The 57671-nt window shown below is 34.1% G+C and carries 45 protein-coding genes and 1 other annotated feature (2 of these 46 cut by a window edge); of the genes, 35 read left to right on the top strand and 10 right to left on the bottom strand.

Features of this window, described 5'->3' with window-relative positions; translation table 11 throughout:
• The 13 genes from EDD66_RS02570 to EDD66_RS02510 all read left to right on the top strand — a co-directional run.
• On the top strand, positions 1-317 hold the 3' end of the coding sequence (locus EDD66_RS02570) for a histidine kinase (RefSeq protein WP_170164221.1). It extends 1213 nt beyond the left edge of the window; 317 of the gene's 1530 nt are visible here — the last part of the coding sequence; the start codon falls outside the window, past its left edge; its stop codon occupies positions 315-317.
• A 24-nt stretch (positions 318-341) separates the two neighbouring features.
• Positions 342-1937 carry a response regulator gene (locus EDD66_RS02565; RefSeq protein WP_123607979.1) on the top strand — a complete coding sequence of 532 codons (1596 nt, stop codon included), beginning with the start codon at positions 342-344 and terminating at the stop codon, positions 1935-1937.
• Between the two features lie 11 nt (positions 1938-1948).
• Entirely contained in the window at positions 1949-3007 is a 1059-nt protein-coding gene (locus EDD66_RS02560) for a sugar ABC transporter substrate-binding protein (RefSeq protein WP_123607978.1), read from the top strand.
• Between the two features lie 206 nt (positions 3008-3213).
• Entirely contained in the window at positions 3214-4338 is a 1125-nt protein-coding gene (locus tag EDD66_RS02555) for a sugar ABC transporter substrate-binding protein (RefSeq protein ID WP_123607977.1), read from the top strand.
• Positions 4339-4433: 95 nt separating this feature from the next.
• A complete protein-coding gene (locus EDD66_RS02550) occupies positions 4434-5957 on the top strand; it encodes an ATP-binding cassette domain-containing protein (protein WP_123607976.1) in 1524 nt (507 codons plus the stop codon).
• A gap of 12 nt (positions 5958-5969) precedes the next feature.
• Entirely contained in the window at positions 5970-7181 is a 1212-nt protein-coding gene (locus tag EDD66_RS02545; RefSeq protein ID WP_123607975.1) for a sugar ABC transporter permease, read from the top strand.
• Between the two features lie 166 nt (positions 7182-7347).
• Positions 7348-8337, top strand: coding sequence for a DUF4003 family protein (locus EDD66_RS02540; RefSeq protein ID WP_123607974.1), 990 nt, complete (start codon positions 7348-7350; stop codon positions 8335-8337).
• 67 nt (positions 8338-8404) lie between these two features.
• Complete coding sequence (gene pth / locus EDD66_RS02535; protein ID WP_123607973.1) at positions 8405-8971, top strand: aminoacyl-tRNA hydrolase; 567 nt, start codon at positions 8405-8407, stop codon at positions 8969-8971.
• A 164-nt stretch (positions 8972-9135) separates the two neighbouring features.
• Positions 9136-12669 carry a transcription-repair coupling factor gene (gene mfd / locus EDD66_RS02530; RefSeq protein WP_330510794.1) on the top strand — a complete coding sequence of 1178 codons (3534 nt, stop codon included), beginning with the start codon at positions 9136-9138 and terminating at the stop codon, positions 12667-12669.
• A gap of 78 nt (positions 12670-12747) precedes the next feature.
• Positions 12748-13788 carry a peptidylprolyl isomerase gene (locus tag EDD66_RS02525; RefSeq protein ID WP_170164220.1) on the top strand — a complete coding sequence of 347 codons (1041 nt, stop codon included), beginning with the start codon at positions 12748-12750 and terminating at the stop codon, positions 13786-13788.
• 110 nt (positions 13789-13898) lie between these two features.
• Positions 13899-14480, top strand: a complete 582-nt coding sequence (locus EDD66_RS02520) for a hypothetical protein (RefSeq protein WP_123607971.1) — start codon at positions 13899-13901, stop codon at positions 14478-14480.
• 94 nt (positions 14481-14574) lie between these two features.
• On the top strand, positions 14575-15777 hold the full coding sequence (locus EDD66_RS02515; protein ID WP_123607970.1) for a class I SAM-dependent methyltransferase: 1203 nt from the start codon (positions 14575-14577) through the stop codon (positions 15775-15777).
• Positions 15778-15884: 107 nt separating this feature from the next.
• On the top strand, positions 15885-18314 hold the full coding sequence (locus EDD66_RS02510) for a hypothetical protein (protein ID WP_170164219.1): 2430 nt from the start codon (positions 15885-15887) through the stop codon (positions 18312-18314).
• A gap of 106 nt (positions 18315-18420) precedes the next feature.
• On the opposite strand, the gene EDD66_RS02505 is transcribed toward EDD66_RS02510, so the two are convergent.
• The 3 genes from EDD66_RS02505 to EDD66_RS02495 form a co-directional block, all read right to left on the bottom strand.
• On the bottom strand, positions 18421-19200 hold the full coding sequence (locus EDD66_RS02505) for a DeoR/GlpR family DNA-binding transcription regulator (RefSeq protein ID WP_123607968.1): 780 nt from the start codon (positions 19198-19200) through the stop codon (positions 18421-18423).
• A gap of 269 nt (positions 19201-19469) precedes the next feature.
• Positions 19470-21188: a methyl-accepting chemotaxis protein gene (locus EDD66_RS02500; protein ID WP_170164218.1), complete on the bottom strand. Its 1719-nt coding sequence runs from the start codon at positions 21186-21188 to the stop codon at positions 19470-19472.
• A gap of 143 nt (positions 21189-21331) precedes the next feature.
• On the bottom strand, positions 21332-22111 hold the full coding sequence (locus EDD66_RS02495; protein WP_123607966.1) for a DeoR/GlpR family DNA-binding transcription regulator: 780 nt from the start codon (positions 22109-22111) through the stop codon (positions 21332-21334).
• A gap of 390 nt (positions 22112-22501) precedes the next feature.
• Here EDD66_RS02495 and EDD66_RS02490 point away from each other — a divergent pair, with 390 nt between their 5' ends.
• The 11 genes from EDD66_RS02490 (at position 22502) to EDD66_RS02440 (ending at position 38820) form a co-directional block, all read left to right on the top strand.
• Positions 22502-23665 carry a phosphopentomutase gene (locus EDD66_RS02490; protein ID WP_207667738.1) on the top strand — a complete coding sequence of 388 codons (1164 nt, stop codon included), beginning with the start codon at positions 22502-22504 and terminating at the stop codon, positions 23663-23665.
• A gap of 67 nt (positions 23666-23732) precedes the next feature.
• Positions 23733-24443, top strand: a complete 711-nt coding sequence (gene deoD, locus EDD66_RS02485; protein ID WP_123607965.1) for a purine-nucleoside phosphorylase — start codon at positions 23733-23735, stop codon at positions 24441-24443.
• 68 nt (positions 24444-24511) lie between these two features.
• Complete coding sequence (locus EDD66_RS02480) at positions 24512-25597, top strand: BMP family ABC transporter substrate-binding protein (protein WP_123607964.1); 1086 nt, start codon at positions 24512-24514, stop codon at positions 25595-25597.
• Positions 25598-25750: 153 nt separating this feature from the next.
• Positions 25751-27292: an ABC transporter ATP-binding protein gene (locus EDD66_RS02475; protein WP_123607963.1), complete on the top strand. Its 1542-nt coding sequence runs from the start codon at positions 25751-25753 to the stop codon at positions 27290-27292.
• The gene (locus tag EDD66_RS02470) at positions 27276-28403 is read left to right on the top strand and encodes an ABC transporter permease (protein WP_123607962.1); all 1128 of its coding nucleotides are present in this window, start codon (positions 27276-27278) and stop codon (positions 28401-28403) included. Before EDD66_RS02475 ends, EDD66_RS02470 begins: the two co-directional genes overlap by 17 nt.
• A complete protein-coding gene (locus EDD66_RS02465) occupies positions 28393-29313 on the top strand; it encodes an ABC transporter permease (protein ID WP_123607961.1) in 921 nt (306 codons plus the stop codon). Before EDD66_RS02470 ends, EDD66_RS02465 begins: the two co-directional genes overlap by 11 nt.
• 119 nt (positions 29314-29432) lie before the next feature.
• Positions 29433-30098, top strand: a complete 666-nt coding sequence (gene deoC, locus EDD66_RS02460) for a deoxyribose-phosphate aldolase (RefSeq protein ID WP_123607960.1) — start codon at positions 29433-29435, stop codon at positions 30096-30098.
• Positions 30099-30127: 29 nt separating this feature from the next.
• On the top strand, positions 30128-30535 hold the full coding sequence (locus tag EDD66_RS02455; RefSeq protein ID WP_123607959.1) for a cytidine deaminase: 408 nt from the start codon (positions 30128-30130) through the stop codon (positions 30533-30535).
• A gap of 96 nt (positions 30536-30631) precedes the next feature.
• Positions 30632-31954 (top strand): pyrimidine-nucleoside phosphorylase, encoded by a 1323-nt coding sequence (locus EDD66_RS02450; RefSeq protein WP_123607958.1) that lies wholly within the window; start codon positions 30632-30634, stop codon positions 31952-31954.
• Positions 31955-32721: 767 nt separating this feature from the next.
• Positions 32722-37644, top strand: coding sequence for a CehA/McbA family metallohydrolase (locus EDD66_RS02445; protein ID WP_123607957.1), 4923 nt, complete (start codon positions 32722-32724; stop codon positions 37642-37644).
• Positions 37645-37668: 24 nt separating this feature from the next.
• Positions 37669-38820: a YibE/F family protein gene (locus EDD66_RS02440; RefSeq protein ID WP_123607956.1), complete on the top strand. Its 1152-nt coding sequence runs from the start codon at positions 37669-37671 to the stop codon at positions 38818-38820.
• Positions 38821-38926: 106 nt separating this feature from the next.
• On the opposite strand, the gene EDD66_RS02435 is transcribed toward EDD66_RS02440, so the two are convergent.
• The 3 genes from EDD66_RS02435 to EDD66_RS02425 all read right to left on the bottom strand — a co-directional run bounded on the left by EDD66_RS02435 (position 38927) and on the right by EDD66_RS02425 (position 41271).
• On the bottom strand, positions 38927-39250 hold the full coding sequence (locus EDD66_RS02435) for a helix-turn-helix domain-containing protein (RefSeq protein WP_123607955.1): 324 nt from the start codon (positions 39248-39250) through the stop codon (positions 38927-38929).
• 3 nt (positions 39251-39253) lie between these two features.
• Complete coding sequence (locus tag EDD66_RS02430; RefSeq protein WP_123607954.1) at positions 39254-40480, bottom strand: MFS transporter; 1227 nt, start codon at positions 40478-40480, stop codon at positions 39254-39256.
• A gap of 89 nt (positions 40481-40569) precedes the next feature.
• Positions 40570-41271 carry a Crp/Fnr family transcriptional regulator gene (locus EDD66_RS02425; RefSeq protein WP_123607953.1) on the bottom strand — a complete coding sequence of 234 codons (702 nt, stop codon included), beginning with the start codon at positions 41269-41271 and terminating at the stop codon, positions 40570-40572.
• A gap of 158 nt (positions 41272-41429) precedes the next feature.
• Between EDD66_RS02425 and EDD66_RS02420 the strand changes: the two genes are divergently transcribed.
• From EDD66_RS02420 to EDD66_RS02405, 4 genes are all read left to right on the top strand, one after another.
• A complete protein-coding gene (locus tag EDD66_RS02420) occupies positions 41430-42158 on the top strand; it encodes an ATP-binding protein (protein ID WP_123607952.1) in 729 nt (242 codons plus the stop codon).
• A gap of 163 nt (positions 42159-42321) precedes the next feature.
• Entirely contained in the window at positions 42322-43209 is an 888-nt protein-coding gene (locus EDD66_RS02415; protein WP_123607951.1) for a polysaccharide deacetylase family protein, read from the top strand.
• 163 nt (positions 43210-43372) lie between these two features.
• Entirely contained in the window at positions 43373-44485 is a 1113-nt protein-coding gene (gene glf / locus EDD66_RS02410; RefSeq protein ID WP_123607950.1) for a UDP-galactopyranose mutase, read from the top strand.
• A gap of 8 nt (positions 44486-44493) precedes the next feature.
• Positions 44494-45510, top strand: a complete 1017-nt coding sequence (locus EDD66_RS02405) for a glycosyltransferase family 2 protein (RefSeq protein WP_123607949.1) — start codon at positions 44494-44496, stop codon at positions 45508-45510.
• A 122-nt stretch (positions 45511-45632) separates the two neighbouring features.
• Here the strand turns inward: EDD66_RS02405 and EDD66_RS02400 are convergent, their stop codons facing one another.
• The gene (locus tag EDD66_RS02400; protein WP_243115279.1) at positions 45633-46325 is read right to left on the bottom strand and encodes a phosphatase PAP2 family protein; all 693 of its coding nucleotides are present in this window, start codon (positions 46323-46325) and stop codon (positions 45633-45635) included.
• A gap of 403 nt (positions 46326-46728) precedes the next feature.
• Between EDD66_RS02400 and EDD66_RS02395 the strand changes: the two genes are divergently transcribed.
• From EDD66_RS02395 to EDD66_RS02385, 3 genes are all read left to right on the top strand, one after another.
• Entirely contained in the window at positions 46729-47511 is a 783-nt protein-coding gene (locus EDD66_RS02395) for a transporter substrate-binding domain-containing protein (protein WP_123607948.1), read from the top strand.
• 292 nt (positions 47512-47803) lie between these two features.
• Positions 47804-48538 (top strand): amino acid ABC transporter permease, encoded by a 735-nt coding sequence (locus EDD66_RS02390; RefSeq protein WP_123607947.1) that lies wholly within the window; start codon positions 47804-47806, stop codon positions 48536-48538.
• Complete coding sequence (locus EDD66_RS02385) at positions 48525-49247, top strand: amino acid ABC transporter ATP-binding protein (protein WP_123607946.1); 723 nt, start codon at positions 48525-48527, stop codon at positions 49245-49247. The genes EDD66_RS02390 and EDD66_RS02385 overlap by 14 nt, the downstream gene beginning before the upstream one ends.
• An 82-nt stretch (positions 49248-49329) precedes the next feature.
• Here EDD66_RS02385 and EDD66_RS02380 read toward each other — a convergent pair whose 3' ends face one another.
• Positions 49330-50052: a TraX family protein gene (locus tag EDD66_RS02380; protein ID WP_123607945.1), complete on the bottom strand. Its 723-nt coding sequence runs from the start codon at positions 50050-50052 to the stop codon at positions 49330-49332.
• 208 nt (positions 50053-50260) lie between these two features.
• Here EDD66_RS02380 and EDD66_RS02375 point away from each other — a divergent pair, with 208 nt between their 5' ends.
• Together EDD66_RS02375 and EDD66_RS02370 are read left to right on the top strand one after the other, a co-directional pair.
• A complete protein-coding gene (locus EDD66_RS02375; protein ID WP_123607944.1) occupies positions 50261-51745 on the top strand; it encodes an FAD-dependent oxidoreductase in 1485 nt (494 codons plus the stop codon).
• Between the two features lie 204 nt (positions 51746-51949).
• Positions 51950-53386, top strand: coding sequence for an NCS2 family permease (locus tag EDD66_RS02370; protein ID WP_123607943.1), 1437 nt, complete (start codon positions 51950-51952; stop codon positions 53384-53386).
• Between the two features lie 137 nt (positions 53387-53523).
• Here the strand turns inward: EDD66_RS02370 and EDD66_RS02365 are convergent, their stop codons facing one another.
• Positions 53524-54078, bottom strand: a complete 555-nt coding sequence (locus EDD66_RS02365) for a chromate transporter (protein ID WP_123607942.1) — start codon at positions 54076-54078, stop codon at positions 53524-53526.
• A complete protein-coding gene (locus EDD66_RS02360; RefSeq protein ID WP_123607941.1) occupies positions 54075-54617 on the bottom strand; it encodes a chromate transporter in 543 nt (180 codons plus the stop codon). The genes EDD66_RS02365 and EDD66_RS02360 overlap by 4 nt, the downstream gene beginning before the upstream one ends.
• 105 nt (positions 54618-54722) lie before the next feature.
• Here EDD66_RS02360 and EDD66_RS02355 point away from each other — a divergent pair, with 105 nt between their 5' ends.
• Positions 54723-55616 (top strand): LysR family transcriptional regulator, encoded by an 894-nt coding sequence (locus EDD66_RS02355; protein ID WP_123607940.1) that lies wholly within the window; start codon positions 54723-54725, stop codon positions 55614-55616.
• Positions 55617-55754: 138 nt separating this feature from the next.
• Positions 55755-56015: a binding site (T-box leader), on the top strand.
• 486 nt (positions 56016-56501) lie between these two features.
• A protein-coding gene (gene trpE / locus EDD66_RS02350; RefSeq protein WP_123607939.1) for an anthranilate synthase component I crosses the window boundary here: on the top strand, positions 56502-57671 show its 5' portion. It continues 291 nt past the right edge of the window; only the first 1170 of its 1461 coding nucleotides appear in the window; the start codon lies at positions 56502-56504; the stop codon falls past the right edge of the window.

The raw sequence follows: 57671 nt of genomic DNA, 5'->3' as shown, positions 1-57671 counted from the left end.
AATTAGAAGAAGGAGGAATTATTGGACTAAGTACGAGAAAAGAAGGGGATTCTATAATCATAACCATTTGGGATACAGGGAAGGGAATGTCCAATGAACAGATAGTTAAAATCCTTAGAAATAAATCGAGTGATAGAACAGATAAGAAAGATAAAGGTCATACCACAGGAATTGGCGTTGATAATGTGCTCAAGAGGCTCAGACTGTATTATGGGAAATATAATATTATGGATATCAGGTGCACTGGTGGAAGGACAGAATTTATCTTAAAGTTGCCATTAACATATAAAGTGAAACTTAGTTCAGATGTGATTTAAACCACAGATAAAGGTAGTGAGAAAATGTATAAAATATTAATTGTAGATGATGAACCAATTGCAGTACAATCTGTAGAATTTATGCTCACAAAGAATCTTGAGAATATAAAAATCGCAGGAACAGCAAGATCTGGAAAAGATGCCATAGAAAAAGCATTTGAAACCCATCCAGATATTATAATTATGGATATTAATATGCCGGGAATTAATGGAATTGATGCTATGAAACAGATTCGGACGAGCAATCCCAACGTAAAGTTCATTGTAGTCTCTGCATTTGATTATTTTGATTATGCTGTGGAGTCTGTAGCCCTTGGGGTAGAAGAATATTTATTAAAACCAGTAAAAGAGGCAAAACTAATAGAAACTGTTCAAAAAGTAGTGAGTCATATTGAACAAGAGAGGAAAACCATTCGGACCGTGCTTGAGCAAAAAGAAAGATTCGAGATGGTAACTCCGATTTTAGAAAATGGGTTCATTAATTCTTTATGTATTTTTGATGAGAATGGAGAAGATTTGCAAAATTATTGTAATCTTTTTGATTTTCAGGTTACTAGTGGTTATGTAATGGCTATTGAATTTGGACAAAAATCAGAAGGTGAGATAAAGAATAAAATTGGAGCAGGAATTCACGGACAAAAGATGTACGATGAATACCGGTCTATTATTAAATCTTCTTGTCAATGTATCGTTGGTCCAATTATGTTGAACAGAATCATTGTTTATGTAATTGAAGATGGGCGAAAAGATGTATATGAAGAAAAATCGGAAGCAATCCGCTTAGCTCAGGCTATCGCTAATAAAGTAGGCAGGATATATCCGGATGTATACATTGGTATTGGACATTTTCACAGAGATTTATCAGATGCTAAGAAGTCCTACCATGAAGCATTGCAAAGTCTTCAATTACTTACTATGAGAGAGGATGAATATCAAATCCTTCATGTGGACGATATTTTAGAAAAGATGCAAAATGATGAACTGGATTATGAAACTATGTTTGAAAAGGAAGTTCTGACAGGAATAACCGGTGGAAATATAACAAATACACTAATTGCTTTTGATAATATTTTTACGAAAATGAGTAAAGATGACAGATTAGATTTTAAGGCGTTAAAGAACAGATGTGTAAATTTGATCGTGGGATTTGCAAAGAGGTATGAAAATGCCCTTGGGAATTATGGAGATGTTTTAACCAGTATTCTGGAAGCAAATAACAAAAATGAATTGCATCAAATTTGTAAACGTTATATTGGGGAAGCGGCCAGTCTTATTACTTCCGTAAGGCAGAAAAAGATTTCCAGTACAATTGAAAAAGCCGATGCCTACATGGAGAAACATTTTAATGAAGATATCTCATTGGAGGATATCGCAAAAGAAGTAAATTTAAGTTCTTATTATTTTAGCAGGTTTTATAAAAGCGAAACAGGGATAAATTTTAGTGATAAATTAAGTAATATTCGAATTGAGAAGGCGAAAAGTTACTTGCTAAAAACAGAACTATCCATAAAAGAAGTATCCTTTATGGTAGGTTATACTGATCCCAATTATTTCTCAAAGTTGTTTAAAAAGGTAACTGGATGTACTGCAAGTGAATATAAGAAATTAAGTGGATTATAGGAGGTCTTTAGATGGGGGAAAGATGTAAAAACCGAAGAATGTTTCAAATTCCACTGATATCTCTATTAATGATTGCTATACTGACAGGATGCAATAAGACACAAACAGATCATGTAGAGAAAAAAGAGGAAGAAAAAATGTTAGTGGGCTTTTCAATGGCTACGCTAAAGGAGGACAGATGGCTTAGGGACAGGGATATCTTTATTGCAAAAGCAAAGCAGGAAGGGATAGACGTCATTGTTAAGAATGCCAATAATGATTCAAATATCCAATTAGAGCAAGTAAAAGAGATGGTAAGGAAGGGAATTGATATTCTGGTTATTGTTCCCAATGACAGTGAAGAAGTCAAGGAATGCATAGAAGTAGCAAAAAGCGAAGAGATACCTGTGATATCTTATGACCGGCTTGCCAGAAATAGTGATGTAGATGTATATATTTCTTTTGATAATGTTAAGGTAGGAGAATTACAGGGCAGATATCTTGCAGAACATGTGCCGGAGGGCGGATATATCATACTAAATGGAGCGAAAGATGATTTTAACAGTGAAATGTTTCATGAAGGATATATGAATGTATTGCAAAAACTGGCGGATGAGGACAAAATTCAAATATTAGAGGAAACATGGGTGGATAATTGGACAAGAGAAACTGCCTATGATTTTGTAATTAAAGGTGTCAATACCCATGGGAATAAAGTAAGAGCAATATTGGCGGCAAATGATTCCTTAGCACTGGGAGCCATTGACGCCCTGTCCGTATCCCAAATGACGAATGATGTTGTTGTAGTAGGTCATGATGCGGACTTAATTGCATGTCAGAGAATTGTAAAAGGTACTCAGGCCCTTACTATTTATAAGCCGATTACTAAATTAATCGATAAGACAGTTGAAGTATGCAAGCAATTATTAGTAGATGCCAGGATTGATTCAGGGGAGACAATTAATGATGGAACCTATGATGTACCATATATTAAGATTGATGTTGTCCCAGTAACGAAAGATAATATTGATGATACTATAATTAAAGATGGTTTTCATCTAAAAGAAGAAGTGTATAATATAAATGATTAATGACAAAACTAGAGGATACATCCTCTAGTTTTTTATTGTCGCAAAATTTTCCTAGTATAATTTTATGAAATAATTATGACAATATTATCATATGCTAGAGCAATCCAGTTTATTGTGGTTGTTAATATTTTAAGGTATTATTACTACATCACTTAAGTGATAGCAACTATTAATCAGCATTCAAAGAAGAGAAGGGCGGAGAAACAATGAAAAAATTTATAGCAGTTTTATTATGTCTTGCTATGGCATTATCTGTTGTAGCATGTGGGGCAAAGGATACTACTGAAAAAGAAAATGGTAGTTCTTCAAAAGGTGGTACTGATGTAGGTATCGTACTTCCAACAAAAGATGAACCAAGATGGGTTCAAGATGAAACTAGATTTAAAGAAGCTTTAAAAGATACAGATTATTCTGTTGAAGTATTATTCAGCCAAGGTTCTTCAGCAAAAGAAAAAGAAAATGTTGAAGCACTTTTAGCAAAAGGAATTAAAGTATTAGTAATCTGTCCACAAGACGGTGCAGCAGCTGCAGCATCTGCAGAAGCAGCAAAAAAAGAAGGCGTTACAGTTATTTCTTATGACAGATTAATTACAGATACAGATGCAGTTGATTACTATGTAACATTTGATAGTAAATCAGTTGGTGCAGCACAAGGTCAATACCTAATTGACAAAGCTACTGGAACAGGTCAACCATTATATTTATATGCCGGTGCAGCATCTGATAACAATGCATTCTTATTCTTCGAAGGTGCTTGGTCAGTATTACAACCAAAAATCGCTGATGGTACATTCGTAATCAAGAATTCTTCAGAAGCATTAGCTCTTGCTGATAAAGCAGAACTTAGCCGTGATGAAATGAGTAAGATCATTAACCAGGTAACTACTAACTGGGATTTCAATGAAGCAAAGAACAAAGCAGAAGCACATTTAACTTCAGCAGCAGCAGCTGACAAAGGTGATGTATTCATTCTTGCTCCAAACGATGGAACAGCTCGTTCAATCGCAGATGTATTCGCAGCTGATGGTGACGTTACAAGCTATGTAGTTACTGGCCAAGATGCTGAAGTTGCATCAATCCAATACATTATTGATGGAAAACAATCAATGACAGTATTTAAAGATGTTCGTACATTAGTTAAAGATGCAATCGATATGGCAGTTGCTGTATTAAAAGGTGAAACTCCTGCAACAACAGGTTCTTACGATAACAATAAAGTTGAAGTAAAAGCAAAACAAACAGAAGTAGTTGTTGTAGACCAATCTAATGTAAAAGCAGCATTAGTTGATTCAGGATACTATGAAGCGTCTGAATTCACTGGTTTAGAATAATATTATAAGCTGGTAGAGGAACAAGCGTAATGAGTTAATTATCAGAAACCATTAAACTTGCGATTCTACCAGCTTCTTTAAAGGAGGATATGTGTATGAGTGAATATATACTTGAAATGAAAAATATAAGCAAAACATTTCCAGGTGTAAAAGCTCTTAGCAATGTTAATTTCAAGGTGAAAACAGGAGAAATACACTGCCTTGTTGGTGAAAACGGAGCGGGAAAATCTACATTGATGAAAGTTCTTTCTGGTGTATATCCATACGGTACATACGAAGGTAATATTATACTCAATGAAGAAGAGCAAAAATATAAAGGAATTGCAGACAGTGAAGCTGCTGGAGTTGCTATCATTTATCAGGAACTTGCATTAATTCCGGAATTAAGCTTATATGAAAATATTTATTTTGGTCATGAAATTAAAAAAGGTATGACTGTTGATTGGAATGAAACAATTGTAAAAGCAAGTGAAATGCTTAAACAGGTTAGATTGGATGTTAATCCAGCTACAAAAGTAAAAGATTTAAGTGTAGGAAAACAACAACTTGTAGAAATTGCAAAAGCATTAAGTAAGAATGTCAAATTATTAATATTAGATGAACCCACAGCGGCACTTAATGAAGATGATAGTGCCAACCTTTTAGATTTATTAAGAGAGTTAAAAACACAGGGAGTAACTTCTATTATGATCTCCCACAAATTAAAAGAGATCGTATCCATTGCAGATACTGTAACTGTTTTAAGAGATGGTCAAACGGTATGTTCTATGGATGCAATAGAAACAAAAGTTACGGAACAAGACATTATTAAACACATGGTAGGAAGAGAAATTAATAATATTTATCCAAAGCGTGAAAATGTTAAAATTGGCAACGTATGTTTTGAAGTTAAAAATTTAACTGCTTATGATCCAACTTTAGGACGTGAGATATTGCATAATGTAAATCTTAATGTTCGTAAAGGTGAAATTATTGGCATTGCGGGCTTAATGGGAGCTGGTAGAACAGAATTTGCATTGAGTGTTTTTGGAAATCCGAAAGGATATAAGGTAGATGGGGAAATTTTAGTTAACGGAGAAAATAAGGTATTCCATAGTCCTAAAGATGCAATTGGTGCAGGTATTGCATATGTAACTGAGGACAGAAAAGGGAATGGGTTAATTTTAATAGATGATATTAAGCATAATATTACAATAGCAAATATTAATGCATTAGCAAAAAGCAGTGTAATTAATGAAAATGAAGAAATTAATGTGGCAAATAGATATCTTGAGTCCATTAATATAAAAGCACCATCCATTGAACAATGTGTAGGCAATCTAAGTGGTGGTAATCAACAAAAGGTTTCTATCGCAAAGTGGTTATTTGCAGGTCCTGATTTATTGATTCTTGATGAGCCAACACGTGGTATTGACGTTGGAGCAAAGTTTGAAATTTATTCCTTAATGAATAAATTAGTAGAACAGGGAATGAGTATAATTATGATTTCTTCGGAACTTCTAGAAGTTCTTGGAATGAGCGACAGAGTATATGTTATGTCTAACGGCAAAATCACTGGTGAAGTTGCTGCAGATGAAGCAACAGAACAGGGCATAATGGCAATGGCCACAACAATATAGGGAGGGATACACATGAGCGCAGTAGAGCAAAAGGCAATGAATCAAAAAGTGAGTTTAGTTGAAGAAGTAGCGGGATTATTTAAAGGAAATATCCGTGAATATGCAATGTATATTGTTTTGGTGGCAATAATTGCAATCTTCTCATTTATTACAGATGGTTTATTTATATCATCAAGAAATATTAGTAATTTAATTAACCAAACCGGTTATATTGCAGTACTTGCAGTAGGTATGACTTTAATTTTAATTATCAAGCAAATCGACTTATCCGTAGGATTTGTAGCAGGTTTTCTTGGTGCGATTGCAGCAATTTTAATGACAAAATCAGGAATCTCAGAATGGATTACAATTCCAATTATTCTTGTATTTGGTTTAGTGATTGGTTTATTTTATGGATTCTTAGTTGCAAAAGTTGGAGTGCCGGCATTCGTTGCAACTTTAGCAGGTCAATTAGTATTTAGAGGATTATTATTATTAGTAACGGAAGGCTCTGGAACAATTATTATTCCCAACAAAGGATTTAATGCAATCGGTAATGATTTTATTCCTGACATTTTTAAAGGATCAAGCATTCATCTTTTAACATTGATCATTGGTGCACTTGCAATTGTTTTCTTTATTTATTCACAAATTAAAGCCAGAAAGAATATGAAGAAATATAACTTTAAAGTGGTTTCAGACCCAATATTTATTACTAAATTAGTATTCATTGCTGTTATTATTTCTGGTATCGTCTGGATCTTAGCCAGTTATAATGGATTATCCTGGACTGTTGTTATTGTTGCAGTAGTTGTATTTATATATAATTTCGTAATGAATAAGACAACTTATGGAAGATATGTATATGGTATTGGTGGTAATGCAGAAGCAGCAGAACTATCTGGTGTAAATGTAGTTAAAATAACTAGTATGGTGTTCGCTTCTATGGGATTATTAGCAGCTTTATCCGGTATCTTATTTACATCCAGATTACAATCTGCAACGACAGTAGCTGGTAATGGTTTTGAGTTAGATGCAATTGCGGCAGCTTACATTGGTGGTGTATCTGCCAATGGTGGTATTGGTAAAGTAACTGGTTCCATCATCGGTGCCCTGGTTATGTCATCTCTTTCAAGTGGTATGAACCTTATGGGTGTTGGTATCTCTTATCAATATGTAATCAGAGGTACAATCCTTGTATTAGCAGTTGTATTCGATGTTATGACACGTAAGGCAAATAAATAATTATAAAAATCTAAAATAAATACTTATAGATAAAAATGCAGACTGGGACATGAGTTAAAATACTATGGCCCAGTCTCTTTTCTTTGATTACCCCTTTTGATTTTAAGTAATTTGTGATAAAATACCAAAAAGGTTCTAATTATATTTTAAATAGGCGGGTGAAAAAATGACAGAACAGTTACAACAAAAAACAGCTCTTTTCATTGAAAATATCCAGAAGATGAAAGAAAGTTTTAAATGGGATTCCAGTCTGCTCCATCAATTGGTTGCTTTTATCTATGCAGAAAAAGACAAGGAAGTAGATTCGGTGGAGATAAAACATGCAAAAGATATCATTAAATCAAACACAGGATTATTTTCAATGTTTAAAGACTCTACTTTTCTGGCAATTGCAGGAATGATAGCTATGGATGACACTCCGGAGGAATATTTTAAAAATACTATGAATGTATATAACCGTATGAAAAAAGCGGGTTTTTCAGGTTCCAATTATTTAGCCATATCATCATTGATTATTGCAAAAAAGGCGTCAGAATTTAATTATGATAATGTTATAGAAAATACGAAAAACTATTATGACAGGATGAAAAAAGAACATAGGATATTAACTTCATATGATGATTATTGCTTTGCCACTATGTTAGGAATTTCTGAGCTTGGAATAGACTCTGCCATCAGAGAAATGGAAGAGTGTTATAGAAACTTAAAAGGTCATTTTTTCTCATCAAATTCAGTTCAGTCACTTTCCCATGTACTTGCTTTCGGGGAAGAAACAGCAGCTATTAAATGTGAAAGAGTATTAAAAATAGCGGAAATGTTAAAAACAAAAAAATGCAAGCTTGGATATGATGGAGAACTTACAGCCTTAGGGATACTTGCTTTAATCACGGATGATATAGAAAAGATCACTGATGAAATTGCCAAAGTAAGTGATTATCTTCATGATAAGAAAGTATTCGGGTCTTTCTTTGAATCCAGTACGGGAAGAAATCGTTACGCAGCAGCTTTGGTTTCAAGTACCTATGTACAAAATTTGAAAGAGGATATTTTAAGTGTAACATTACAAAATAGCCTGACCAATATATTAATTGCCCAGGAAACGGCAGTCATTGTAGCTATAACTGCGTCCACTGCCGCAACCAGTGCATCCAATTAATAAAAAACTTAATAATAAGTCTACAAAAGTTATGTAGAGATATTAATAATATCCCTAGGAGGTTTCAATGTATATAATAGTAGGACTTGGCAATCCCACAAGGGAATATGCCGCAACCAGGCATAATATAGGGTTTGATGCAATTACCAGAATTGCAGATGATCATAATATTTCACTGGATATGAAAAAGCATAAATCACTTTGTGGAAAAGGTGTCATAAATGGAGAAAAAGTTATTCTGGTACAGCCTCAGACCTATATGAATTTAAGTGGAGAAGCGATTCGTGAATTAAAAGATTTCTATAAAGTGGATAATGATGAATTTATTATAATTTATGATGATATTAGCCTTGATGTGGGGCAGATAAGAATTCGTCCAAAGGGAAGTGCCGGTGGACATAATGGAATAAAAAGTATTATAAATCATCTTGGAACGAATGAGTTCCCACGCATTAAGGTAGGTGTGGGTGATAAACCGAAAGGATGGGATCTGGCAGATTATGTATTAGGTCGATTTAGTGAGGAAGAAAATACAGTGATAAGAGAAGTACTAAAGAAAACATCTGAAGCTTGCGCCTGCATGGTGACGGAAGGACTGGATGTGGCTATGAATCAATTCAATAAAAAGATTTAAGTATTTTACTTAGATTTTAATATAGATTATATTGCATATATATTTAAAAAAAAGAAATATAATATAATTAAGAAACTAGTATATTATTTTAATGAGAGATATATTAAGGGCGGACTATTAAGGGAAAGTGCGCCCTTGAAATCATATATAAAGGAGCAATACCTGTGAAGACATTTTTAGAACCGTTAAAAGAATTAAAAGAATTTAACGATATCAGAGACAATATGACACTAAAAAATACGCCGATACATGTTTCTGGGTGTATTGATTCGCAAAAATGTCATCTAATTAGCGGACTTAGTGAAGGATATAGAAATAAACTTATCATAACTTATAATGATCTAAAAGCAAAAGAAATTTATGAAGATTATAAACTTTATGATAGGAATATATTTATATATCCGGCAAAAGATATTATTTTTTATAGTGCAGACATACATGGAAATGCAATTACAAAAGATCGTCTGACTATATTGAAAAGATTGATCTTAAAGGAACCGACAACCATCATTACAACGATAGACGGCGGAATGGATAATATCCTCCCTCTGGAAATAATCAGGAAAAGAGTCATAAATTTAGAGGTTGGTAAAATCTTGGATTTAGAGAAAATTAAGGGTGAACTGGTTCATCTGGGATATGAGAGGGAAGGACAGGTAGATGGGCCCGGCCAATTTGCTATTCGTGGTGGTATTATCGATATCTATCCACTTACAGAAGACAGCCCTTATAGAATTGAATTATGGGACGATGAAATTGATACGATACGATCCTTTGATGTAAGCAGCCAAAGATCCATTGAAAATGTTCAGAGCCTGGATATCTATCCTGCAACAGAAATGGTCCTTGATGTTAATACCTTAACAAATGGACTCAAGAAAATCGAGAAGGAAAAATCTGAACATGTAAATACTCTAAGAGAGCAAAAGAAGACAGAGGAAGCTCATAGGATCAATGAATTAATTGAAGAATTTAAAGAAAATATTACATCTTTTGGCGGGCTCATTGGAGTGGAGAGTTATATAAAATATTTTTATGACAACACAGTATCCTTTTTTGATTATTTTAGTAATGAGGATACCTGTTTCTTCCTGGATGAACCTAGTAGAATTGCTGAGCGCGGCGAAGTTATAGAGACAGAATTTCGTGAAAGTATGATCGGAAGAATAGAAAAAGGGTACATCCTTCCAAATCAAGCCAATGCTATCAGCAGCTTTAGAGAGATTCTTGCTAAATTAAATCTTAAGAAAACCATGTTACTTAGCACAATGGATTATAAGGTAGCTCATATGTCGGTAAAATGTAAATTTACATTAACTACAAAATCTATCAATCCATACAATAATAATTTTGAAGTACTTGTGAAAGATCTTACCAGATGGAAAGCAAAAGGATATCGAGTTGTACTTTTATCAAGCTCAAGAACCAGAGCAGGGCGTTTAAGTGAAGATTTAAGGGAATATGAGTTGAATGCATTTTATGGGGATAGTTTAGATCGCGTCCTGCAGCCGGGAGAAATCATGGTATCCTCTGGAAATCTTCACAGAGGTTTTGAGTATCCTCTCATTAAACTTGTAATTATCTCGGAAAGTGATATCTTTGGAGGGGAAAAGAAAAAGAGAAAAAAGAGAACAAGTTACGAAGGAAAAAAAATTCAAAGTTTTAATGATCTTAATATTGGCGATTATGTGGTCCATGAAAATCATGGTCTTGGTATCTATAAAGGAATTGAAAAGATAGAAGTTGATAAAATCTCTAAAGATTATATTAAAATAGAATATGCAAACAGCGGCGTGTTGTATATTCTTGCAACAGGTCTTGATGTGATACAAAAATATGCCAGTGCAGATGCAAAAAAGCCGAAACTGAACAAGTTAAATTCTATTGAATGGAAGAATACAAAAGCAAAAGTAAAAACGGCAGTAAAAGATGTGGCAAAAGAATTGGTTCAATTATATGCTATAAGACAGGCAAAAGAAGGGTATCAATTTGGGAAAGATACAGTATGGCAGAAAGAATTTGAAGAGATGTTTCCTTATGAGGAGACAGAAGATCAACTTATGGCAATTGAATCAACCAAAAGGGACATGGAAAGTAAAAAGATCATGGACCGTTTAATCTGTGGTGATGTTGGGTACGGTAAAACAGAGATTGCAATTAGAGCCGCCTTTAAAGCTGTTTCAGATGGAAAACAGGTAGTTTTTTTGGTGCCAACAACAATTTTGGCCCAACAACATTATAATACATTTATCCAAAGAATGATGGACTTTCCTATCAGCATCGATATCCTGTCCAGATTTCGAACAACTGCACAACAGAAAAAGACCCTGGAAAGATTAAAAAAGGGAAATTTAGATATAATAATTGGAACTCACAGAGTATTGTCAAAAGATGTTTTCTTTAAGAATTTAGGGCTTTTAATCATTGACGAAGAGCAACGTTTTGGAGTGACTCATAAAGAAAAGATTAAACAATTAAAAGGTGACGTTGATGTATTAACATTATCTGCAACACCAATTCCAAGAACGCTCCATATGAGTTTAATCGGGATCAGGGATATGAGTGTATTGGAAGAACCTCCTGTAGATAGGATGCCAATACAGACATATGTACTAGAGCATAATGAAGAAATTATCAGAGAAGCCATTAATCGGGAATTAGCAAGAGATGGTCAGGTATATTATGTTTACAATAGGGTTAACAATATTGATGAAGTTGCTAACATGATAGCAAAGCTGGTGCCGGAGGCAAATGTGGCATTTGCCCATGGGCAGATGAATGAGCGTGAATTAGAGAAGATCATGTTTGACTTTATTAATGGAGAAATTGATGTTTTAGTTTCGACAACGATCATTGAAACAGGTCTGGATATTTCTAATGTTAATACAATGATCATTGATAATGCTGATAAATTAGGATTATCCCAATTGTATCAATTAAGAGGACGGGTAGGCAGATCAAACCGGACTGCATATGCATTCTTGATGTATAAAAGGGATAAGATGCTTCGGGAAGTGGCAGAAAAGAGGCTCCAGGCAATTAAGGAATTTACGGATCTTGGAAGCGGATTCAAAATTGCAATGAGAGACCTGGAAATTCGTGGTGCCGGTAATATTTTAGGCTCAGAGCAACATGGTCATATGGAAGCAGTCGGTTATGATTTATATTGTAAAATGCTCAATGAAGCAGTAAAAAGCTTAAAAGGCGATATATCTTATGAGGAAACATATGATACCACGGTGGATATTGATATTGATGCTTTCATTCCTTCCACCTATATACGAAGTGAAGCAGTGAAGCTGGATATGTATAAAAGAGTTGCAGAAATAGAGAATGAAGAAGAATTCCTGGATATGCAGGAAGAGTTAATTGACCGTTTCGGCGAGCTGCCAAAGTGTGTAAACAACCTGCTTAACATTGCATTGGTGAAAGCGCTTGCCCATAAAGCCTTCATTACAAATGTTATTCATAAAAACGATTCTGTTAAATTGGTGATGTATAATAAAGCCCATGTAGATGTGACCAAAATACCTCTCCTTTTAGAAAGATATAAGAACACATTGAAATTTACAACGGATGCAAATCCTTATTTTACGTATTTATTAAATACAAAACAAAAGGATTATAAGAAAGATACTTATACTTTGATTTCAAATCTTAAGAATCTCTTAAATGATATAAAGGTATTGCTTGAATAAACACAATATTTTATAATGTTAATAAATGTTTGTTCTTTAACAAATAAGATAAAAACTTACGATAGTCTGGAGGATCAAATGAAAAAGATATATAAATCATTTTTGTTATTAATATTAGCTGCTAGTTTTGTAGTGACAGGATGCCAAAATGGACAAAATAAAGAGCAAACGAATAAAGCAAAATCATCTGAGGAAGAAGAGAGTCAGTCTCAGGAGCCTTATGCTATTAAAGTCGGGGATGAAACTGTTTTTTACAATGAAATAATGGTATACGTCTTATTACTGAAACAACAATATGAACCTAGTCTGGGAGAACAAATCTGGGATTATAATACGAGCAATGAAACCAGATTTGAGGACATGGCAAAAGAAGAGGTAATGGATGAAATTATTCAACTTAAAATAATCAGTAATAAGGCCAAAGAACTTGGAATTGAGTTAGATGAAGATGAGAAGGAAGAAGCCTTGGAAACTGCAACAGAGCACTTTAATGTAATTTCAGATAATGATAAAGAAAAATACGGAATTACATTAGGTACATTAGACAAGGTATATTGTGATAATTTACTTGCAAGTAAAGTGTTTGATATTAAAACAAGTGATACTGACACAGAAGTATCTGACGAAGAGGCCAGACAAATAACAGTATGGCAGATTCTTATTAAAACAACGAAGCAGGATTTAAATGGTGAAATTATAGCATTAACAGAAGAACAACAGAAGGATGCACTTAAGAAAGCGAAAAATCTATTAAAAAAAGGGAAAAAAGAAGAAGATTTTAAAACTTTTGCGAAAGAGAATACAGAAGCAGATAAAGTGGAATATACTTTTGGCAGAGGAGATATGAATGAGGAAGTGGAAGAAGCCGCATTCAGGCTTACAACGGGACAGTTTTCCGGTGTTGTTGTTTCTGAAGATGGTTATCATATTCTTTATTGTGTCAATGATTTTGATGAAAATGCCACAGCTGATAAAAAAGAAGATATTATTATGGAGAGACAGACGAGATATTTTCAGGAAATTTATAAAGAATGGTTAGAGAGTTATGAAGTTACTGTAAATGATAAGGAATGGAATAAAGTAAGTTTTAAAGAGTTAGAAGTAAGTGAAGAAGAATAAGTGTATATAGGATGAAATTTGCATATTGATTCACCGGAAGGAAAGCAATAAAGAACATTTTCATTGTTTTTACATATATTGTAATTGAATCAATGAAAATAGGAGTTCTTATGAAGTATACCAATAACGATTATTCTTTTAATGATTACTTATCATGTCCCAATTGTAATGATGGAAATAGAGCAGTTAATCCTTACTTAAATGGTATGAATGGGACAAAAATTGATAATAACCAAAGGATTATGGAATTGCCATTTCTGACCTTATATGGTTATGACGATAATGAAGAAGAAGATAGAGACTGGGAATATATGAGATTCATGTATCCGAAAGTAGCAAAGAGAATTCAAAAAGAGATAGATGAAGAATGCGATAAATTAGAATACGATGGCAGTGTAATGTTTGATGAATATCCAGATAGAACTCGCGTAGGAATCATTGTTAGTGATGTTTATAGAAAGTTAAAAGATTTGGATGACAGAGTAGATGAGGTAGAAGCAGAAAATATTGAAATTGCCCAAAGAGGATATGGAGATGATTGCAGGGATGGAAGATGCCCACGCTGGCCATCAAGAAGACCATATAATTATGGAAGAGAAAATTGGTTAAGAGATCTGATTGAAATTATGTTATTTAATGAAATGGTCAATCGAAGAAGAAGACGTAGAAACCGTAGGAGAATCTATTATTAAGATTAACCACAAGAAAATAGGCTGCGCAAGTATTATAACTTTGTGTCAGCCTATTTTTAAAGGAAAGTATAAAAGGAATGTACGGAGAATAATAATGGGACAAGAAATACTAAATGTTTTAGAAGAAAACTTGAATCTGGATTTGATGGAGATTATTATCAGTAATTCATCAAACAAGGATAAAATGAGCAAGATAAAAATCAGGCCAATTATGTTGAAAAACAGGTTGGTTTTTCAAATAGAATCATTTGTTGGAAAACAGGTCTTCCATAATAATGTTAATAAAGAAGAGTTGATATCAAAGTGTAAAGAGTGGTTTTCTATTGGCTCAAACGAGGACAAGATTATATTCAGACAGATTCAAATACAGACACATACAGAAATGATTCATATCTTAATCAGCAAAAAAGGGAAGGTAACAGTCAGGAGTAAAAAAATCCAAAGCAAAGAAGAAAAGGGAAATTTTGTAGAAACCCTTGCGCATAATAGAAAAAAGGCTTATATTTTAGAAGAGGGCAGGAAGGTTCCTTTTTTGGTTGATCTTGGAGTTATGACTCCAGAGGGTCAAATTATACGCTCAAAATATGACAAATACAGACAAATTAATCGTTTTCTGGAATATGTAGAAGATATCCTGCCAAATTTTAATCCTGCCAAAGAGATTACCATTATTGATTTTGGATGTGGAAAATCTTATCTTACCTTTGCTATTTATTATTATCTTAGGGAGTTAAAAGGTTATAATATTCAAATGATCGGGCTTGATTTAAAGGAAGAAGTAATTAAAAAATGCAATGACTTAAGTAAACGTTATGGGTATGAGAAGTTAAGATTTTTATATGGCGATATTGCATCTTTTGAAGGAGCGGATAGTGTAGATATGGTTGTAACTTTACATGCCTGTGATACTGCTACAGATCATGCTCTTTATAAAGCAATAAAATGGGGAGCAAAAGTTATTCTATCTGTTCCCTGTTGTCAGCATGAACTAAATCATCAGATGAATTGTAAACAGTTAGACCATATATTAGACTATGGCTTAATTAAAGAAAGAACAGCGGCCCTTTTAACAGATGCTCTAAGGGGGAATTTGTTAGAAGCAGTGGGCTATAAAACACAAATTTTAGAGTTTATTGACATGGAACATACTCCAAAAAATATATTGATCAGAGCAGTCAAGAATTCACAAGGAGTAAACCATTTAGAAGCGCAAGTGAAAGAAACTATGAAATTCTTTGGTGTAAATCCAACATTATACCAATTATTAAAAGAGGATATGGAAGTGAAGTTATGCTAAAGCATGTTTACAGAATAATAATTTTATTTTTTTTCTTTATGGGGTCCTTATATTTTTTTGGGAGAAACATTAAAGAAGATGAAGTAAGTGTAAATTCAGAAGTAATTATGGATAAGGCAAAATTTCCTGTTATATTTGTCAATGCAGGTGATGCAACATTTAATATTTTACATGGATACAGCGGAAACCTTGATGCAAAGATGATTCGGGAAACAGTCACTCCTCTAAATGAAGATATGTCCTTTACAGTATTAATCGATGAGAGTGAAATTATTATAAAGAAGATAAAATATGATATTTATGATATAGATAATAATGAAGTGATAGACTCGGGCTCTATAAGTTCTCTGGATAAAACTGACACTGGAAAAAAGGCTAAGATCAAAGTAGGTGTCGATTTGGAATCAGGAAAAGAATATGCTGTAAAAATTACAATGATATCAAATAAAAGCAAGAAAATTCACTATTATACCAGAATCAAAAAACTAAATAATAGCCATATTAAAGAAAAAATTCAGTTTGTGATGGATTTCCATAATTCTATCCTGGATAAGAGCAGATCTTCAGATGTTGCAAAATATTTAGAAACGGATTATACGAAAGAAAATAAAAATCTGGCCCATGTGGATATTACTTCAAACATTGATTTTGTTAGTTTTGGAGGACTTTCTCCCAAAGTGATACAGGATGTGGTCCCTATTGTTTATGAGGTATATGAAGAGACTGCATCTATTGGCCTTAACTATATTTTAGAAACAGAGAAAACAGCAGGTAAAACAGAAAGATACAATGTAAAAGAATTTTATCGTGTACGCTATACAGAAGACAGAATGTATCTGTTAGGGTATGAAAGAACCATGGAAGCCATTTTTGATATGGAGTTGGCCAGCCTGGCAAAGAATGAATTTAAACTTGGTATTACGTCAGGGGAAGACCTGGAGATCGTAACGGATAAAGATGCAACAAAAATGTGTTTTGTCAGAGAGCGGGAGCTATGGTATTATGAATTGGATACCAAGAAAGCAGTAAGAGTATTCTCTTTTAATCAGGATGATAATGACTATACCAGGGACAACTATGACCAACATAATGTAAAGATACTGGATATTACCCAGGAAGGGAATGTTAATTTTTTAGTATATGGTTATATGAACCGTGGAGATTATGAAGGAAGAGTTGGCATCATATTATATACATTTTATCCGGAGGATAACAGAATTGCAGAACAAGTATATATTCCTTTGGAAATTTCTTATCAGGTACTGAAAGAAGACTTGAATAATTTCAGTTATGTAAATGAACATAATGTTTTCTACTTTGCTATAGATAATGTGGTATATTCCTATCATATTCCTACCAATGCCCTTGAAACTATTGTTTCAGGAGTAAAAAGTGATAGTTTCCTAATGTCTAAGGAAGGTAAATTTATTGCATGGCAGAATTCCGTTGAATTGGAAAATATGAAGGAAATAATTATTCTGGATTTAGAAACTGGAGCGAGAAAGTCCATAGAATCTACCGATGATGAAAACATCAAAATATTAGGTCACATAGAAGAAAATATAATTTATGGATATGGTAAATCTGGTAATATTGCAGAAACAACCGAAGGAACGCGTATCTTGCCATTATCAAAAGTTGTTATTGTAAATAAAAATGGTGATGTATTAAAGGAATACAAGAAAAAGAATGCTTATGTATTATCTGTAAAGGTAGAAGATAATATCATTGAATTGACACGGGTGAAGAAGAGCGGTACCTCTTCGAGAGTCATTTATCAAAAAATCAGTCCAGATTATATACTAAATAATGACAAAGTAAAAACATCTTCTATTTATTTAACAGAAAGAGTTACAGATGTTGCAAAGCTTGAAAAATATATTGCATTGCCGGGAGAATATTTTATACAGGATATCCCAAAGGTTGTAAAAACCAGTAATACTATCATAACAGAAGATACTACACTAAGATTGAAACAAGCAGAGATGAAAAATAGTAAATATTATGTCTATGCTCTTGGGGGTATTTTAGGAGCCTTTGAAAATGCTCCAGAAGCAATTACTCTTGCCAATGAAAAGATGGGAACGGTCATAAATAATAATTATCAATTGACCTGGGAACGAAGTAAATCAATTCGATCAACTATTAGTGGAATTGAATTGTTATCTGCGAATGGAGGAATGAACAGTCAGGAAGCGAGTATAACCATGCTGCTTTCTCATATAGGAGTTCAAAGAAATAAAAATGATATAGATACCTCTAAAAAATCCATATATTCTATCCTGAGCGAAAGCTTAAAAACAGATCCACTTAACTTGACTGGATGTTCGCTGGAAGAGGTGTTATATTGTATCAGTGCAAAAAGACCTGTTATTGCAATGAAAGACGATAACAATGGAGTGCTGATAATAGGATATGATGAATTTAATATAACATATATTGATCCATCCATAGGGAAAGAAGTAAAAAAAGGATTACAGGATAGCACTGATATGTTTAAAAATGCCGGTAATATTTTTATCAGTTATGTAGATTAAAAATAGGTCAATAAATTATATCATGTAAAATTTTTCTTTATAACGAAAAAGGATGCTCCATTATTATTAATGAAGCATCCTTTTTAATTATGTCAAAGAATATTCCTTATAGCATAATAAGTTCAATTCCAATTTTACGAATATAATCAATCCAGCCACTGGATAGCTTGGAGTCTGTTATGATTGTTTGGAAATCTGAAAGTTCTGCAAAGTATGAGGAACGAACCATGCCAAACTTAGAGGAGTCAGCAAGAAGTATTTTATCTACAGCTGATTTCATAATGGCATTCTTTGTGGGAACTTCATAATTGGTAGCGCAGGTAACACCAAGTTTTTCGTGAATTCCTGCAGCGGATACAAATACTTTGGCTGCTCTTGTTGATTTGATCAAAGAGATACCTTCACTGGATTCAAACATTTGGGTATTCGGATGAAAATACCCTCCTGCAAAGATAAGCTTTAAGTTTTCTTTGTTTACCAGACGATTTAAAATGTTAATATTGAAGCATAAAACTGTGGCTAGCAACGTGTTAGGAATGTTAGCGGCTAACTTCTCTGTGGTCGAGCCTGTATCAATAATTACAACATCATTATCATTGATAAGGGAAGCTGCATATTTACCGATTCTTGCTTTCTCTGGATCATTGGCAATCTTTGCACTATTAAGGCTATAGTTCTTCTCAAGATTCTCCTTCGCATTGGAAGGGTTATATATCACGGCTCCATACACATTGTTCACAATGTTCTGGGACTCTAATATAGCCAGATCTCTCCGGATTGTCATCTCTGAAACACCGAAAATGGAAGCAAGTTCTTTTACAGTAGCACCATTTTTCTCTTTTATAATAGATATTATTTGATTCAGCCGATCAAGTTTTTTGCTCATGTCTTCTCCTTACTGATAAACAATCAACTATATATAGAAATTATAAATAATATTATCTGCCAAAAAGTATAACACTTTACTATAAATAATTAAAGTATTTTATGAAATAAAATACGTTGTAAGATTTTATAAACATTTTAAATTAGTGGATTATATAAGTAGACGACTTATATTTATTCAAAATAAATGAAAAACAGACGCCAAAACATAAATTTGTTTCAGCGCCTGCTTAGAATGCCCAAGGCAATACATTTTTATTTATAAAAATACTATTTTAGTATAAATTGTCCTGTCATTTTCTGAAGCAGGTCAACTTGAATGGTGAGTTCTTTAGCGGTAGCAGAAGATTCTTCTGAAACTACAGAATTTGCTTGAATTACATCAGAGACATGATCAATTCCCCTTACGATTTCTTCAAGAGATTCAGCCTGTTTGTTAGAACCCTGAGCAATTTCACTAATAATTCTTTTGGCATCAAGTGTCCCGTTGACAATAAGATTTAGAGACTCTGCAGTCTCATTAACAATCTTCACACCTTTTTCTGTTGCCACAATGCATTTTTCGATAAGAACAGCAGTGTTCCTGGTTGCCTGGGCACTTTGTTCTGCCAGAGAACCCACTTCACTGGCTACAACTGCGAATCCTTTTCCTGCCTCTCCGGCTCTTGCGGCTTCAATGGCAGCATTTAAGGACAGAAGATTGGTCTGGGAGGATATATTTTCGATAGATTTAATTATAGTTTGTATCTCATTTGTATTGGTGTTTATCTCCTGTATTGCATCAACCATGTGTTTCATTTGTTGATTGCCCTGTTCTACCAGTTGAGAAGTTTTATCGGATATTACATCTGCAGAGTATGCATTTTCAGCATTTTTGGTTACTTTATCAGAAACTTCGCTGATAGTAGCCACTAATTCTTCCACCACACTGGCTTGCTCAGCGCTTCCTTCGGCCAAGGCACCTGCGCCTTTAGCAACCTGTGCAGAGCCGGCAGCGACTTTTAAAGTGGAAACATTAATTTCTTTTAGAGCAGTATTAATAATGTCAATAATATTATTAATAGAGGACTTTATTACAGCAAAATTTCCGGTAAATTCGGAAGTGATATAAGTGTTGTAATTCTGCTTTGCCATATCACTGGTTACTTGGTCAATTTCATTAATATATTGTTTAAAGTTGCGATTCATTTCCCGGAAGGACTGGGATAGTTGTCCCATTTCATCATTTGATTCACTGGATATCTCTAATTCCAAATTACCTTTTGCTATTTCATGAGCAGCATTTACAAGTTCTTTTAACGGGTCACATATGCTTCCTGAAACTTTTTTTGCGACTTTAAGCCCATGAAATACTGAGAAGATAATAAAAACAATCACAAATAATATGATAGCAGCGGCAACAGCTCCTGCACGGGTCATAGCACTACGGCTAAGTTTTACATTTAACTCCAGGAGTTCGGATATTGTTTTGGAAATCTCTTCTGCAATTGGATCCGTTTTTTCCTGAAGCATAACGTAAGCGGCGTCTTTTTGAGCGTTCTTACTTAAGAGGATTAATTCATCTTTTTGAGGAGTAAACTCTCCAATCAAAGATTCTAATTTATTGATTAATTCAATGGATTCTTTCGATTTGGATACTGATTTTACCAGATTTAGTTGTTTCTTAATCTTTTTTTCGCTTTTGGCTATTTTTGTCGCAGACTCATTTAGTATAATAATACTCTGTGAAGATATGATATCACGGGTAATATTTCTTGCGTTATTAAATTCCATTCCCAGTTCTCCTACATACCCCTGGGAAAACCCATATTGTTCAATTGCTTTGGAATAATTAATATTAGTATAAATCAGCGAAAGGATTCCAATAATTCCTGTCGTCATTACAATCAAAGAAAGAGAAATAAAACCACCTTGAATTTTGTATCGGATACTGTTCTTTGAACTTTTTTCTTGTTTTTTTTCCTTTTTTAATAAGCGTATTTTTCTCATTATAATCCTCCTTTGTAAAATGAATGACTGATGTATGTTAATAATGTAAGTAAGCTTGTCTTTCATTATAATTGTTCTTTGTAAAACAAATAGTTAATAGATGTAAACAATATATTAAAATAACATCAAAAATTGCTCCGATATCATACCATCACAAGGTCGATTCCCAGCTTCTTAATATGGTCGATCCAGCTGGTAGGAAGATTTATGTCTGAAATAATCTTTTGAAAATCGCATAAATCAGCAAAATAGGAAGATTTCACCTGTCCGAACTTAGAGGAATCTGCCAGTAAAATCTTTTCTGCTGCAGAATGAAGAATTGCATTTTTAGTAGGAGCTTCGTAATTATTTGCACAAGTAATTCCTAATTTTTCATGAATACCGGCAGCAGAAACAAATACTTTGGTAGCACGGATATTGCGGATCAGGGAAATACCTTCAGGGCTTTCAAACATTTGTGTGTTTGGATGGAAATATCCTCCTGCAAAAATCAAATTAATATTTTCCTTATCACTTAAACTGTTCAAAATATTAAAGTTAAAGCAGAGAACAGTGGCTTTAATTGAACTTGGAATATTAGTAGCCAGTTTTTCTGTGGTAGAACCAGAATCAATAATGATAATGTCGTTATTTTCGATTAAAGATACAGCATATTTTCCAATACGGCTCTTCTCAGAATCTCTTTTTACTTTCGCGGCCAGAAGAGTATAATTTTTATCTAAATTATCAAGTGTATTGGAAGGATTGTAGATGGTTGCACCGTATACATTATTTACTACATGATTAGAATTTAAGATATGAAGATCTCTTCGAATTGTCATCTCAGAAACGTTAAACATTTGTGCGAGTTCTTTCACAGATGCACCGTTCTTTTCCTTAATGATAGATATTAACTGGTTCATTCTTTCTAATTTCTTGCTCATTGCGTCCTCCTGTAAATGGGTTTTATACATTTTTTACTATAAAATAAACCTAATAATGTTCGTTCTGTTACATTAATTTATTAACATTATAACATTATGTTGAAAAAAAGGGAAGTTTAATATTAATAATTGTGCAAGATATATATTTAAATATGAAAAAAATGATAATCAATAAACAAATGTTAAAGAAAAAACAAAAAAAGTAATTGATTTTATTGTGCGATTATGATATAATCAAAACATCAAAAAAATTAAAGAATGATAAATAAAATAATGATTCTTTACTAAAAATAAGAGTAAGACATTAAAATATTTGAAGACATACTTTAGAATAAGACTAAGGTACTTAAAAGAATGGAAGCTGCAGGAGAAATGCAGAAAGGAGTCATCTTGAGACGTATATTTTTAATTGTTTTGGATAGTGTAGGTATTGGTGAGATGCCAGATGCGGCTGATTTTGGTGATGTAGGAAGTAATACTTTGGCTGCATGTTCTACAAGTAAGAATTTTCATATGCCTAACATGAAAAAACTAGGATTATTTAATATTGATGGAGTAGATTGTATTCAAGACGAGCACGAACCGATAGGAGCATTTGCCAGAATGCATGAAGCATCAAAAGGAAAAGATACAACAATAGGGCATTGGGAGATAGCTGGTGTAATATCTGACACTCCACTTCCCACTTTCCCGGATGGTTTTCCAAGAGAATTGCTGGATGAATTTGAAAAACGTACTGGAAGAAAGACGATTTGCAACAAACCATATTCAGGGACAGATGTAATTAGAGACTATGGAAAAGAGCATGTGGAAACAGGAGCATTAATTGTGTATACTTCTGCAGACAGTGTGTTTCAGATTGCAGCTCATGAAGATGTTGTTCCAATTCCTGAATTATATAAATTCTGCGAGATTGCAAGAGAATTATGTACAGGGAAATATGGTGTGGGAAGAATTATTGCAAGACCATTTGAAGGGACAGATCCAGATTATAAGAGGACTTCAAACCGTCATGACTACTCATTGACACCACCAGCGACCACTATGTTGGATCAATTATTAGAAAATAATTATGATGTAATTGGAGTAGGTAAGATTAATGATATTTTTGCAGGGCAGGGAATAGGATCTTCCATTCGAACTAAGAACAATTCTGAAGGTATGGAACGCATTATTGAATATACCAATAAAGATTTTGAAGGTCTGTGTTTTATTAACTTAGTGGATTTTGATATGGTCTATGGTCATCGTAATGATGTAGACGGCTATGCAAAAGCATTATCTGAATTTGATGCTAAGCTACCAGAGATTCTGGCTGGATTAAAAGAAGATGATATTCTTATGATTACGGCAGATCATGGCTGCGATCCGGCAACACCTTCCACAGATCATTCAAGAGAATATACGCCGTTTGTTATCTATGGTAACAAAATTAAGCCAGGAACCAATCTTGGAACAAGACCTACTTTCTCTGATATTTCAGCAACAATTTTAGATTACTTTGGTATCAGGAAAGCAACAGATGGTAACTCGTTTTTATCAGATTTTATCTGATGAATGCCAGCATCTGAATTAAGTTTCATTTGATAAAGTCAATATATATACACAAGGAGGATATACTATGTCAACACCAACACCTCATAATGGAGCCAAATTAGGTGATATTGCAAAGACAGTTTTAATGCCGGGAGATCCATTAAGAGCTAAATTTATAGCCGATAATTTTTTAGAAGATGTAACTTGTATTAATACTGTTCGTAATATGTTAGGATATACAGGTACTTATAATGGAAAAAAAGTTACCGTAATGGGCGGTGGAATGGGAATGCCATCCATAGGAATTTATTCTTATGAACTTTATCATTTTTATGATGTAGATAACATTATTCGAATTGGATCAGCAGGTGGTATTACAGACGATATTAAAGTCAGAGATATTGTAATCGGAATGGGTGCATCTACAAACTCAAATTTTGCTGCACAATATCAATTACCTGGAACTTTTGCACCAATTGCAGATTTTGATTTATTACGCCGTGCAGTGAATGCAGCAGAACAAAATGATATAAAAGTAGTTGTAGGTAATATTTTATCATCTGATACATTCTATGATGATAATAAAGATGCAAATTCCTTATGGAAGAAGATGAATGTTTTAGCTGTTGAAATGGAAGCAGCGGCGCTATATATGAATGCAGCCAGAGCTGGTAAAAAAGCACTTTGTATTCTTACTATTTCAGATCATGTATTTACTGGTGAATCTCTTTCAGCAGAAGACAGGCAGATAAGCTTTAAGGACATGATGAAAATAGCTTTAGAAGCAGTAGAATAAAGTTATATGTTCGTAGGAAACTACGATTCAATATAATACATTATTATCTATATTAAGGAGGAAATTTTATGAAAAAAAGAATCATTGCGCTTCTTTTAGCTGCTACTATGTTAGTTTCTTTAACAGCATGTGGAACTAAGAAAGATGCAGAGAAAGACACAACAGAGGGAACTACTACAGAAGAAACAACAGGAGAAGATACTACTGCAGAAGACACTACTGAGAAAGTAGATTTCAGTGTTGGTATGGTAACAGATACAGGTGGAGTTAACGATCAATCTTTCAACCAGTCAGCTTGGGAAGGATTACAAAACCTTCAAAAGAACACAGGCGCTGATATCAGCTACCTTGAATCAACTCAAGAAACTGATTACGCTCCAAACCTTGACAAACAAGTAGATGAAGGAAAAAATCTTATCTGGGGTATTGGTTTTGCAATGGCAGATGCTATTATTACTGCAGCTGAAACAAATCCAGATGTAAACTTCGCAATTATTGATAATGCATATGAAACAACTCCTGCTAATGTAACAGGCGTTATGTTCCGTGCACAAGAACCTTCTTTCGTGGTAGGTTATATTGCTGGTTTAACTTCAAAAACTGGTAAAGTTGGTTTTGTTGGTGGTATGAAAGGTAATATCATTGACCAATTTGAATATGGTTACAGAGCTGGTGTTGATTATGCAGCAAAAGAATTAGGAAAAGAAATTACTGTTGATGTTCAATATGCAGAAAGTTTCTCTGATTCAGCAAAAGGTAAAGCAATTGCAACTAAGATGTTCTCATCTGACTGTGATATCGTATTCCATGCAGCTGGTGGCGTAGGTGTAGGCGTTATTGAAGCAGCGAAAGAAGCTGGTAAATTTGCAATTGGCGTTGACCGTGATCAAGCTTATTTAGCACCTGAAAATGTACTTACATCAGCATTAAAATTAGTTAATGTAGCTGTGGAATTAGTTTCTACAGAAGCTTTAAATGGAACTCAAATCGGAGGACAGACATACAATTACGGTTTAGCAGAAGATGCAGTTGGTATTCCAGAAGAAAATCCAAATATGGATCCAGCAATTTATGACAAAGCAATGGAAGTTGAACAGTTAATTAAAGATGGCACAATCGTACCTCCATACAACGCAGATACTTATGGAAAGTAATATCGTAACAGATGGCAAAGTTTGCACTATGTTATCTTGACGAAAGATGTCATTATCAAAAAGGGTGTGACTACTAGTCACGCCCTTTTTCCGCTAAGAGAAAATGTATTATATTGAATTTCCAATTAGATGAGTTAAGGAGAGTGAAAAAGCATGGATATCAAGAAAGATTACGCAGTACAGATGAGGGCCATAACGAAGAAGTTTGGTTCCTTTACAGCACTTGATCAGGTTGATATTGATATTAAAAAAGGCTCTATACATGCGATACTTGGTGAAAATGGAGCAGGGAAAAGTACCCTTATGAATGTTCTTTATGGATTATATCAAGCTGAGGAGGGAGAGATTTATCTAGAAGGTGAAAAAGTTAATATTAAGAATCCTAATATAGCAATCTCCCATGGTATTGGTATGGTGCATCAGCATTTTATGCTGGTTGATAATTTTACAGTAACACAAAATATTATATTAGGTAATGAGGTTGTAAGTGGTGCCGGTGTTCTTAATATGACAAAGGCTCATGAACAAATTAAAGATATAGTTAAAAAATATGGTCTTGAAGTTGATCCGGATGCTAAAATTGAAGACATTTCTGTTGGTATGCAACAACGTGTGGAAATATTAAAAGCATTATATCGTGGTGCAGAAGTTTTAATTCTTGATGAGCCTACAGCAGTACTTACCCCACAAGAGATTAGTGAATTAATCAAAATTATGCACAATCTAGCCAAAGATGGTAAAACTATTATCATCATTACACATAAATTAAAAGAAATTAAAGAATCTGCAGATGTATGTACCATTATTCGTAGAGGTAAATATATTGATACTGTTACAGTAAGTGAAGTTTCAGAAGAAGATTTAGCAGAAATGATGGTTGGCCATGCTGTAAAATTAGTGGTTGATAAAACAGAAGCAGATCCCAAAGAAGTTATATTTGAGATTAAAGATCTTGTTGTTCAGAATGAAAGAAAACTTGATGCAGTTAAAAATTTAAACCTTAAGATTAGAAAAGGTGAAATTGTTGGTATCGCAGGTATTGATGGTAATGGCCAAAAAGAATTAATTGAAGCTATTACTTGCCTTACTAAAAGTAAGAGCGGAACAATTAAAATTAATGGTAAAGAAATTCAAAATACTACGCCTAGAAATGTAATTAACCATAAGGTTGCAACGATACATGAGGACCGTCAGAAAAGAGGACTTGTTCTTAACTTTACCGTTGCAGAAAATATGATTATTGAGAATTATGGAAAAGAACCATATTCAAAAAAAGGATTTTTAAATAAAAAGGCTATGTATGAAAACGCCAAAGGTTTGATAAAAGATTATGATATCAGACCGGATAATTGCGAAGGACTGTTAGTAAGAGGTTTATCCGGCGGTAACCAGCAAAAGGTTATTATTGCCCGTGAAGTTACGAATGAACCGGATCTATTAATTGCAGTACAGCCAACGAGAGGTCTTGATGTTGGAGCAATTGAATATGTTCACAAGACGTTGATAAGAGAACGTGATAAAGGAAAAGCAATTTTATTAGTTTCTTTTGAATTAGATGAAGTTATGAATGTTTCTGATACTGTTGCGGTTATATATGATGGTACCATCGTAGAAACATTTAAGCAGGGAACAGTAGATGAGAATACAATAGGATTGCTAATGGCAGGGGGTGCAGCAGATGGAAAAAATAGTTAATCTTCTCAAAAAACAAATTACATCAACAATAATAGCCATTCTTTGTGGATTTATTGTTGTAGCTATCCTATTAACTTTAACAGGATATAGCCCATTTGAAGCATTTGGAATTTTATTTAATGGTATTTTCTCTAAACCCAAATATATATCTCAGGTTATTATTAAAGCCACGCCTATTATTTTAACAGGTATTAGTGTTGCATTTGCATTTAAAGTGGGACTTTTTAATATTGGTGCTGAAGGCCAGTATATTATGGGTACTATAGCGGCTACTGTCGCTGGTATTCTCTTTGATTTCCCACCAGTTCTGCAAATACCAGTCGTAGTATTGTCCGGTGTATGTGCCGGTGGTATTTACGGAGCAATTGTTGGCTTCTTAAAAGCAAAGTATGGAATTCATGAAGTTATTACAAGTATCATGTTAAACTGGATTGCATTTTATCTTGGAAATTTCGTAGTTAATACACAGCGGTTCCATCAGCCGGATTCGACAGGAACGTATATTATTAACGAATCAGGTTTTACAATGTTTTTATATGGTTGGAAAAGGTCAGAAGAAGGAAAAGCATTTTTAATGGAACATCCTGTTTTATTAGATGTAATATTAAAAACAGATGTTAATTTCGGTATCGTATTTGCCATTATTGTTGCAGTTGCAGTAGCAATCTTATTAAAGAAAACTACAAAAGGATATGAACTTCGTTCTGTAGGATTTAATAAAGATGCAGCTGAATTTGCAGGAATTGATGTTAAGAAAAATATTTTACATGCTATGCTTATTGCTGGTGCAGTTGCTGGTTTAGCCGGTGCATTGACAATTACAGGGATGTCTCCTCATAAGATATCTACGATGGGTACTTTTGAGAACTATGGATTTAACGGTATGAGTGTTGCTTTAATTGCCGGCAGTTCTCCAATTGGCTGTATTTTTGCCGGATTATTATTTGCCGGATTACTTTACGGTGGTGGCTCACTTCAATCAGCAATCGGTGCTCCATCAGAAATTATCAACATTATGATTGGTACAATTGTATTCTTTGTTGCTTTAACTAAGATTGTTCCAGTATTAGCGGATAAATTAGTAAAGAGAGGTGAGAAACATGCTAGATAATTTATTCTTATTAATTGGTATTACATTAATGTATTCAACGCCTTTAATATTTGGTGGACTTGGTGGTATGGTATCAGAACGTTCAGGTGTAGTTAATATTGGTATTGAAGGTATGATGACTGTAGGAGCAGCTACTGGCGTCAGTGTAGCCTACTTCACAGGAAATCCTTGGTTTGGTTTCTTGTGTGCAGGACTTGCAGGAGGATTAATTGCCCTTTTACATGCCATTGCTTCCATTACATTTAAAGCTGATCAGACCATTTCTGGTATTGCCATAAATTTGATGGGCTCAGGTATCTCACTTTTTATGTGTAGATTATTATTTGATGGTGCTACACATACTCCAGCAGTAGAAAGAAAAATCCCAAAACTTTTTGGAGACACCAGAATCACAGGTGTGGCAAAAAATCTTAATGTGGATTTAACGGTTATTTTTGCTTTAGTATTAGCAGTAGTTCTATGGTTTGTATTTTATAAAACAAAATGGGGACTTCGCATTCGTGCCGTAGGTGAACATCCGGCAGCAGCAGATACTCTGGGTATCAATGTAGCGTTAACAAGATATGTTTGTGTTGTTATTTCAGGTGTTCTGGCAGGTTTTGGCGGAGCCAGTGTGACCCTGGCAATTATATCTCAATTTTCACCTACTGCAATTAGCGGACAAGGATTTATTGCCCTTGCAGCTGTTATCTTTGGAAAATGGACTCCTCATGGGGTGTATGGCGCTTGCTTGTTATTTGGTTTTGCACAGGCACTGACAATCATTCTTGGTGGCGGCAATTTTGCAGTTCCATCACAGATCTTATCTATGTTGCCATATGTATTAACTATTATTATATTAATACTATTTGTAGGACGTTCTGTTGCTCCAAAAGCAAGTGGTGTTGCTTATGAAAAAGGTGCTAGATAAATAATATAAGTTGACTAAATTAAGGAAAGAGGCTCAGTGTGAAGAAACACTTTACACTGGAAGTTTGTGCCGGATAAAATCAAGCCAGCTCGATTTTATCCGGCCAGGAGGAAGAAAATATGGATAAAAAATTAATATTTGAAAAAGTAGACCATACGTTGCTGACACAAACTGCAACTTGGGAAGAAATAAAGGAAATCTGCGATGATGCTATCAGCTATGGAACAGCTTCTGTTTGTATACCCGCTTCTTATGTAAAGCGAGTAAAAGAATATATGAAAGACCGTATGGCTGTATGCACAGTTATAGGATTTCCAAATGGTTACAGCACAACTGCAGTGAAAGAGTTTGAAACAAAGGATGCTATTAATAATGGGGCAGACGAGATTGACATGGTCATTAACTTAGGTGATCTTAAGAATGGGCAGTACGATATGATTGAAGAAGAAATTCGTACTTTAAAAGCAGCTTGTGGAAATCATATTTTAAAAGTGATCATTGAAACCTGCCTTCTAACCAAAGAAGAAATTATTAAAATGTGTGAAGTTGTAACCAATGCAGGTGCAGATTATATTAAAACTTCTACTGGATTTTCTAAATCAGGTGCTACATTTGAAGATGTTGAATTATTTGCAAAACATATCGGCGAAGGTGTAAAAATCAAAGCAGCAGGTGGAATTACTTCCTTTGAAGATGCTGAAAAATTCATCGAATTAGGAGCTTCAAGACTGGGTACCAGCCGAATCGTTAAACTGGCAAAGAATGAAGAATCTACAGGTTATTAATTAACTTGTTAGAAATGGAAGGTAAAAATATGGATATTCAGAAGTTAATTCAAAGTGCAATCGATGCTTTGCAATTTTCATATACACCTTATTCTAACTTTAAAGTGGCTGCGGCTTTATTCACCAAGAGCCAAAAGGTGATTACAGGTTGTAATATTGAGAATGCTTCCTATACTCCTACTAATTGTGCAGAAAGGACTGCATTTTTCAAAGCAGTTAGTGAAGGAGAAAAAGAGTTTGAAGCAATTGTGATTGTCGGAGGTAAAGACGGAGAATTGGATGATTATTGCCCGCCTTGTGGAGTGTGCAGACAAGTTATGATGGAATTTTGTGATCCTAAAACTTTTCAGATCATACTTGCGAAATCCCCTACAGACTATAAGAAATTTACTTTAGAAGAAATGTTGCCTTTAGGTTTTGGACCGGGTAACTTATAGGATCAGTCAGCTCCAGTTGCTTATAATATGGACTGGGAGCTGATGACATAAAGATATTTGAGTAATTCTCAATTTAGCGGAAGGGAAAGATTAATTATGAGAATGTACGATTTAATCATGAAGAAAAGAAACGGAGACGCATTAACAGACTCCGAGATAGAATATATGATATCCGATTATGTTGCTGGAGGTATTCCGGATTATCAGATGTCAGCGATGCTCATGGCTATTTACTTTAAAGGGATGAGTGACCATGAAACTGCAGTGATGACAAATGCAGTAGCTCATTCAGGGGATATGGTAGATCTGTCTGGTATCAATGGCATTAAAGTAGATAAACATAGTACAGGAGGAGTTGGCGATAAAACTACATTAGTAATAGGGCCAATTGTTGCTGCATGTGGAGTAAAAGTAGCTAAAATGTCAGGGAGAGGATTAGGGCATACTGGTGGGACAGTAGATAAGATGGAAGCGATACCGGGTATGCGTACATCTTTAGATACAGAGGAATTTTTTGATGTAGTGAATAAAACAGGATTATCAGTGGTGGGTCAATCTGGTAATCTGGCACCGGCAGATAAGAAGTTATATGCACTTCGGGATGTAACAGCGACGGTTGACAGTATTCCGTTAATAGCTGCATCTATTATGAGTAAGAAACTTGCAGCGGGAAATGATTGTATTCTTTTGGACGTTAAAACTGGAAGTGGTGCATTCATGAAGAGCCTGGATGACTCTATCCTCTTAGCCCAGAAAATGGTGGCGATTGGTGAACATGCAGGAAAAAGAACAGTGGCTTTAATCACAGATATGGACATTCCGTTAGGCTATGGAATAGGTAATTCCCTAGAAGTAATTGAAGCAGTGGAGACATTGCAGGGAAAAGGACCACAAGACCTGACAGAAGTATGTATAAGCCTTGCAAGTAATATGCTGTATCTTGCCAATAAAGGGACTGTGGAAGAGTGCAGAAAGATGGCGGTAAATGCAATAGAAAGCGGAGAAGCACTAAATAAGCTGATTGCAATGGTTGAAGCTCAGGGTGGAGATACACAGGTCATTAAAGATACAGAAAAGTTTAAAAAAGCGGCATATGTTTATGATGTGGTAGCAAAGAGCAAAGGCTATATTACACATATTAATACTGAACAATGCGGTATTGCTTCAGTAGCGTTAGGTGCCGGCAGAGAAACAAAAGACAGTATTATAGATTATGCTGCGGGTATTGTATTAAAGAAGAAGTATGGGGATCAAGTTGAAGCGGGAGATGTTCTTGCAACATTATATGCTGAGAAAGAAAGCTATTTTGCAACAGCATCAGAACTAATTGAGAGAGCTTATAAGATTGGGACAGACAAACCTGAAAACAAACCACTTGTATATGCAAGAGTGGATAAAAATTCAGTTGAAAAATATTGATTCTTAATTAGTGCAATCGATAAAAGAAGTTAACCTGTTAAAAAAAGGTGGCATATTTATCTTTTATTATATTCTAAGGGTTTTTGATTCTTATTCTTTCTATATTGTTATAAATACTTTGGTTGTCAAAGGAAACAATTTGAAGTTTAAAGACATAAGCCTTTAAAATTTTAAAAGGTATGTATGCCGCTACTTTTTTGCTCATTTTTACTTACATATTATGGTAAAATGAGAAAATATTCACAATTTCTATTTACTTATTTTTAGATAATTGCGAAACTCTAAAATCATTTACTTGTAAAATAATTAATATAATTCCGGAGCGGAAGCTAAGCGGAAGGAGCGTTGGAGCGAAGGAATTTATATTAATTATTTTACAAATTCAGAAAACTTAATAGTTTCGCAACTATCTATTACTTATTTTTATTATTGGGTAAAAACATATAGAAGATTAGATACAGAGATTATGAAAATAGTATCGATCTAAATGGGGTGTGAAAGGAGGCAAATCGTTTATGGGCAGGAAACTGCCTGATTGGGGAAGTATTATAATTAATCAAATTTTCATTTCTAACAAAATCTAAATATCTTCCAATATTGTTTTACTATATAGGCGTATTTAATATATCTTTATACGTCAGTTAAGAGCTTATCTGAGTTCTTAATAATGTAATGGGAAGATTTTTGCAGTAATATTTGAAAGCCATATTATTGCAAGAACAATTAAGGATAGTTTTGTGATAACAAGGCTATAAGGGAGGATTTTTATGAAAATAATGAAGCAAAAACAAGTAGCTATAATATTGTCTGTAATTATGGTATTGACTACTGTATTCAATACTACAAGCTTTACGGCAATCGCTGCTGATACGGCGTTAACAGTGGCTGAATGGGAGTTTACAGGAATTGCAAATCCCACTGGAACGCCTGCAGTACCAGTGACACCCGCAACACCAGATACTAATATAACAACACCATTGAAAGCAAAAACAGGAAGTGATATTAACCTTAGCACGGCTGCTATTACCTCATCTGTTGTTTCTGGATCCGCAATCAAATATAGTTATTCCGGTGGTGCATTAAAAAGAAGTACATGGAATAATACTTCAGTGGATCAGGGATGGAAAATAGTTTTATCTACCAAAGGCTATGATACATTAAAATTAAATGCAAAAACTATTTCTTCAAATACAGGACCAGGGAACTGGAAGGTTCAGTACAGCCTTGATGATGCAGATTGGACAGTACTTACTACATATAGCAATACTGCGACGCTTACTGCATTACCAGAGATAAACCTTCCTGATGCTCTTAATAATCTTGATCAGGTATATATTCGTTTTTTGGTGGCAGATACAAAAGCGGTAAATGGAACGAATATTGGTTCAGGTGGAACAAGTGGTATTAACAATATTAAAATTACTGGCTTACCTGTATCCGACCCTAATGTGGTACAAGGAGTAACAGCTTCCCAGAGTACAGGCAGTGAAATTCGAATTGGGGATCAAATTTCACTATACACAGCCACAGAAGGAGCAATCATTAAATATTCTACCGATGGCAGTGCTCCATCAATGGTGTATGATCCAGTAAATCCAATTATAATTACAGAACTTCCGATAACAATTAAAGCACATGCAGAAAAAGAGGGTCTAACAAGCAGTGTTGTTACATCCTTTACATATACACAATTAAAAGTAGCAGCTGTTTCGGCAACTCCAAACGGAGGGGCAATTCTTCCTGGTAAAACAATTGAATTAAAAACATCAACAGCGAATGCAAAAATAGAATATACAACAGATGGTACAAATTGGAAAGAATATACAACAGCCATTTCATTGCCGTCATTACCAGCAACAATTAAAGCAAAAGCAACTTTAGAAGGTGCAATACCCAGTGTTGAATCCAGCTTTACTTTTACCGAACGAGAAAATGTAGATTATAATATTTTCTTTGGCCAGGTTCATTCACATACAACGAATTCGGATGGGGCTGGTACAGTAGAAGAGGCATTTAACTATGCTTCTAAAGTACCTGGATTGGACTTCCTGGCAGTAACAGACCATTCCAATTCTTTAGAGGACGTAGCGGGTACGGCTACTATAGGAAATGGATCCAGTAGTGGAAAATGGAAATATGGTAAAGAGGAAGCAGCTAAAATTACAGCAGCATCCAATGGTAATTTTATAGGACTCTATGCATATGAAATGACATGGTCAAATGGTGTCGGACACATTAATACATTTAATACGCCAGGTTTTGAAAATCGTAATACAGCAGTTTATAAAACAGCCGGCGGATTAAAGGCTTATTATGATGCAATCAAGACACAGCCACAGGGTATATCACAATTTAATCATCCAGGAAATACCTTTGGTGATTTTAATGATTTTGCTCTATATGACCCTGAACTTGATAATTTAATCAACATGATAGAAGTTGGTAATGGAGAAGGTGTAGTACGCGGATCCGGCTATTTTCCATCCTATGAATACTATACAAGAGCCTTAGATAAGGGATGGCATGTGGCGCCGACAAATAACCAGGATAACCATAAAGGTAAATGGGGAGATTCTAACACAACTAGAACCGTAATCTTAGCAGATACATTATCAGAAGATAATATTTATGATGCAATGAGAAACAGAAGGACCTATGCAACAGAAGATAATGATCTTAAAGTGTACTATACGTTAAATGATGAAGTTATGGGAACGATCTTAAACCAAGAACCAGAGACAGTAGATATATCTGTTGATATTGAAGATCCAGGTAATGAAAAGATTGGTACAGTAGAGGTCATTGTTAATGGTGGTAAATCTGTTATTAGTAAAGAAGTAAATTCAAGTAAAGAAACAGTGAATTTTAAGCTGCCAAATGATTATTCTTACTATTATATAAGAATCCAGCAACCGGATAAGGATATTGCCGTAACAGCACCTGTATGGACAGGAGAAGTTGAGAAACTGGGTATATCTAAGACTTCTACCACAACAGTGCTCCCTATTAAAGGAGAAAATGTTGATATTGCAACAGAATTCTATAATAATGAAGAAAGAGATATGACAGTTAAAAGTTTAGAATTTTCTATTGATGGAAATGTAATCCACACTGCTGATTTACAAGGGAATGATTTAACAACAGTACCATCTTTAGGTTCTAAGAAATATGAATTTAATTATATAAGCAATACAGCAGGAACCTTTAATGTCAATGTTAAGTTAATTGCTGAATTCAATGGAGTTGAGAAGATATTTACAGACGTCTTAAAATTAAATATCTCTGATCCATCATTAGTCACCAAGGTCATCGTTGATGGAAGCCATAGAGGTGATTATGTAAATGGTTATTATAGTGGTAATATGGCCAACTTTGCCGCTGTTGCAGCAAAGAATCAGGTACAGGTAAGTATTGAAACGAATATAACCGATGAGTTATTAGCAAATGCAAATCTGTTTGTAATTACTGCACCACTGAAAAGAGTGACCACTGTAGATGGAGTATCCTATGATCCACAGGAATTTAGTGAAGAATTCATAGCAATGGTAAAACGCTACGTTGATAATGGCGGAAATCTGATTGTGTGTGGTATGGCGGATTACCAGGATAATAAATCAGGAAGTACTTATGCTAATTCGTTACCATATCAGACTTCCACGCAATTGAATAAACTTCTTGAAGGAATAGGAGCAAAGACTAAAATTAATAATGATCAGGTAATGGATGATGTAACCAATGGAGGACAGGCATACAGACTAAAATTTACAAACTATAATATGGCATCCGAATCTCCGCTATTAGATGGTATCTTTGAAGGTCAGTTATATAGTTTCTATAGTGGATGCTCTATCATACCGGATGAAACATCTATGGCATCTGGTGAAACCACATGGTTAATAAAAGGACATGAAACTACATATTCAAATGATACTCCAGGTACCTTGCCTTCAATTCCGGTTGCCAAGGGAGATGTATATGCACTTGCCAGTGAAAAATTGTCTGGTGGTGGAACAATGTTGGTTGGTGGAACAGTATATATATCTAATTTTGAGATTCAGGCACAGGAAGTTGATAATTATTTAGACTTATATTCTAATTACAATATTACTACTAATATGTTAAATCTTGTCGCCAAAGAACAAGAGATAAAACCGATTGCAGATGCAAGGAAAGGGAATAAAGGCGACGTATTTACAGTAGAAGGAATAGTAACAGCAGGAACTGCAGTTTCAGAAAATAAATTCTTTGATACTATCTATATTCAGGATCAAACTGCGGGTATTAATATATTCCCAGTCAGTACAGATGGTATTAAAGTAGGGCAAAAGATTCGTGTTACCGGAAGTGTAGATGAATACCAGGGAGACCTTGAATTAAGAGTCATCAGTTATAAGGTAATCAATACTGAAGTAGCACCTCTTCAACCAATAAAAGTAACTACGAGCCAAGCATCAGATTATGGAAACTTTGGTGGAAGTCTTGTTAAAGTAGAAGGTACAATAACCAAAGTATTGCTTGAAAATAATGTAGTATCTTATGCTTTGGTCAAGGATTCCAGCGGAACAGAAATCCGAGTATTTATTGATGGTTACATTGGTTATTCTAATAAGGAGAGTGCAGCATTAGAAAATTTTGTAGTAGAAGGTAAGAAAATTCAGGCTGTAGGTCTTGTTTCTTATGATCCGGATGGAGTAAGAATCAGAGTACGTGACCGTTCTGAGATAGTAGCAGTTAAGCCAGGTTCATCCTCGGGCTCTTCAGGCTCTTCAGGCTCATCTACTCCAGTAGTAACAATACCATCTACTCCTAATGTATCAATAGAGAAACCTTCAGATATTAAAGCTGCTATTCAGACTCAAATTGCAAACAAGAGTAAACTTCCTGCCGGTGAAAAACCACAGATCAATATTGCAGTAAAAGATGTAACTAAAATTAGTATGGAAGCTTTGAGCGGAGCTAAAAATGAAGATATTGACTTAAACTTTATCATGGATAAGGGCACTGTGACTATCAATGGTAAGAATTTGAGCCAGATGGCAGATAAAGGTGAGATCGATCTGACGATTGCTCAAATTCAGGATAAAAAAATCAACAGTACGATAAAGACATTATCTAAGAATAAGCAGGTAAAATCTATTGAATTAAAAGAGAGTCTTGTAAAGGTATCTCCGGCTTATACCTTCTATGTTGGTACTACTTATAAAGGTAAGGTTCTTTATTTAAATATCTTAGATAGCAATAAACTGACATTTATTAGTAAAGCAAAAGTAAATGCAGACGGTTTTATTACATTACAATTTAATCTTCCAGCTACTTTTAAAGTACAGGCATTGGGTGGAAAGACTTTGACCACTTCTGGTAATTCATCTATTGATAAAGGTGTACAATATGTTATCACGAAAGAAAGTGTTACAGGAAAGAATGCATATGTTCCTAAAGCTCCAAAACTTGCAAAAACTAAGATTACTCTTGTTAGGAAGAAGACAAGTAAAATAAATATTAGTTATCTTGCAGATAAGAAAACAGTGACATATAAGTCAAGCAATGTTAAAGTGGCTAAAGTAGATAAGAATGGTAAAATAACAGCTGTGAAACCAGGAAAGGCTACTATCACAGTAAAAGTAAAACAAAATAGCAAAACATATACACTTAAGAGTACAGTCACAGTAAAAGCAGAGACAAAAAAGTAACATTAAATAAGAGGGAGATTGCCTATGAGTAAGGAATACAAAGAAAGATTTTTAAAAATCATGGTAATAACTATATTAATTGTTATCTTTAGTGGATCCATATATATAGTAAACCAAGGCAATCCTGATAATAACAGTACAGATGGCACATCTTCCGTTAGATATGTAAATGCATCAGTAACAAGTATTATCGAAGATAATGCAGAGAGAGATGCTGCAACACAGAATGTATGGAGAGGAGAGCAGACAATTGAGATAAGTATTACAGAAGGAGAACATAAAGGAGAAACCGCTGTAATAACAAATTATCTTAGTGCTCTTCATAACGTATATTTAAAAAAAGGAACCCAGATTATTGTCCGTGTGGATACTTATGATGGTCAATATAGTTTTTCTGTATATAACTACAATCGTTCCACGGTTCTATATGGATTCATAGGGTTATTTGCTTTAACTATCTGCATTATTGGAGGAAAAAAGGGCATTAAATCATTATTAAGCCTGGTTTTTGCAATGATATGCGTAATAGGCTTATTACTGCCGCTAATCGCAAAAGGGTATCCTGTACTGCCTGTTACAATATTTATCGTAGCAATTACTACAGTGGCAGGTTTTATCTTAATCGATGGATTGAATACCAAAACGATTAGTGCAATAGTTGGTACAATAACAGGGGTAATAATCTCTGGTGTATTAAGTTATATCGTTGGGGAACTAGTTGCCATAAATGGATTTAATATGGAGGAAGCAGAATCTTTACTGCAAATCACAAGTGACAGTAATCTGGAGATAAAGTATCTGTTCGTAGCAGGGATACTTATATCATCACTTGGAGCAGTTATGGATGTAGCTATGAGCATAGCTTCAGCAATGCATGAATTATGTGTTGTAAACCCAAGGCTTAGGCCAAAAGAGTTGTTTCGATCAGGTATGAATATAGGGAAAGATGCCATGGGTACAATGTCTAATACGTTAATACTGGCATTTACAGGGTCCTCTTTAAATTTAATGTTAATGATATTTTCCTACGGAATTCCTTTTCAACAATTAATCAATACGGATATGATTGGAATTGAGATAATCAGAGGGATAGCAGGGTCAATTGGTATTATTTTAACAGTCCCGGTTGTCGCACTGGTCAGTACAAGAATTGAATTGCGTAAAATAAAGAAATAGCAATAAACAGGCATTTTGTATAATACAAATAAAAGCAGCCGGTAATTATTTTTATGAATCCTAAGATGAGTAAAAATAATTGCCGGCTGTTTATTAAATCTTTATTTTATTTGAGTTCACGATCTTGAATGAGGGTTTGTGCAATCATAATACATTTTTCCCGGTCCAATTCATTTAAAGTCTCAAAATATCTGAGAAATCTGGCTTCTGCTGAAGTTATATTCAGTTTTTTTGGTACATATCCTACAAGAGTATCAATAGAAACGTTAAAGTAATCAGCAATCTTAATTAAAATTTCAACGTTAGGTGAAGATGTACCTTTCTCATAACTGCTGATCATTTGCTGTGTTAAACCCAATTCAATTCCTAAGGCAGCCTGGCTTACCTTTCTGTCTTTTCGAATTCTTTCAAGATTTTTACCAAATGACATTTATTATTTTTCCTCCTTGTCAACAGTTTTATCAGTAAAGAATAAAGTTATACCAAAGCCAATTACGGCGGATATAATACCAAAAACTAACATGGCAGTTACATTATATGAATCTAGAATTCTACCACCGATAAAATTAGCTAAAGTGCCTCCAGCCCCCATAGTGGCGGCACCTAGTAAAGCCTGGCCCTTTACTTTATTAGATTCATCAATAATATCATTTACATAATAAACGGATGCAGGTACAAATAAAGCATAAGAACCTAGCTGAAATAGCTGAGAAAGATATATCATACCTACATTTGGTGCGAAACAGGTGACCACGATTTTGATCATAAAAAAGAACGCACTTATTTTTAATAAGTTAGAACAATTTATCCTGCTGACAATAAAGGAGAAAGCAACCATAACAGGTAATTCCAGAGCCGCTGCAATTGCAATGGATAACCCCATATCAGCATCATTCCCACCAACATTACTGATAATATTAATATGATAAGTGTTAATTAAGCTATGGCTTATAAAGAGCAGGATAAATCCAATTAATAACATAGAAAATCTTTTGTATGTAATAAAGAAAGAGAATATACGCTGATTATTTTTGGGGTCAGCCTTTGCACTTTTTTTCTTTTTATCTGATGCAGAGTCAGAATACTTTAAAGGAGACTCAAATGTACATACAATGATTCCTGTAATAGCAGTTAAACCTGCAAAGACAGGCAGTATAATGGTTGGACTAAAGTTAGAAGTGGCGATACCTATAACATAAACCATAAAAGCAAAGCTGATGGAACCAATTCCTCTTGCCAGACCAAAATTAATATTAATTCCAAGATTTATATATTCAAGTGCTATAGAGTATATTAAAGGAGGTAAAGACAATATAAAAACACCAATTAAGATATAAATGAATCCTGTTATATAAAAATTATAAGGTATTAACCATAATGCCAATGCCAAAATAAAAAGTATGATGATTAAAGCCAAAATAGCACTTTTAAGCTTTAAATTTTCAAATTTATCAATAAAAGAAGCAATAAATGGTTGAAAACCAATAGAAATAATAGATCCTATTGATAAAATAATGCCAACCTGGGTATTTTGAAAACCTTTATATAATAGATAAGTGGTGGCAAAGGACCAGATCGTTCCAAAGCTCATCCATAAAAAGGCTTGTAAAAAAAGGTATTTTACTGTTAATTTTGTTGCAGTGGATTTAAAATCCATCATATAATGTATCCCCCGTTAAGTACTTATTTTCATTCAGTGTAATATATCCATTGTAAGCTTTTTCAAATGCCATAGCAAGCATTTATGATTTAATAATTGTGCATTTCCTGTTTTAAAATATAGTGAAATTGATTCTTATGGAATTTTATTATTCCTTCGTCTCTTAGCTTTCCAAGTTCTCTGGATAAAGCGCTTCTATCAACGCAGAGATAATCAGCAAGTTCATTTCTTGAAAATGGAATTTCAAATTTAAGGTTATTCTGCTTTTCAATTTGATTTTGAAAATATTCTAACAATTTTTCTCTTGTGGTACGTTTGGATAATAAGATCATTTTCTGATTGAGCTGTAAATTTTTATTCGCTAATATCATTAACATATTTTCTACTAAGGTATGATGGAATCCACATTGGGAGGTACAGGAGGTTATGAACCTGTGATAGCCTAAGAATAAAATTTTTGACTGGTTGGAAGCAATTACAGTAATAGGAGAATGCCTTGTACCTGCGCAGGCGTAGCTTTCAGCAAATAATTCTCCGGCAGATACTTCTGTTATAATCATACGATTACCTAATATATCATCTTTTGCCAGATTAAGACTTCCGCTAAGAACAATACCCATGGATGTGATTTCGCTGCCAGCTAAAAAAATAATTTCATTTTTATCATATTCTTTAATACTTCCACCCAGACAGGATAACATAGAGTCTAAATCATCATCATCAATTCCCTGAAACAATGGAGAGCGTTTTAATATATAATAATATTTTTTTAATTCCAGATTATTTTTCAAACTTTCCTCCTTTTGTTGCAAATGCAACATACCGTTTATTCTGATTATAATATAATTAATTTAAATAAACAAGAGATACTTAAATGAATGGTATTCTATAAGCAAATTACTATAGAATGCTTCTGGATATATTTGAGAATGAATTGGAGGATAAAAATATGATAAGACAGATTATTCAAATTGATGAAGAATTATGCAATGGTTGTGGTTTATGTGTAGATGCCTGCCACGAAAGTGCTATAGGGCTAGTGGATGGGAAAGCGAAACTATTAAGAGATGATTATTGCGATGGATTAGGCAATTGTTTACCGGTATGCCCTACGAATGCAATTACGTTTATAGAAAGAGAAGCATTAGAGTATAATGAGGAAGAAGTAAAAAGAAACATGGAAAAAGCAGCCAGGGAGAAAACGGCTCATTTTCATGGAGGATGCCCTGGCTCTATGGCAAAAGCGATAGTTCGTCCTAATTCAGAAGAAGTTGAAGCCGACCGAAAAGAAGCAGCACCTGTTCAAATGAAATCAAGATTAGGCCAATGGCCTGTTCAAATTCAACTTGTTCCAGTGAATGCCCCTTACTTTGACGGAGCAAATTTATTAATCGCTGCAGATTGCACCGCTTTCTCATATGCTAATTTTCATGAAGATTTTATGAAAAATAAAATCACTATCATCGGTTGCCCAAAATTAGATGAAGTTGATTATTCTGAAAAGTTGACGCAAATCATTAAGAATAACAATATTAAGAGTATTACAATTACCAGAATGGAAGTACCTTGCTGCGGAGGAATTGTAAATGCAGTGAAACAGGCACTGATTCAAAGCGGGAAAATGATCCCTTGGCAAGTAGTAATTATCTCTACGGAAGGAGAGATATTGGATATTTAGGGAAGTCTGGCACTTGCCCTTTAAGATTATAAAAGAACGAATCCTTAAAATTCTATAGAATTAACAGGGTTGGTTCTTTTTTATTTTATAGGTAATCAGAGATAATCACATTCCATTTTTGTCCTGCATAGAATGTTATAATACTTATTTCAAGGGGCAGTTCATGGATAAAAAAGCAAAAGTAAATCTTTTAAGCAGAGGTATATTAATAGGTATTTTAATCACATTGGTTCTAAATCTTATTAAAGACAGTGTAGTTGAAGTCTACCCCGTCTTATCTGAAAATCAGAAAATATGTGTTCCTATCATAATGTATCATCAGGTTAAGAATTATGGTTATGGAAAGGATGTAATCAGTCCATATGAATTTGAAAGTGATTTGGTGTATTTAAAGGAGAACAATTATACTACGATTACGATGAATGACTTAATTGATTATGTCTATAATGATAAACAACTGCCAAAAAATCCAATTGTTTTATCATTTGATGATGGGCATTTAAGTATTTATAAATATGTTTATCCATTACTAAAAGAGTATGATATGAAGATAGTGTTATCAGTAATTGGAAAAGGAATTGATGATTTTACTAAAGTACATGATGAAAATATGGCATATTCCCATGTAACCTGGGATCAGATCAAAGAAATGAAAGAATCAGGGCATATAGAGGTCCAAAATCATTCTTACAATTTACATACCTGTAATAATGGCAGGATTGGATGTTTACAAAAGAGAAATGAATCTTTAGAGGATTATCAATTACTATTAAGTGATGATCTGGAAAAATGCCAAAATCAAATTGTAATTAATACGGGAAGTGTTCCAAATACTTTTGCATATCCATATGGAGAAACCAGTGAAAATTGTGATAGTGTCGTGAGACAATTAGGATTTAAAGCGACCCTCTCTTGCAGATATGGGGTAAATATAATAGAAAAGAACCCAGAAAAACTATACGGTTTAAAAAGAATATGTCGTGCCCATAATGAATATGTAGGTAAATTAATCAAAGAAGGAATGGAAACTCTGAAATACAGTTCTGAATGAAATATTACGATTTTGAAAGACAATATTAAGAAAAATTTAACAAAAATTATTGTTGACCTTTTTAGGTTCATATTATAAGGTATACTTAGACTAAATATTGGTATATTTGCAAGTGTATTTTCTTTTTTGGAAAATAATTTAGAAGTACGAATGGAGGAATAATGTGTACGACAGTATAATAATAGGATGCGGTTTTGCAGGTGCAGTTTTAGCAAGGGAACTTGCAGAAAAAGGTAATCAAAAAGTACTTATCATAGAGCAGAGAGATCATATTGGTGGCAATGCATATGATGTTTTAGATGTACATGGAATTTTGATTCATCAATACGGACCACATATATTTCATACAAACAGTCAAAAGGTTTTTGAATATCTTTCCAGGTTTACAAAATGGTATGATTATTCTCATGAGGTGGTTGGGAATGTATATGGAAAGATCATCCCGGTTCCTTTTAATTTAAACACATTGAATCTGGTGTATGGAGAAGAGAAAGGGAACATATTAAAGGATAAATTAGTAACTACTTATGGAATGGAATCAAGAGTACCAATTCTTGAGTTGAAAAATAATAAGGATCCTGACATAAAAGCAATCGCAGACTATGTTTATGAGAATATTTTCTTAAAATATACCATGAAACAATGGGGGCAGACCCCGGAAGAGATTGATCCGTCTGTTACAAGCAGAGTCCCGGTTTTAATCTCTTATGACAATCGTTATTTTCAAGATAAATATCAAGGGATGCCATTAGATGGATATACAGTACTATTTGAAAATTTATTGGATCATGAAAATATTACTGTAAAACTGGATACAAAAGTGAATAATATAGCAGATATTCCAGAAGCTAAGAATATAATTTACACCGGACCAATTGATGAATTATTCGATTGTAAATATGGTAGATTGCCATATCGTTCCCTCAACTTTGTATTTGAGAATTATAAAGAAGAATCCTATCAATCACATGCAGTAGTAAATTACACGGTGACAGAAGATTATACAAGGATAACAGAATTTAAAAAGCTTACAGACCAGCATAGTGACAGCACCACTATTGTCAAGGAATATCCAATTCCTTATACTGGAGCTGATGGGGAAATTCCTTATTATTCAATCATTAATGAAGAAAATCTTGCTCTTTATGAAAAATACAAAGAATTATTAAAAGATAAGAATATTCATTTGCTAGGACGCTTGGCTGAATATAAGTATTACAATATGGATGCAATAACATTAAAAGCGCTGGAACTGGCAGATGAATTATTGAAATAGGAGGATTTATGAAATTATTAACAGTAGCAATTCCATGTTATAATTCTGCAGCCTATATGAGTCATGCAATTGAGACTATTTTAACAGGCGGAGAAGATGTGGAGATTCTGATAATCAATGATGGTTCAAAAGATGATACTGCTAAGATAGCAGATGAATATGCCAATAAATATCCGACCATTATCCGGGCAATCCATCAAGAGAATGGCGGACATGGGGAAGCAGTGAATGCTGGGCTTAGGAATGCCACAGGACTCTATTATAAAGTTGTAGACAGCGATGACTGGGTAAATGAAGAGTCTTTAAAAGAAGTACTTGGCGTACTCCACAAGATGGTTGAATCAGGAACGAACCTGGATCTTTTGGTAGCTAACTATGTATATGAAAAAGTCGGTGCAAGAAGAAAGAAAGTTATGAATTATAGAAGTGCACTGCCTCGTAATAAGGTCTTTGGCTGGGCTGATGTAAAATTCTTTAAAACAAGCCAGTATATCTTAATGCATTCGGTAGTTTACCGTACAAAATTATTGAGAGATTGTGGATTAATTCTCCCAAAACATACTTTCTATGTGGATAATATTTTTGTATATCAACCGTTGCCACAAGTGAAAACACTTTATTACCTGGATACTAATTTCTATCGTTACTTTATAGGAAGAGAAGATCAGTCCGTAAATGAATCAGTTATGATCAGCCGTATAGACCAACAGATCAGAGTAACAAAGATTATGATAGATTCCAAGAATGTACTTCAAATTAAGAATAGAAAACTTAAAAACTATATGATCAAATATCTATCCATAATGATGACGGTATCTTCTGTTCTGCTTATAAAATCTGGAACTGCTGAGAATTTAGAGAAGAAGAGGGAACTCTGGAGATATCTAAAAGAGCAGAATCCTAGACTTTATCGAAAGATTCGTTCTAATCTTCTTGGACAGTCCATGAATTTACCAGGGGAATCAGGAAGAAAAATGTCTATATTAGGATATAAAATTTCAAGAAAAATATATGGTTTCAATTAAAAATATGGAATCGCCCCAAAACTATTATGAATAATACCAAAAGAGCTATGCACTCTCTGTAATGCATAGCTCTTTTGGTATTCATAAGGCCAGAATAGGACAGCCTCTATATTTTTCTTATATTAATTTTCGAATTGATATTTATCTTCCTCGGTTGTATTGCGAAAGTGCTTACTGTAATCAGGAACATATACGATCAAATACATTATAGCTCCTAAAATAATTGCACCAAAGCCATCCATTGCAGAATGCTGTTTTAAAAATACTGTAGATAAAGATATAAGTATTGCTAATATTAAAGAAGCTGTTTTAACCAGTTTATTGTTTTTAAATCTGCTGCTGCTTGCAATGGCAATATGAGCTCCAATAGAGTTAAATACATGTATGCTGGGAAAAACATTTGTAGATGTATCCTGAATATAAAGCCTTTTTACAATATCAATAAATATATTATCCCTTGCAAAAGAAGCAGGGCGAAGATTTTGTCCATTTGGCCAGATAGTGTAAATCATCAGGCATATGGTCATTCCAATAAATAGATAAGCACAGACCTTATAAAAATCTTCTTTTGAAGTAAAAAAGAAATACAATACAGTTACTGCAATATACAAAAACCATAATAAATATGGAATGATAAAATATTCATTAAAGGGAATAATATTATCTAACCAGATGTGTATAGGAGTATAATCATGTGTTACTGATTTTTCAAGAGCAGTAAACCAAAGCATATAAGGGAAAAAATATAATAGTACAAGTCCATGCCTGTATTTGAAGAACAAATTCTTAAGTGCTTGCTGTTTTGTTGTTTTCACAGTTTTACCAACCTTTCTTATGGTATAGGAAATTTAATAAGTTCCTTAAAAGGATTGTATGCACATTGGTAGGAAATCATCCTTATAATTCCTATTTTTTACTATATCCCATTGATTATATCATATGAAATAAAGTGTGGCAACAAAGTGCCCACAAATTTAATAATACTTAAGGAAAATTTAAGGAACATGGGACTTAAGTAATAAAACTTAAGAGAAGCAATCATATTTACTAATATATGAAAAAATCTTAATCTATTTCTATAAAATGTGTATAAAAATAAATTTTTTCTCATAATAATTAAATAAAGTCTTGAATAATTTTGAAAAAGTGATACAATACAGTGCATAGATGTTATAAATATTAATAATAGTATTAACAGTTCAGGTGGAGGATATTAACATGAAAAAAAATATTAAAAAATTATTTGCAATGGTAATTATGGGAACCATGGTATTTTCATTAGCGGCATGTGGTGGAAAAAAAGATGCTAAGGATGAAGGAAAAACAGAAGAAAGCAATAAATTAATCGTCGGTACAGAGGCAGGATTCGCACCATATGAATATATGGATGGAGATCAGGTAGTTGGTATTGACATGGACATTGCAAAAGCAATCGCAGATGCAATGGGAAAAGAACTTGAAATTAAGAACATGGATTTTGATGGTGCATTAATTGCAGTACAAAATGGTAAAGTTGACTTAGTTGCAGCAGGCGTATCTATTGATCCGGAAAGAGCAAAAGTAATGGATTTCTCCAAAGAATATGTAAATTCTACAGAAGTTGTTGTTGTAAATAAAGAAAATCCAACAGTTTCTAGCATCGAGGATTTAAATGATAAGATCATTGGTGTACAGCAAGGAAATATTGCAGATTTTTGGGTATCTAATGAAGAGAATGTTAAGCCGGCAGATATAAAACGTTATACAAAATTCGCACAGGCAGCGGAAGATTTAAAAAACGGCAAGGTAGACTGTATTGTTATGGATCAATATCCGGCAGAAGAATTAGTGGCTGCCAATGATACTTTAACAGTATTAGATGGTACATTGTTTGAAGATAAGTATGCAATTGCAGTTAAGAAAGGAAATCAGGAACTTCTTGATCAAATCAATGATACAATTACAACATTAATTGAAGAAGGAAAGATTGAAGAATTCACAGCAAATCATACTGGAAAATAATCAGAGAAAAGCTGATGTATAAATATAGATAAAAAAATGTATTTAGTAAAAAACCAGAAGACAGGTATTTTGGTTCGTCTTCTGGTTTTTTAGTTGTGTTAAGAAAAAATATGAAAAAATTTTATAGAACTATTTGCTTTTTGGATAGAATAATGTTACATTTTATAAGTATTATAAGTTATAATAATAAACCAGGTAATGAAGTAATTTAAATAGAGTAGATTCTTAAAATTAATAATATTTAATTTTAAGATAATGATTAATTATAAAAATTACCGTAAAAATAATTGGGATGAAAGGAAGTGCCGGTGTGGGAGAGTTTTTAGAGTCATATTATAATGCGTTTATTCTTGATAATAGATATTTGGCCTATTTGGATGGTCTGAAGATTACACTTTTAATATCATTTTTTGCAATCATATTAGGATCTTTAATTGGTATTATCGTAGCCATTGCAAAAGTTACAGCACAAAAAAGTAAAGGGAAGAATTGGTTCACGATAGTTTGTATTAAACTGGTGAATACTATATGTAATGGATATATTAATATAATAAGAGGTACACCGGTAATGGTACAGTTACTTATTATATATAATCTTATATTTACATCCAGAAATACCAATGAAATCGTAGTAGGAGCAATCTGCTTTGGGATTAATTCAGGCGCCTATGTTGCTGAAATCGTGAGAGCAGGAATTGAATCTATTGATAAAGGACAGAATGAAGCAGGACGTTCCCTGGGTCTTAACAATATTCAAACAATGCTCTATATTATATTGCCACAGGCGATAAAGAATATCCTCCCGGCCCTTGGTAATGAATTTATCGTATTAGTGAAAGAAACATCTGTAGCAGGAGTAATTGCCGTAACAGATTTAACGAAAGCAGCACAATATATTGGTTCAAGAACATATCAACCACTTCCGCCCCTTATTATTACGGCAGTATTTTACTTAATTATCGTACTTGGTCTTACTAAGTTTTTAGGAATTTTTGAAAGGAGGATGAGACAAGGTGATAAGCACTAAAAATTTACAAAAATCATTTGGAAAACATATGGTGTTAAATGGTATTACCCAAAATATCCAAAAGGGCGAGAAAGTTGTAGTTATTGGTCCTTCAGGTTCAGGAAAATCCACCTTTTTAAGATGTCTTAACCTTCTTGAACAACCAACCGATGGTGAAATCTGGTTTGAGAATAATAATATCACAGATCCAAAATGTAATATTAATAAATTACGTCAAAAAATGGGTATGGTGTTCCAGCAATTTAACCTATTCCCCCATCTTACGGTTCAACAGAATATTACATTAGCACCAGTAAAATTAAAACTTATGACCCAGGAAGAGGCAGATCAGAAAGCAATCAAATTATTAGAGAGAATTGGCCTATCGGATAAAGCAGGGGCGTATCCACGCCAGCTTTCAGGTGGACAGCAACAGCGTATTGCGATCATTAGAGCCCTGGCAATGGATCCGGATGTAATGCTTTTTGATGAACCAACTTCTGCTTTGGATCCGGAGATGGTAGGAGAAGTCTTAGAACTGATGAAAGAACTTGCAGAAGCAGGAATGACAATGGTTGTAGTTACCCATGAGATGGGATTTGCAAAAGAAGTTGCAACCCGCGTTCTTTTTATTGATGAAGGGCAAGTAAAAGAAGAGAATAATCCAAAAGACTTTTTTGAAAATCCTAGGAATCCCAGATTAAAAGATTTTTTATCTAAGGTATTATAGAACTGATTTAGGAGAGGGCTGTTGCAAAACAGTCCTCTTTTTGTGATATTCTACAGATGCTATATTTGCAACAACCCCTTTGCTACTTAAAGATGATAAAACGAAATATATACAAAATAATTAAATGCAAAGGATAAAAGATATAGAAGCCCCATTTAATGAATAGTGATTTTTTACCTTTTTTACCATTATATAAGGCTAATAATGGGATAGCTAAAATAATCCCAAACTGGTATGCATATTGCCATCCACGTATGATACACATCGGAAGTGAAAAGAATAGCCATCCAAAGATAAGGAATGCGATCATCTGTTTTCTGAAATTCCCTCTGAAATGTCCAAACAGGACGATCCATATAACAGGAGTACAGGACCAATTTCCAAATCCGCATAGGAGGCAGCATAACAGCAATATCAGCCATTTTTGCCAGTCTTTTAATTCTTCACTTTGATTTGCGGCTAATCCAATCAGACCCATTGCAAGGCCCCACATAATTCCCGTAGTCTCATACCAGGGATGTTCAAAATAGTAAACATAGGGAAAGTGGGAAATAAGTGCAAATAAAATTAATCTGAGAATATATTTCTTTAAATTTCTTGTATGAAAATATCCCTCAGCCACAAAATAGCACATGACCGGCGCGACAATCCTACCGAGAATATGGATTAATTCTCCTTCAATACTTTTTAATGGAAATAACCACCACGAAAGATGATCTATAAACATGGCAGTAATAGCAATTAATTTTAAACCATTGGCATCTAACCCATTTTCAGCTTGTTTGAATGACGTGATTCTACTCATCTATTCTCCATTATAGTAAACATATAGTTTTAACTTATATGTACCTATGACAGTCTTTTATTGAATTATATTAATAATCTTTCCATTACATGTATCAACATAATTTAATAGGAAGGTTTTTCAATAAATTGGACCTTATTATTTTAAACACGGTATTGGTTGAATGAATTAGACTGGAAAGGTGATACTATTTAATGAGGTGATATGTATGAAGTCAGTATGGAGCGATGAAGTTTCATTTGAAAAAAAAGAAAGTCTGGAACAGGATATTAAAGTGGATACAGTCGTAATAGGAGCTGGTATTGCAGGCATATTAACAGGATACCTATTACAAGAACAAGGAATTGAAGTAATTATAATAGAAGGTAATCAAATTGCAAGTGGTGTTACTAAGAATACAACTGCTAAGATAACATCCCAGCATGATTTGATTTATCATAAATTAATCGATCAGATTGGAGTAGATCAGGCGACTTGGTATGCTTTTGCCAATCAAAAAGCAATTGAAACATATAAAGAAATTATCTCTAAGGAAAATATAGATTGTGAATTTGAGGAAAAGTCTTCCTATATTTATTCCAGAGAAAATCAGGAGATCATTGAACAAGAGGTTGAGGCAGCCAGCAGGGTCGGAATCCTGGCGGATTTTGTTGCAGGATTACAACTGCCATTTGATACGAAGGCAGCCATTCGTTTTAATGGACAAGCTCAATTTAATCCTTTGAAATTCTTACTGCCTTTATCAAAGAAGCTTACCATCTATGAAAATACTTTAGCCGTACATGTAGAAAAAAATACCGTCTATACCAGTAAGGCTAAAATAGTGGCAAAACATATTATTGTCGCCACACATTACCCATTTATTAATATACCGGGATACTATTTTATGAGAATGCATCAAGAGCGTTCTTATGTGATTGCCTTGGAATGTGGAGAGGGAGATCCGGAAAAGTTAGTATTTGATAGTATGAGGGAAGAGTGGAATCTGGATGGGATGTATCTGGATGCAGATAAGGATGGTTATTCTTTTCGCACTTATAAGAACCTTTTATTATTAGGGGGATCTGGTCATAGAACAGGTGAAAATCACATAGGGGGCTGTTATGAAAGACTAAGAGAAAAAGCAAGGGAGTGGTATCCTAATGCAAGAGAAAGATATCATTGGTCTGCCCAGGATTGTATGACCCTGGATAGTATTCCTTATATTGGCTTGTATAGTTCCTCTACCCCTAATATGTATGTTGCTACCGGTTTTAAAAAATGGGGCATGACGAGTTCTATGGTATCTGCAATGATAATAAGAGACAGAATTTGTGGAAATGAAAACGACTATATGGAAGTATTCTCGCCTCAAAGGTTTCATTTAAGCGCCTCGGCTACGAATCTTATGAAGGATGGAGCCAAATCAGTAGCCGGACTTACAAAGGGCATGCTAAAGATTCCAAAGGAGAAACTAGAAGAATTACCATCTGGCCATGGAGGAATTGTGGAATATGAAGGAGAGAAATATGGTGTGTATAAGGATGAGGAGGGAGAGTGCTTTTTTGTTTCTGCTAAATGTGCTCATCTTGGCTGTCAATTGGAATGGAATCCAGATGAATTAACCTGGGATTGTCCATGCCATGGATCCAGATATGATATTAGAGGTAAGGTAATATCCAATCCTGCTATAAATGATATAGGAATAGAATAACTATAAGATTATTTAAATAAATAAGTATATTTAATAACATAAAAAAGATTAATAAGTTATATTAATAAATAAAATTAATAATAATAATGTATAATTCCTTAAAATTTTATTAAATTTTATTGATGATAATAAGAAAAATAGTTATAATCAATAAAGTAATTAGAAGATTTTCTCTAAAAAATATTTTATAAAAGGAGTTTTACCATGGATAAGTTTTTTAAACTCAAGGAAAATGGAACTAAAGTATCTACGGAAGTGATGGCAGGTATTACAACATTCTTTGCAATGGCGTATATCATTTTTGTAAATCCATCAATGTTATCTCTAGCAGGTACTGCTGAAAATCCAATGCCAACTGGAGCAGTATTCTTAGCAACAATCATAGCATCAGCAATAGGAACACTTGTTATGGGACTTGTTGCGAATGTACCATATGCACAAGCACCGGGTATGGGACTTAACGCATTTTTCACTTTCACAGTATGTTCTGTTCTTGGATTTACATGGCAACAAGCATTAGCTATGGTGTTCATCTGTGGTTTGATTAATGTATTCATCACTGTTACTAAAATTCGTAAACTTATCATTAAAGCGATTCCAGAAAGTTTACAAAATGCTATCGGTGGCGGTATTGGTGTATTCATTGCATATATTGGTATCAAAAATGCAGGGTTCATTAATTTTACATCTGATCCTGGAGCTTATGTACAATTTGGGGAAGGCGGTACTGTTGTGGCTAATAGCAGTGCAGTTCCAGCACTTGTAGATTTTAATACTCCAGCAGTTTTATTAGCTCTTATTGGACTTGTTATTACAGTGGTTCTTTTAGTACTTAATGTAAAAGGTGCTATTATCCTGGGTATTATTGTAACAACACTTATTGGTATTCCACTGAAAGTAGTTGATTTATCAGCAATTGGAGCAACATCCAGTTTAGGAGATTCCTTTGCTCAATTAAAAGATACTTTCCTTGTGGCTCTGGGTGAAAAAGGTATGATTTCTTTATTTAGTGATAGCGCAAAGATTCCTTTAGTTTTAATGACAATCTTTGCATTCAGTTTATCAGATACATTTGATACAATCGGCACATTTATTGGTACAGGCCGTCGTACTGGTATCTTCTCAGAAGAGGATCAAAGAGCATTAGAAGAAGGTGCCGGATTTAAGTCTAAGATGGACAAAGCATTATTTGCAGATGCTATTGCAACATCTATTGGTGCATTATTTGGTACTTCTAATACAACTACATATGTTGAAAGTGCAGCAGGTATCGCAGCAGGTGGACGTACTGGTTTAACAGCAGTTGTTACAGCAATTATGTTTATCTTAAGCATGTTCCTGGCTCCTGTTGTAGGAATCGTTCCTGCACAGGCAACAGCTCCTGCCTTAATCGTAGTGGGTATTATGATGTTAGCTTCATTTGCTGACGTAAAATGGACTGAGTTTGACGTGGCTGTTCCTGCATTCTTTGCAGCAATCTTTATGGCTTTATGCTATAGCATTTCTTATGGTATTGCAGCAGGGTTTATCTTCTATTGTATCGTAAAGGTTACAAAAGGAAAGGCAAACGAAGTGCATCCAATCCTTTGGGTGGCATCAGGATTATTTATTCTGAACTTTGTTATTTTAGCATTTATTTAATAAATCAAAAGAATTCCTTATAAAAAATTAGTATTCTATGAATATACAAATGACCATGGCATTATTTTGCTGTGGTCATTTTTTTATGAATCATCCTGACTTGTAGATTTTTGGTCTTAAATAAGTAATTACTCAAATCAAATAAAATAAGCTATCCAGCCAACGATCCCAGCAAGTAATGTGAGTACGATCGGACTGATTTCATAACGAGTATGCAACACAAATGCAGCAGCCATCATCATGAATGAAAGCCAATCAAAATTAATGTGCTGCCAATCAAAAAGATGGGAGATGTTAAATGTAGTTGCTAACATAATGGATAGCGCTACTCCAAATATAAGACCGACCGATGCTGCTTTGACACTTGTTAAGGCTGCATTTAAATATCTGCTGCTGTTTATTTTTTCTTCATATCGCATAAATAGAGGAACAAATATCAGTGATGGAACACTAACTGCAAACGTAGCAACCAAGGCGCCTAAAAAGCCACCATATAGCTGTCCCACATATGTTGCAGAGTTAATAGCAATGGGCCCCGGAATCAAGACATCTAAGGCATTCAAATCAGCAAATTCATCAATTGTCATACCAAATTTAGCTGCTTCTTCAAAAATTAATGACAGCATCGCATAACCGCCGCCAAATCCCCAAAATCCTATTTTTAGAAATGTTAACATTATTTTTACTATCATTTTCTATCCTTTCTGATGTGAACAATACAAACGCCAATAAGTGCTGACAATAAGATTAATATTGGTGCTCCAATAAGATTAAGTGCAGTAAAAGCAAAACAGAAAAAAGAAAGAAGGATATTAATTTTAGTTTTTAAGTTGTATTTTGCAATCGTATATGCTGCTGCGAATAAAAAAGATGCAGAAGTAGCTCGGACAGCCACCAGTGCACTCAGTATTGGCCCTTGTTGAGGAATCAGTTGATAGAGCAGGGATGCAATGGACATCAGGATATATGCTGGCAAAATTGCACCAATTCCAGCAAAAATCATTCCGATTGTACCATTGATTTTCTTTCCCACAAAGCAAGCGTTTGTGAGTGCAATAACTCCCGGAAATGTTTGGGATAGTGTTGTGTATTCGTATAGGCTTTCCTTGTCAATTAAGCCGTATTTATTACATAATTCTCTCTCAATAACGGGCAGCATAGCCATACCACCTGAAAATGTGAATGCCCCAGCCAATAAATAAACCCTAAGTAATAACAAGTTCTTTTTCATAGAAGACCTCCTAAAGTGTTTATCTATATAATATCAGCTCTTTCACTTGATTAAAAATATATATATGGCAAGCTATACATAACTAAAAAGTTATGGGGTGAAAGAATGAATATAAGACAATTAGAAATATTTTTAACAGTATGTGAAACCATGTCTATTACGGAAGCCGCTAAGCAATTATATGTATCTCAACCTGCAATTTCAAAAACAATTGGTGAACTTGAAACCAGTATTGGAATTTTATTCTTTGATAGAATCAATGGAAAATTGTATCTTAATGAAGAAGGAAAGGCATTTCGAATGAAAGCAAAACAGTTAATGAGGGACTTTGATGATTTGGAAAACTTTAATAAGTATGGTGGTGAAGAAGTGCCTTTAAAAATAGGAGTCAGTCTCACCATAGCAATGAATTCATTACCATATGCAATAGAACAATTCAAAATTAATTATCCCAGAACTCCGTTAAAAATATATGCAGAAAATGTTCAGCAAGTTCAGCGAAGACTGCTAAATGGAGAAATAGATGTTGCCTTTACCGAAGGATTTGAATCAAATCAAGGCTTTAATACAGAGTTACTTTCAGAGTACTCTCTCTTTTTAGTGTGTTCTTCAAATAATGAGTTTGTAAAGAAAGAAAAGATCAATCGTGAGGATTTGTTGAAACTTCCGTTTTTATTGAGAGAAAAAGGGAGCACATTAAGAGATTGTTTTGATGGATTGGCACATGAACTTAAGGTAGATATTTCTCCTGTATTAGAGAGCATTAATACAGAAGTCCTTATTAGAGCGGCAAAAGCGGGCATGGGAATAACTGTACTTCCAGAACCCTTAGCGATACCATATTTAAATGATGGTTTTTTTGTACGTCTTCATATTGAAGGTCATGAAATGTCCACCGTCAACTATGCGGTAATGCTAAAAGGAAAGACAAAGAACAAAAGACATATTGATATTATTGATTGCTTTAAGAAAGCTGAGAGACAGTATGTAAATATTTAATTAATATACTATTTTTCAATCTTATCTAATTTATCATGTTTTAGTAAATCTTATATTAGAAATTCTAATTAAAAGAACAAGGAAATTATGTAAATATTGTATTGACAAAAACACTTTAACAGAGTATAGTAGTAAAAAATAAAACCGATGAGCAAGAGAAGTAAGAGAAATTAGGTGTATCCAGAGAACCGCTAATGGTGAGAATGCGGTAGCATAGATTTTTCTGAATGGACTTGTGAGGGCAGCCCAAAACCATAAGATTTTTATGTAGTGGAAGTAGGCGCTGACGGGAACCCTGTCCGTTACCAGTAGGGTGCATATGATGGTATGCAAAATGAGTGGGCGTAATATACGTCAATTTGGGTGGTACCGCAGAAGTTTGAAGCTTTTGTCCCTGTTTTAGCAGGGGCAGGAGCTTTTTTTTCGTGATGGCAACGAGCCGAGCAGCAGGATGATCAAACTGAACACCATGTTTACATGGAAGTTCAGGTTTGATCATCCTGGTAGTGGGCGACTGCCCACGAACTTTAGAAAACGAAGTTTTCTAAAGTCTGCCCGGCTCGAAGAAAGAACGTTGAAGACCAATCGAACACCATGTTTACATGGAAGTTCAGGTTTGATCATCCTGGTAGTGGGCGACTGCCCACGAACTTTAGAAAACTTCGTTTTCTAAAGTCTGGTCGGCTCGATGAAAGAACGTTGAAGACCAATCGAACACCATGTTTACATGAAAGTTCAAGTTTGATCATCCGGATAGTGGGCGAGAGCCCACGAACTTTAGAAAACGAAGTTTTCTAAAGTCTGCCCGGCTCTAATCTACCCAAACTCAAAAATATAAGAAAGGAGTTTTTCATCCCATCTTTAGATGAAAATAAGGTGATAAATATGATAACACCAAACTGTAATGAAATAGAAAACTATGCAGCAGAGTATAGAATTATACCAATCTGCAAGGAAATCTATGCTGATATTATTACACCGATTTCACTTTTACGTAAAATCTCTCAGGTCAGCAAAAAATATTATCTGCTTGAAAGCATTGAAGGTGGCAAAACATGGGGAAGATATTCTTTCCTTGGATTTAATCCAATTGTTCATGTTACTTGTAAGAAAGGTGAGATTACCATCATGGATGGTGAGAAGAAAACTCTTCATTCTGACGGACCATTTAATGTATTAAGAGAAATATTAGCAGAGTATAAGGCGCCAAAGATAGAAGGAATGCCTCCTTTTACAGGAGGATTTGTAGGGTACTTCGCTTATGAAATGATTGAATATGCAGAAAGTAAGCTTAAGCTTCGAAGGAATGAGTTTCATGATTTTGATTTAATGCTATTCGATAAAGTCATTGCTTATGACCATTTGAAGCAAAAAATTAACATTATCGTGAATATGAAAACAGATAAAGTAATGGAGAATTACGGCAAAGCAGTGGCAGATATTGAAGCAATTATAAGGCTTATTAATGAACCTGCTTTTCCTTCCAAAATTCATACAATAAGCAACCCCAAGTTTAAGTGTGATGTAACGAAAGAAGAATATTGCTCCATGGTAGAGAAGACGAAGAAGTATATAAAGAATGGTGACATCTTTCAAGGAGTTATTTCAAGAAGATTTGAAACAGAGTATTCAGATAGTTTATTAAATGCGTACAGAGTACTTCGAACGACTAATCCGTCACCATATATGGTATTTATAGAAAATGAGGAGATGCAGCTTATTAGTACATCCCCGGAAACATTAGTAAAACTAAAGGATGGTAATTTATCAACATTTCCAATTGCAGGCTCCAGACCAAGAGGAGAGACAATAGAAGAAGATAATGCACTGGAAAAGGAACTTCTACTAGATGAGAAGGAACTCTCGGAACATAATATGCTGGTGGATTTGGCCAGAAATGATTTGGGGAAAATATCGAAGATTTGCAGTGTAAGAGTTACAGAATATAAAAAAGTGCAAAAGTACTCTAAGATTATGCACATAACTTCAATTGTGGAGGGAAGTATAAAGCCGGATAAAGATGCTCTTGATGGAATTGAATCGATTCTTCCAGCC

It is taken from the genome of Mobilisporobacter senegalensis (assembly GCF_003752155.1).
Taxonomy (GTDB): Bacteria; Bacillota; Clostridia; order Lachnospirales; family Lachnospiraceae; genus Mobilisporobacter; species Mobilisporobacter senegalensis.
Note: the sequence above shows the minus strand (reverse complement) of the source record. Positions and strands in the feature narration are given on the sequence as shown.

Coding starts and splice junctions, on each gene's coding strand:
- EDD66_RS02440 (WP_123607956.1), top strand. CDS start 37,669: ATGAGTAAGGAATACAAAGAAAGATTTTTAAAAATCATGGTAATAACT.
- EDD66_RS02395 (WP_123607948.1), top strand. CDS start 46,729: ATGAAAAAAAATATTAAAAAATTATTTGCAATGGTAATTATGGGAACC.
- EDD66_RS02480 (WP_123607964.1), top strand. CDS start 24,512: ATGAAAAAAAGAATCATTGCGCTTCTTTTAGCTGCTACTATGTTAGTT.
- EDD66_RS02565 (WP_123607979.1), top strand. CDS start 342: ATGTATAAAATATTAATTGTAGATGATGAACCAATTGCAGTACAATCT.
- EDD66_RS02375 (WP_123607944.1), top strand. CDS start 50,261: ATGAAGTCAGTATGGAGCGATGAAGTTTCATTTGAAAAAAAAGAAAGT.
- EDD66_RS02540 (WP_123607974.1), top strand. CDS start 7,348: ATGACAGAACAGTTACAACAAAAAACAGCTCTTTTCATTGAAAATATC.
- EDD66_RS02465 (WP_123607961.1), top strand. CDS start 28,393: ATGCTAGATAATTTATTCTTATTAATTGGTATTACATTAATGTATTCA.
- EDD66_RS02560 (WP_123607978.1), top strand. CDS start 1,949: ATGGGGGAAAGATGTAAAAACCGAAGAATGTTTCAAATTCCACTGATA.
- EDD66_RS02550 (WP_123607976.1), top strand. CDS start 4,434: ATGAGTGAATATATACTTGAAATGAAAAATATAAGCAAAACATTTCCA.
- EDD66_RS02475 (WP_123607963.1), top strand. CDS start 25,751: ATGGATATCAAGAAAGATTACGCAGTACAGATGAGGGCCATAACGAAG.
- EDD66_RS02525 (WP_170164220.1), top strand. CDS start 12,748: ATGAAAAAGATATATAAATCATTTTTGTTATTAATATTAGCTGCTAGT.
- EDD66_RS02430 (WP_123607954.1), bottom strand. CDS start 40,480: ATGATGGATTTTAAATCCACTGCAACAAAATTAACAGTAAAATACCTT.
- EDD66_RS02360 (WP_123607941.1), bottom strand. CDS start 54,617: ATGAAAAAGAACTTGTTATTACTTAGGGTTTATTTATTGGCTGGGGCA.
- EDD66_RS02445 (WP_123607957.1), top strand. CDS start 32,722: ATGAAAATAATGAAGCAAAAACAAGTAGCTATAATATTGTCTGTAATT.
- deoD (WP_123607965.1), top strand. CDS start 23,733: ATGTCAACACCAACACCTCATAATGGAGCCAAATTAGGTGATATTGCA.
- EDD66_RS02405 (WP_123607949.1), top strand. CDS start 44,494: ATGAAATTATTAACAGTAGCAATTCCATGTTATAATTCTGCAGCCTAT.
- EDD66_RS02505 (WP_123607968.1), bottom strand. CDS start 19,200: ATGAGCAAAAAACTTGATCGGCTGAATCAAATAATATCTATTATAAAA.
- EDD66_RS02510 (WP_170164219.1), top strand. CDS start 15,885: ATGGATAAGGCAAAATTTCCTGTTATATTTGTCAATGCAGGTGATGCA.
- EDD66_RS02415 (WP_123607951.1), top strand. CDS start 42,322: ATGGATAAAAAAGCAAAAGTAAATCTTTTAAGCAGAGGTATATTAATA.
- EDD66_RS02370 (WP_123607943.1), top strand. CDS start 51,950: ATGGATAAGTTTTTTAAACTCAAGGAAAATGGAACTAAAGTATCTACG.
- EDD66_RS02450 (WP_123607958.1), top strand. CDS start 30,632: ATGAGAATGTACGATTTAATCATGAAGAAAAGAAACGGAGACGCATTA.
- EDD66_RS02455 (WP_123607959.1), top strand. CDS start 30,128: ATGGATATTCAGAAGTTAATTCAAAGTGCAATCGATGCTTTGCAATTT.
- EDD66_RS02545 (WP_123607975.1), top strand. CDS start 5,970: ATGAGCGCAGTAGAGCAAAAGGCAATGAATCAAAAAGTGAGTTTAGTT.
- EDD66_RS02420 (WP_123607952.1), top strand. CDS start 41,430: ATGATAAGACAGATTATTCAAATTGATGAAGAATTATGCAATGGTTGT.
- EDD66_RS02500 (WP_170164218.1), bottom strand. CDS start 21,188: ATGAGAAAAATACGCTTATTAAAAAAGGAAAAAAAACAAGAAAAAAGT.
- EDD66_RS02365 (WP_123607942.1), bottom strand. CDS start 54,078: ATGATAGTAAAAATAATGTTAACATTTCTAAAAATAGGATTTTGGGGA.
- pth (WP_123607973.1), top strand. CDS start 8,405: ATGTATATAATAGTAGGACTTGGCAATCCCACAAGGGAATATGCCGCA.
- EDD66_RS02470 (WP_123607962.1), top strand. CDS start 27,276: ATGGAAAAAATAGTTAATCTTCTCAAAAAACAAATTACATCAACAATA.
- EDD66_RS02355 (WP_123607940.1), top strand. CDS start 54,723: ATGAATATAAGACAATTAGAAATATTTTTAACAGTATGTGAAACCATG.
- EDD66_RS02515 (WP_123607970.1), top strand. CDS start 14,575: ATGGGACAAGAAATACTAAATGTTTTAGAAGAAAACTTGAATCTGGAT.
- EDD66_RS02380 (WP_123607945.1), bottom strand. CDS start 50,052: ATGAGTAGAATCACGTCATTCAAACAAGCTGAAAATGGGTTAGATGCC.
- EDD66_RS02555 (WP_123607977.1), top strand. CDS start 3,214: ATGAAAAAATTTATAGCAGTTTTATTATGTCTTGCTATGGCATTATCT.
- EDD66_RS02435 (WP_123607955.1), bottom strand. CDS start 39,250: ATGTCATTTGGTAAAAATCTTGAAAGAATTCGAAAAGACAGAAAGGTA.
- EDD66_RS02495 (WP_123607966.1), bottom strand. CDS start 22,111: ATGAGCAAGAAATTAGAAAGAATGAACCAGTTAATATCTATCATTAAG.
- deoC (WP_123607960.1), top strand. CDS start 29,433: ATGGATAAAAAATTAATATTTGAAAAAGTAGACCATACGTTGCTGACA.
- EDD66_RS02390 (WP_123607947.1), top strand. CDS start 47,804: ATGAAAGGAAGTGCCGGTGTGGGAGAGTTTTTAGAGTCATATTATAAT.
- EDD66_RS02520 (WP_123607971.1), top strand. CDS start 13,899: ATGAAGTATACCAATAACGATTATTCTTTTAATGATTACTTATCATGT.